Source organism: Kitasatospora sp. GAS1066B, assembly GCF_041262605.1.
Classification (GTDB): domain Bacteria; phylum Actinomycetota; class Actinomycetes; order Streptomycetales; family Streptomycetaceae; genus Kitasatospora.
Genome location: NZ_JBGCCO010000007.1, coordinates 223,516 through 279,804 on the forward strand (window position 1 = coordinate 223,516; position 56,289 = coordinate 279,804).

The following is a 56,289-nucleotide window of genomic DNA, read 5'->3' on the forward strand; positions in this document are numbered from 1 at the left end:
CGTTCGGCCAGGCGCCCGACGCACCGGGCACACCCGGCGCGGGCGGCTGGTCGGCGCACCAGACGCTGGACCGGCTGCGCCCGCAGATCCTGCTGGCCCGGGTGCTCGCCGCGCTGCGCGAGGGCCGGGGCGGGGCCCGGCCGAGCGAGCTCACCGAGCGGATCGAGCCGGACGAGATCCGCCGCCGGATCGAGGCCTTCCGCACCCTGGTCGCCACCGAGGCCCGCCGGCGCAGCGCCGAACTGCGCGGCACCGACGAGATCGCCCGCCGGGCGGTGGCGCCCAGCGTCGAGCAGATCGACTTCCTGTTCGCGGGTCGCGAGCAACTGGCCGAGCTGCGCCGGGCCGTGCGACCGCTCTCGCGCAAGCTGGCCACCCGCCTGGCGGCCCACCGGCGCCGCGCGGCCCGCGGGCGGATCGACGTGCGCCGCACGGTGCGGCGCTCCTTGGGCACCGGCGGGGTGCCGCTGCGACCCGCCTACCGGCGCCGCCGCCCGCAGCGGCCCGAACTGGTGCTGCTCTGCGACGTCTCCAGCTCGGTCGCCGGGTTCTCGGACTTCACCATGCTGCTGGTCCAGGCACTGCGCGAGGAGTTCAGCCGGGTACGGGTGTTCGCCTTCGTCAACCGGATCGACGAGGTGACCGAGCTGCTCGGGCCGGGCGGCGGCGACCCGGGCGAGCTGGCCCGGCGGATCCTGGCCGAGGCCACCGTGCTCGGCTACCACCCCTACAGCGACTACGGCTCGGCGCTCGGCGAGTTCCTGGAGCGCTACCGGGAGGCGGTCGGCCCGCGCAGCTCGGTGCTGATCCTGGGCGACGCGCGCAACAACAACCGCGACCCCAACCTGCCGGCCCTGCGCCAACTGGCCCGGCAGTCCCGCCGGGTGCACTGGCTCAACCCCGAGCCGCCCGCCTCCTGGTCCACCGGCGACTCGGCGGCCCTCGCCTACGCGGGCGTGGTCGCCATGCACCCCTGCCGAAACGCCCGCCAGCTGGGCGAGTTGATCACCCGTCTGCTGCCGCTGTGAGCGCCCACCGGGTCGCGAAGGCCCGGAAGCGCCGCCCCGCCGCCGAGGCCGGCCGGTCCGCGTGCCAGGTCAGGCCCAGGCCCCGGCAGGCCTCCTGCTCGGCGAGCGGGACCAGCCGGACGCCGCGGTGGCCCACCAGCCCGTCACCCGCCGGCAGCACCGCCAGGCCCAGCCCCGCGCCGACCATGCCGCGGATGGTGGCGACCTCCCCGGCTTCCAGCACCACCGAGGCGGTCACCCCGGCCCGGTGGAAGAGCTGACAGGTGATCTGCCGCAGGCCGAGCGCCTCGCGCATGATGATGAACCGCTCCCCCGCCAGCTCGGCCAGCCGCACCACCGACCGCTCCGCCAGCGGATGCCGGGCCGGGACCGCCAGCGCCAGCCGCTCCTCACGCAGCGGCAGCCACTGCCAGCCCGGCCCTTCGGGGCGCGGCCCGGTGACGGCCAGTTCGGCCGATCCGTCCTGGAGCAGATCCAGCACGCCCGCCGCGGACTCCTGGTGCAGGGCGAAGGCGGCGCCCGGCGAATCCCGCTGGTAGGCGCCGAGCAGTTCGGGCACCAGCCAGCCGCCGAGCGAGTGCGCGAAGGCCAGCCGCAGGGTCTGCTCAGCGGGGTCGAGCAGCGCGGCGATCCGGTCCTGCGCGGTGTCCAGCTCGGCCAGCGCCCGGCGTACGTGGCGCCGGTAGACCCGCCCGTAGTCGTTGAGCCGCAGCCGGTGCCGGTCGCGGTCGAACAGCGGGGTGCCGAGCCGCCGTTCCAGCCGGACGATGGCCCGCGAGAGGGTCGGCTGCGAGGTGCCGACCAGCGCGGCCGCGTCGGTGACGTGCTCGGTCTCGGCCACCGCGAGGAACCAGCGCAGCTCGTCGATGCTCACCCCGGCATTATGCACGCCACGCATGATCCGCGGCTCGGCACGGCATTTCCGGTACCCGCGCGGGGCGGGAAGACTGACGGCCACGGGCGCCCGACCTCACACACCGTCAAATCCGGAGGAACCTGATGTCCGACAGGACCACCCTGGCCGAGAACTTCCGCATCGGCCTGCGGAGCGCCGACTGGTCGCTGATCCGCTCGCTGCTCACCGAGGACTGCCACTGGACGCTGCCCGGCGACAACCGGATCTCCGGCCAGGTGCACGGGGCCGACGCGGTGATCGAGCGGCTGCGCCTGATCGCGGGCTACGGCGTCCACTTCGACTTCCAGCGCGTGCTGTTCAGCCGAGACAACCTGGCGCTCTCGCTGCACAACACCGCCGAGCGGGACGGCCGGGTGCTGGACGAGTACCTGGCCACCGTCTGCTTCCTCGACGGGAACCGGATCCGGGCGATCGAGACCTACCTGTCGGACGTCCCGGGGATGAACGCGTTCTTCGTCTGACACCCGGCGGTGCGGGGCGCCACCCGGCGCCCCGCACGGTCGGCTCAGAGCTGGCCGCCGCCGGTGGCGGGTTCCAGCTTCACCCACTTCGCCACGCTGGGCACGCCGGTCGCGTCGAGCAGGAAGAGCATGTAGTACCCGGGCGGCGCGGCCGCCGCCAGCAGCGGCGTCTGCAGCGTGAGCTGGTTGCCGCTGCGCCCGGTGATCTGCACCTCGATGTGCCGCTGGCTGGTGTCCACCGAGTGGGTGGAGGTGATCGGCGAGAGCAGGACGGCCCGGGTGACCCGGTCCGGGGTGGAGGTGGTCACCTTGAAGGAACTGTTGTACTGCAGCCCGCCGGTGGGCGCCGAGTCCAGTGCCGGGCGGCTGCCGGTCTGCAGGTACCAGGGCTCGTAGATCTCGAAGGTGCCCGGGTTGCCAGCCGCCGTGTCCGGGTTGTCGGCGATCTGCTGCAGCTCGTCGCCGGTGACGGCGACCCGCCCGTCGGGGAGGATCACCGCGTTGGAGTGGTAGCCGCGCGGCAGCCGCTGCACCGGGCCGAGCCGCCAGTTGCCCTGGGCGTCGCGGACCTCGGTCTGACGGTACTTCAGGTCGCCGTTGGGGTTGAGCGGGCCGTTGCCGTAGTCGCGGATGTCGTAGGCGCCGTTGACGGTGAAGAGCGTGCCGTCCGGCATGATCAGGGTGTCGTCCTGGGTGCGGCCGAACGCCCGCGGCTTCTCGGTGCTCCACTTGCCGCCGGAGAAGAGGTAGGTGTTCGGGTCGTCCCGGTTGCCGCCGAGCAGCAGCATCGAGTCGGGGCCCCGGAAGCCGCCGGGCAGGGCCACCGCGGAGCCGTAGTTGCGCTGCGCGGGGTCGGGGCGCGCCGGCAGGTCGGTGCGGGTCTCGGCCTTGGGGTCGAACTTCCACTGCTCCTTGGCGGTGCGCCCGAAGCCGTAGATCTTGCCGTCGTTCATCGAGAAGAGCTGCGGGTAGTCGGTGCTGAACGGCGCGTCGGCGCCGAACCGGTCCACGGCGGAGACCGGCACCTGGTTGGGACTCAACGGCACGGACACCGACTTGGCCGGGAAGCGCTCCACCACCGGAGTGGGCCAGCCCCAGCCGACCTCGCTCTGCCCGGACATGATCAGCTGTCGGCCGTCCTCGCCGGTCACCACGCTCGGGTACCAACGGCCCACCGACATGTCGGGGTTGCGGGTCCACTGCTCCTTCCAGGGATCGAAGACCAGCGAGAGCTTGGCCCCGGTGCCGAAGGTGCCGCCGAAGTTGCCGCCGAAGACACCGAGCATCCCGTTGGGCAGGAAGGAGTGCCCGGCGCAGAAGAACGGCGCGGGGCGGGTGGCGCCGGAACCGTCGTCCAGCGTGACCGACGGCGGCGGGACGGACTTGAAGGCGCTCGCCCCGGTCCCGGCGCTCGGATCCCAGAGGTAGGCGCGGCCGCGGTTGTCCGCGCCGATGGTCATGGTCGGCGCGGGCTCGGTGGTCGGGTCGGTGGTGATCGGCTCGAACGAGAAGATCAGCACCTTGCCGGTCGGCAGCATGGCGATGTGGTCGCCGTAGTCCAGCGAGGGGAAGTAGTCGGTGAACTTGCCGAACACCTTCGGGTCGAACGCGCCGTTGAGCGTCTGCTGGGTGTCGCGCAGCAGGTTGTAGCGGGCGGTGCGGACCGACTGCGGGTAGGGCGCGTTGGCCCGTCTGCCGTTCTGCGCGGCCCGGTACTCCAGCCGGACCCAGGCACGGTACTGCGCCTCGTCAGGCCCGAGCGCGGCCAGTTCGTCCGGCCGGACCTCGGCCTTGACCTGCTCGGCGGTGAACGTGCCCTGGGCCGGTACGGCGGGATCGGCCAGTGGGGCGGCGAGCACGGTGGTGGTGGCCAGCGCGGAGACGACCGCGCAGGCCGAGAGCACGGCCGCCGCCCGGGCCAACCGGGGCGAGGTGGATCGGGACATGGGACTCCCAAGAGCTAGTGACGGAGTGTTACGAAGCGCATGGATGACGGCCTGTCATCCTGGCACTGTTCGCGTACGCATCGTAACCTTATGATCACGCTCAGCGACAGCAGCAGAGCGGCCCCGCCGACCTGGAGACCGCATGACGACCGACGTCCAGCCCACTCCCCAGCAGCCGACCGCCCGTCAGCCCACCGACCTGTTCCTGCGCGAGAGCGAGGAGATCCAGGGCGACATCCTGGCCGGGTTCAAGAAGGACCAGATGGTCCTGCTCTTCCTACGCTTCGAGGACGGCACGCAGGCCCGCACCTGGCTGCGCCGCCTGACCCCGCGGATCGCCACCACCCGCCAGGTGGCGGCCTTCAACAAGGCCTACAGCGAAGCCCGCAAGCAGTCCGGCGGCGATCCGCAGGGCCTCAAGGCCACCTGGCTGAACGTCAGTTTCAGCTACCAGGGCCTGGCCGCGCTGACCGGCAAGGACCCCTACCCCGATCAGCCCGCGAACACCACGCTCGGCGCGTTCAAGCAAGGCCCGGCCGTCCGCCACGAGTTGCTCGGCGACATCGGCGACAGCAACCCCGACAAGTGGTACTTCGGCAACCACACGGAACGGCAGGCCGTCCACGCGGTGCTCACCATCGCCTCCGACTCGGTGGCGGAACTGGCCAGCGCCGTGGCCGAACAGCGCGAGAGCGCCTCGGAGTTCCGGATCACCGTGCTCTTCCAGCAGGACTGCGCGACGCTCAAGGGCAGCCGCCGGGGCAAGGAGCACTTCGGGTTCAAGGACGGCGTCAGCGAGCCGGGGGTGCACGGATTCGACGAGGAGGACCCGAAGCGGGCCGGCTGGGTCAAGGACCACCCGGGCACCCGGCTGATCAAGTTCGGCGAGTTCATCGCCGGTTACCCGGACCAGCAGGTGACCCGCGCCGGCTTCACGCCGCCCGGCCCGATCGTGCTGCCCGCCTGGGCGACCAACGGCTCGTTCCAGGTGGTGCGCCGGCTCGGCCAGGACGTGCCGGGCTGGTGGGCCCAGGTGGGTGCCCAGCTCCAGGTCCTGAAGAAGGCCAAGGCGGTGGACGAGAACACCACGGTGGAGTGGCTGGCCTCGCGGATGGTGGGCCGCTGGCGCTCCGGCACCCCCGTCGCCAAGTGCCCCGAGGCCGACCGGCCGTTCAACACGGTGGCCGCCAACGACAACGACATCAGCTTCCGCGACGACCCCGACGGCACGCTCACCCCGCTCTTCTCGCACCTGCGCAAGACCAATCCGCGCGACGGCCTGCGCGAGAGCCGCACCGCCGAGCCGTTCGACGAGGATCCGATCATGGACCGGCGCCGGATCATCCGGCGCGGCAGCCCGTACGGCCACCCCTTCGATCCCACTGTCGAGGGACCCGGCGGTGCCGACGAGAAGCGCGGCCTGCTCTTCGTCAGCTACCAGGTGGACCTGATCTCGCAGTTCGAGTTCATCCAGCAGTCCTGGATCGACGCCCCCGACTTCCCGCCCAACCGGGGTGACGCGAACGGGAACGGCAGGACGGGTCCGGACGGCATGGTCGGCCTCGACGGCACCCTGACCTGGGAGCGCGCCGACGGCAAGGAGCCCGTGCCGCTGGGTTTCCACCGCTTCGTGCAGACCGAGGGCTCGGTGTACGCCTTCGTGCCCTCGCTCTCCACCCTCAGGTCGCTCAGCGAGGGCAAGCTGCCGGACACGGAGCGGGTGGAGCCCGGCCGGCCGGTCGACACCTTCCTGCCGATCCCCGACCTGCAGCGCCGCAACGGCAAGAGCCTGTACTACGCGTTCCGCACCCTCGGGGCCGCCCAGCAGTACCGGATCATCTCGATCGCCGACGGCAGCCGGCACGCCGACGCCCTGGAGAAGCCCGACCAGCCGCTCTCCGCCTGGAAGTCGCTGAACGGGGTGACCAACATCGACCTCTTCCTGCCCTATCCGGACATGCAGCGCAAGGACGGCAAGAGCTGGTTCTGGGTCTTCCACTCGGTCAACGGGCAGCAGCAGTACCGGGTGGTCTCGCTCGCCGAGGGCAACCAGGCCGACGTCATGGAGCGCGGCGACGGCCCGCTCACCCGCTGGCAGTCGCTGAACGGGGTGGCCAAGCTCGACTTCGTGATCCCGGTCCCGGACCGCAACCCCCTGAACGGCCAGAGCTGGTACTGGGTCTTCCACACGCTGAACGGCGAGCAGTTCTTCCGGGTCATCACGATCGACCACAGCACCCGGCACACCGACGTGCTGCAGCGCGAGGACCGCCGGATCTCGCAGTGGCAGGAGGCCTTCAAGAACATCGACCGGGTCACCACCGTCCTGCCGGTGCCCGACGAGCAGCAGCCGACCGGCCTGAGCAGCTACTGGGTCTTCCACCACGACCAGTTCCGGACGATCAGCATCATGGGCGACGACCGCCACGAGGACCGGGTCGTCGTCGAGGACCAGCCGGTGACGAACTGGAAGTCGCTCACCCAGTCACGCTGACCGCCTCTCTCCCGGACACCACCAGCCGGTCGACCAGCGCCTGGTCGGCCGGCTGGCCGCGGTGGACCCGAGGCCCGCCGTCGAACGCGTTTTCGCCGAGCACCACCATCGCGAACATCTCCCCTATCGAATATGTCTGCCAGCGATGTAATCTGAAGCCGATAGATCCGGTCAGCGACAGAACGGTCCACCCATGCCCGTACGCGAGCGCCCGGCCCCGCCGCACCCGGCACCCGGCCTGCGGCTGCGCACGCTGCTCACCACCGAGCGGGCCCGCCCCGACGCCGTCCGGGAGCACCGCTGGGCGTGGCGGCTCGCCGTCGGAACGGTCTGCTTCGGCGCGTTCATGGGCCAGCTGGACGCCAGCATCGTCACGCTCACCTACCAGCCGCTGCGCACCGAGTTCCACAGCACGCCGGCCGGGGTCGAGTGGGTGTCGCTCAGCTACCTGCTGACCCTGGTGGCCTTCCTGGTCCCGGTCGGCCGGATATCCGACGTGCGCGGCCGCAAGCTCATGTACCTGTACGGCTTCGCGGTCTTCACCGCCGCCTCCGCCGCCTGCGGACTGGCCCCCGGGCTGGCCGCACTGGTCGCCTTCCGGGTGGTCCAGGCGGTCGGCGCGGCCATGATGCAGGCCAACAGCGTGGCGCTGGTCACCACCAGCGCCCCACCGGGCCGGATGCGCTCCGCGCTCGGGATCCAGGCGGCCGGGCAGGCGATCGGGCTCGCGCTCGGGCCGACCGTGGGCGGTGCGCTGGTGAGCACCCTGGGGTGGCGCTGGGTCTTCGGGGTCAACGTCCCGATCGGCATCATCGCCCTGGTGGCGGGCCACTACCTGCTGCCGCGCACCCGGCAGTGCGCCACCGGCTCGCGGATCGACGGGCCCGGCGTGCTGCTGCTCGGCGGCTCGACCACCGCCGCGCTGCTCGCGCTCTCGGTCGCCTCCGGGCTCGGCCCGCCGGCCTGGACCGCGCTGCTGCCGGCCGCCGTGGCCGTCGCCGCCGGCTGGGCCTTCCTGCGGCGCCAGCGCCGGTGCGCCAATCCGCTGGTCGACCTCGCGCTGCTGCGCACCGGCCGGCTCGGGCCGGGCCTGCTGGCCGGCCTCTGCGGCTACCTGGTGCTGTTCGGCCCGCTGGTGCTGGTCCCGGTGGAGCTGGCCCGGCGCGGTGGCGGCGCGCTGACCACCGGCCTGGTGCTCACCGCCCTGCCGCTCGGCTTCGCGCTCGCGGCCACCACCGCCGACCGGCTGCTGCCCGGTGCCTGGAGCGACCAGCTGCGCAGCCGGGTGGGCGCGGCCGGCTGCGTGGTCGCGCTGACCCTGCTGACGGTGCTGCCGCCGACCGCCGCCCTGCTACCGCTGTCGCTGGCACTGCTGGGCCTGGCGCTCGGGGTCTTCGTCCCGGCCAACAACACCCTGGTGATGCGGGCGATCCCGACCACCTCGGCGGGCACCGGCGGTGGCATGGTCAACATGACCCGGGGCCTGGGCACCGCGATCGGGGTCGCCGCCGTCACGCTGGCCCTGCACCTGGGCGGCGGCGGCACCGGGGCCCGACTCGCCGCGCTCACCCTGCTGGCCTTCGCGGTCCTCGCCCTCGCCACCACGCTGCCCCGCCGCAGCCGTGCGGCCCAGGTCTGAGGGACCTGGGCCGCACGGGCCGATCGTGCCGATCGTCGGGTCAGGCCCGCCCCGCCGCCTTCTGGGTGCGCCGGGCCAGCGAGTCGATGACCACGGCGGCGAGCAGCACCAGACCGGTGATCATGAACTGGATCGCGTTGCTCAGCCCCTGGATGTTCATGCCCGACTGGATCGAGCCGATCACCAGCGCGCCGAGCAGCGCCGACCAGGTCTTGCCGCGCCCGCCGAAGAGGCTGGTGCCGCCGATGACCGCGGCCGCGATCGCGTTCATCAGCAGGTTGCCGCCACCGGAGGTCTGGCTCGCGGACTGGATCTGCGCGGCCAGGAAGAGGCCGCCGACCGCCGCCATGGTGGAGCAGATCATGAAGACGGTGATCCGGATCCTGGGCACGTTGATACCGGCCCGCCGGGCCCCCTCGATGTTGCCGCCGAGCGCGAAGACCTGGCGCCCGTAGGTGGTCCGGCGCAGCACGAAGTCCAGCACCACGATGAAGATCAGGAAGATCAGCAGCGCCAGCGGCAGGCCCTTGTACTGGTTGAGGGTGTAGGCGGCGAGGTAGGCGACCACCGCGAGGGCGACGGTGCGCAGTGCGATCTCGGCGACCGGCCGGGACGGGATGCCGGCCGACCGGCGCCGGGTGGCGTCCAGCAGCGAGGCGCCCAGGAAGAGCAGCACGCCCGCGGTGGCCGCCCCGTAGGCGGCGGCCTGCTGGCTGTAGATCGTGCTGTAGAGCCGGGAGACGATGTCCGTGCCGCTGAGGTTCACCGTCCCGCTGGTGCCCAGGATCTGCAGCATCAGACCGTTCCAGCCCAGGTTTCCGGCCAGCGTGACGACGAAGGCGGGCACCCCGACCCGGGCGAAGAAGGTGCCCTGGATGAAGCCGACAGCCGCCCCGCTGACCAGCGCGCACAGCAGCGCGACCCACTGGTTGACACCGTGGGTGACCTCCAGCACCGCGTAGATCGCGGCGCAGAGCCCGCTGACCGAGCCGATCGACAGGTCGATCTCGCCGAGCAGCAGCACGAAGACCACGCCGATCGCGATCATCCCGGTGCCGACGATCTGCTGCGAGAGGTTGGAGAGGTTCTGCGCGGACAGGAAGGTGCTGTTCAGGCTGCCGAACACGGCCCAGATCACTACCAGCGCCAGGACCACCGGCAGCGAGCCCAGCTCACCGCTGCTCAGCCGGCGGCGGAACTCGCCGAGGTAGCCCTTCACGCCCTCCTGGCGGACGATCAGCCGCGGGTCCACCGCCGGGGTGGCCTCGGAGGCCACCGGGACGGGCGCATTGACGCCGCCGGTCGGGAAGGACTCCTCCGGCAGCTTGCGCCGCCCCTCCTCGTGCCGTCCCTCGGTGAACCGCCCCTCGTCACCCGGGGTGTTGGGATCGTCGGTCACTGGTCGCCCTCCGTACCACGGGCCTGACGGCGGGTCACGGCATTGTCCGTGGCGCCGGTGATGGCTGAGATGATCTCTTCCTGGGAGGTCCCGCGCCGGTCGAAGATCCCGTTGTTGCGGCCCAGCCGGAGCACCGCGATCCGGTCCGCCACGGCCATCACGTCGGCCATGTTGTGGCTGATCAGGATCACCCCGAGGCCCTGCCCGCTGAGTCGCTCGACCAGGTCCAGCACCTGCGCGGTCTGCTCGACGCCGAGCGCGGCGGTCGGCTCGTCGAGGATGACCACCTTCGGCGAGCCGATCAGCGAGCGGGCGATCGCCACCACCTGGCGCTGACCGCCGGAGAGCGAGGCGATCGGGATCCGCACGCTGGGGATCCGGATCGACAGGGTGTCCAGCAGGGTCCGGGAGCGCTGCTCCATCGCGACCTCGTCCAGCACGCCGAAGCGCCTGATCTCGCGGCCCAGGAAGAGGTTGGCGACCACGTCCAGGTTGTCGCAGAGCGCGAGGTCCTGGTAGACGGTGGCGATGCCCAGCTGCTGGGCGTCCTGCGGCCGGTGGATCGTCACCGGCCGCCCCTCCCACTCGATCACGCCCTCGTCCGGCTGGTTGACCCCGGCGACCGCCTTGACCAGGGTCGACTTGCCGGCGCCGTTGTCGCCCACCAGGGCGAGCACCTCACCGGCCCGCACCTCGAGCTCGATGTGGGTCAGTGCCTGCACCGCTCCGAACCGCTTGGAGACCCCGCGCAGGGCCAGCACCGGTTGACCGGCCATGGGACCCGCTCCCTTCTGATAGCCCGGCAGAGTGCGCTCGCCTGGGAGCGGTCAGCTGAGGCCGGCCGCCGTGCAGTCGGCGGCGTACTGCGGCGTGCAGATCTGCGGGACGGTGTACAGGCCGTCGGCCACCACGGTGGTCTTGATGTTGTCCTTGTTCAGCACGACCGGGGTGATCAGGTCGGACTTCACGCTGGTGCCGCTGCCGCTGGTCGCGGTGGTCGGGGCCACCGAGCTGGACAGCGCCTTGCCCTGGGCGAGGTCGACCGCCATGGTGCCGGCGGTGTCGGCCTCCGGCTTGTAGGGCTTGTAGATCGACATCGTCTGGGTACCCGCCAGGATCCGCTGCACCGCGTCCAGCTGGGCGTCCTGGCCGGTCAGCGGCACGCTCAGGTTGGCGGCCTGCAGCGCGGTGGCGATGCCGGCGGCCATGCCGTCGTTGGCCGAGTAGACGCCGACCACGTTCTGCCCGCCCAGCGCGGTGATCGCGGCGGCGGCCTCCTGGTTGGCGTTGTTCGGGTCCCAGTTCGGGGTGTCGTACTCCTTGCCGATCTTCAGCTTGCCGTCGATCACGCTGTGCGCCCCGGCCTTGAACTCGCCGGCGTTCGGGTCGGTGGGCGAGCCGTTGATCATGACGATCTGGCCGCTGTTCGCCTTGCTGCCCACCGCCGTGACCAGGGCCTGGCCCTGGAGCTGGCCGACCTTGTTGTTGTCGAAGGAGACGTAGGCGTCCACCGGCCCCTGGGCCAGCCGGTCGTAGGCGACCACCTTCACGCCCGCGCTGTGCGCCTTCTGGACCGAGGACTGGATCGCCTTGGCGTCCACCGCGTCCAGGATCAGCACCTGGTCACCCTTGGTGAGAGCGGTGTCCACCTGGGTCTGCTGGGTGGTGGCGTCCTGGTTGGCGTTGTAGTAGTCGATGGTCGCGTTCGGGTCCAGCGCCATGATCTGGGCCTCGATCAGCGGCTTGTCGAACTGCTCGTACCGGGTGGTCTTGGTCTCCGGCAGCAGCAGGCCGATCTTGATGGCGGACGTCGAGCTGCTGGCACCCGCGCTGCTGCCGGAGCTCTTGGCGCTGCTGCAGGCACTCGCCCCGACGGCGAGGCCGAGGATGGTGGTGGCGATGGCCGCCCGGCGCAGAACGATTCTCATGAGGATGCCTCCAGTGGTCCGGTCACCCCCGGCTTCGAGTCTGTGAAGCCGGAGATGGCCACCACCAGCCGGACTGCGCCGAACGGGAGGCAGTGTCACTCTCTTGATGGTGCGTCAGGGCCAGGGGGCCTACTGGGCGAGCGCGGTGGCCGCCTTGGCCCAGTTGGCGTGCAGCTCGTCCAGGTAGGAGCGGGCGGCCGGGCCGGGCGAGGTGCCGCGGGCGATGGCGAGCATGTTGCCGGCTCCGGCGTTGTAGCCGAGGGCCAGCAGCTCGTCCTTGTCGAGGGCGGCGGCCGGGTGCGCGGGCAGCTGGGCGGCCAGGTCGTGCAGGAACCAGGCGGCCGCCTCGATCGCCAGGTCAGGGTCGTCGGGCAGTTCCTCCCAGCGGCGCCCGGCGAAGTCACGGCCGACCTTGGTGTCGTCGAAGGCGGCCTTGTGCATGTTGGCGATGCCGAACGCCGCGTCCGGTTTGAGCTGCTGCCAGGCCCGCTCGACGGCCGGGTCGTGCGGCTTGTAGGACTCGTTGTAGAGGATCGCCATCAGCAGCTGGGGGTCGATCCCGGCCTGGCCGGCCCGGCTGCGGACCTGGGCGGCGAAGCGGGCAGGAGCGTAGGCGTCGGCGGACGGGGACGCTGCGGGCGACCCGCCGGGGCTCGCGGCGCCGGGCGGCGCGGTGGTGGCGGCGCTCGGGTGGGCCGCCCCGGCGGTGCCCTGGCCGCCGCCGTGCACGCCGTGCACCACGATCCCGAAGGCCAGCACCGCGACCACGCCGACCACCGCACGCCCGTACCTGCGCAACGCCCCCACCCGACCTTCCGTCTCGACCCGCCACCGCCATCCTGCCCGATCGGGTCGGCGCGGCTCAGCCCAGGTCCCGCAGGTTCGGCAGCCGGTCGCGCCACAGCTGACGTGTGCTCAGGTCCGGCGGCTCCGAAGGACTTTACTGAAGCTTTATCAGCAGCCCTGGGATTAAAACCGTGTGACATGTGCAATGGTACAGCGTCCGCCGACCGGACCGGTGGGGGCCGCCGCCTTCACCGCACACCGAGAAGGGAATTCTTGTGACCGCACTCCCCACGGGCGCGCCACGCGGGCGGAGGCTCTTCGGCTCCGCGCTGCTCGCCCTCGGGCTGGCCCTCACCGGAGCTCTGGGAACCGCCGCCACCGCAGCACAGGCCGACAGCACCCAGCAGGCCGCCGACCCGCATCCGGCCTCGGCAGGCTGGGTGCAGACCCATGGCAGTTGGGTGCAGATCCAGCCGGGCCACCCGCACGCCGCCGCCAGCGCGCCCACCGGCGCCGCCACCGGCCCCAGCACCGGCGACCCGCGCCCGAACGCCGACCCGGCGCCCGGCCACACCATCGTCCCGGTCAACAACGGCCAGCCGAACCTGGCCTACCGCGGCGGCCAGGACTCGGTGGGCGTGACCTCGGGGCCGCCCAAGGTCTACGTGATCTACTGGGGATCCCAGTGGGGCACGGCCGGCACGGACGCCAGCGGCGACACCACGCTCTCCAACGACCCGGACAGCGCCGCACCGTACCAGCAGGACTTCTTCAAGGGCCTGGGCAGCAACGGCGACGCGTGGAGCGGGGTGCTGACCCAGTACTGCGAGAACGTGGCGAGCGGCAGCGGCAGTTGCCCGGCGAACGCCTCGCACGTCGGCTATCCGCAGGCCGGCGGCACGCTCGCGGGCGTCTGGGTGGACAACTCCGCCGCCGCGCCCGACCGGGCCACCGAGCCGCAGATCGCCGCCGAGGCGGCCGCGGCGGCCAAGCACTTCGGCAACACCAGCGAGGCACAGAACCGCAACGTGCAGTACGTGGTGACCACCGCCAAGGGCTCGGACCCGGACAGCTGGCACGAGCTGAACAGCTGGTGCGCCTGGCACACCTTCGAGCGCTCCTCGTACGGCACGCTGGCCTACACGCTGATGCCGTACCTGACCGACTACAAGTACTGCGGCACCAACTGGATCAACCCCGGACCGCGCGGGCGGCTGGACGGCTGGTCGATCCTCGGCGGCCACGAGTACGCCGAGACCCTCACCGACCAGAACGCGATGGGCGGTTGGATCGACCCGGCAGGGCAGGAGAACGGCGACAAGTGCGCCTGGATCACCGAAGGCACCCCCGGCGGGCTGTTCAACCTGCAGCTGTCCACCGGCGCCTTCGCCGTGCAGACCACCTGGTCCAACGACCAGCACACCTGCTCGGGCTCGCACCCGGTGGAGGCGAATCAGCCACTGGTGGTGAGCACCATGTGCGACCGCACCGCGCCACCGGGCAAGCAGGTGGAGCTGCCGGTGATCGCCGCCGACACCGCGTCGGGCAAGCTGCGCTACCGCGCCGACGGCCTGCCGCACGGTCTGCGCATCGACCCGCGCACCGGTGTGATCCGCGGCCGCACCGACGACCGCGGCTACCACGACGTGACGGTGACGGTCCGGGACGACGCGGGCAACCAGGCGAGCACCCGCTTCTGGTACGGCTTCTTCACCACCGGTGAGTACGGCTGCCTGGGCATCGAGCAGATCGTCGACCCCGGCTTCGAGGTGCCCACCGATGTCAAGGGCAACTACCCCGGCTGGTGGACCCAGTCCGCGCCCGGCATCATCACCCAGTCCACCGCCCACCAGCCGCGCTCGGGCCAGGGCTACGCCTGGCTCGGCCACAGTGCCGCCACCGACGACTCGCTCTCCCAGGGCGTGGAGACCACCCCGGGCTACACCCGGGCGAGCCTCTCGTTCTGGCTGCACGTGGACTCGACGAACACCTCGGCGCAGGCTCAGGACACGCTGAGCCTGGAGCTGGACGACCAGTACTCGGGCAAGCAGATCGCGGTGCTGAAGAACTGGTCGAACCTGGACGCGACCAACGGCTACGTGCCGGTCTCGATCGACCTGACGCCGTACGTGGCTTCGGAGTTCGGTTCGACGGTGATCGTGAAGTTCACCTCGCACGTGACCGGGAGCGCGCAGACCGCGTTCCTGATCGACGACACCTCGTTCCACCTGAGCTGATCCGGCCCGCCCGGCTCCGGGCCCCCGTGCGACGGCGAATCCACGGGGGCCCTGTGGCGCGGTTGAGCGGCCGCCGGCCGGGTAGGCGGGGGGCGAGGTGAGGATCATGAGCATCCCGTTCCCTGCCGATCCGGACGCCGCTCCCCCGCATTCGCCGATCCCGCCGGAGCCGCTGCCGCCCGTGCCGGGGCCGCCCGCGCCCAGGCCCCCGGTGCCGGGTCCCGACCCCACCGGGCCCGCCCCGGGCGAGCCGGAGCCCGACGAGCCGTCGGAGCCGACCCGACGCCGCCGCTGAGTCCGTTCGGTCCCGCGCGCCGTGGCCACCCGGAGCGGGTCCGCACCTACCGTGGTGCCGGGGCCGCCGCTCCGGTGCGCCCCGGTGTGACTCGGACTGATCTGGAGGAACCATGAGCAACACCCCGCTCACCGAGCTGACCGGCGAGTACGTCCTGGACCCCGCCCACACCAGGATCGGCTTCTCGGCCCGGCACGCGATGGTCACCAAGGTTCGCGGCTTCTTCAAGGAGTTCGAGGGCCGGGCACACCTCGACGGATCCGATCCCACCAAGTCGAGCGTGACCGTGACCATCAAGACCGCCAGCATCGACACCGGCAACGAGCAGCGCGACGGTCACCTGCGCACCAACGACTTCCTGGACGCGCCGAAGTTCCCCGACATCCTCTTCAGCTCGACCGGCATCGAGGCGCTGGGCGGCGACCGCTACCGGCTCAACGGCAACCTCACGGTCAAGGACGTGACCCGCCCGATCGGCCTGGAGGTCGAGTTCGACGGCAGCGCCCGGGACCCGTACGGCAACCTTCGGGTGGGCTTCGAGGGCTCCACCACGATCAGCCGCAAGGACTACGGCATCACCTGGAACGCCTCGCTGGAGGGCGGCGGCGTGCTGGTCGGCGACAAGGTGACGCTGGAGTTCGACGTCTCGGCGATCCGCCAGGACTGAGGCGATCAGCGGGGCCGAGCCACCGGGACCGAGGAGCGCACCCGAACGGCCCGGGCCTCATGAGCGCCGGTTACCATCTCCCGGTGTCCCATACCCAGCGCGCTCGGCGCGCCCTGCAGGCCTTGCCCGCGCCGGTCCGCTGGCTCGCGGCGCCGCTGGTACTGCTCGCCTGCACCGGCGCGGTGCTGATGACCGACGGCACGTACCAGCCGCCGGTCACCGCGCCCAAGCCCGCGGCCGCGGTCTCCGGCTTCTGTGCCGCGTTGATCAAGGCACTGCCGCCGACCCTGCTCGGCCACCCGCGGGCCGACCCGGCCGGCTCGCCGTACGTCGCCGTCTGGCAGACCTCACCCCGCACCGTGCTGCGCTGCGGGGTGGCCCGGCCCACCTCGCTGAACAGCGTGGCGAACCAGATGTCGACCGGACCGAACGTCGACAACCTGCAGTGGTACCTGGAGCAGGACGGCCACGGCGGCTACCGCTTCACCACCACGCTGCGCGCCGCCTACATCGAGGTGGCCGCGCCGGCCCGGGCCACCGTCAACCCGACCGACGCGCTCGCCGTGGTCTCGCCGACCGTGCTGGCCACGGTTCCCGACCTGAGCGGGCAGTTCACCCCGGATCAGGACACCGAGCAGGGCTCGCAGTAGTCCTGACGGAGCGTCAGGGCGGGCGTCGGCGTCACCCGGAGTCGCGCACCACCAGCTCGGTGCCAAGCACCAGTTGGTGCCTGGGGCCGCCCGGTTCGGCGATCTCGTCCAGCAGCAGGCGGACCATGGTGCGGCCCAACTCCGCCGTCGGCTGGCGCACGCTGGTGAGCGGCGGATCGGTGTGCCGGGCCACGATCGAGTCGTCGAAGCCGACCAGCGCGACGTCCTCGGGCACCCGGCGGCCGGCCGCGCGCAGCACCTGCAGCGCGCCGGCGGCCAGCACGTCGGAGGCACAGAAGACCGCGTCCAGGTCGGGGACGCGGTCCAGCAGTTCGCGCATCGCCGCCCGGCCGCCCTGCTCGGTGAAGTCGGCCAGGCCCACCAGGTCGTCCGACCCCGCCCGCCCTGCCTCGGCCAGCGCGGCGCGGTAGCCGGCCAGCCGGGCCTCGGCGACCTCCATGTCCAGCGGCCCGGTGATGGTGGCGATCCGCTCCCGCCCGCCCGCCAGCAGGTGGCGTACGGCGGCCCGGGCGCCGCCCAGGTTGTCGGCGGCGACGTAGCTGAGCGGCTCGTGGTCGGCGCGCCGCCCGGCCAGCACCACGGGGATCCGCAGCTCCTCCAGGGTGCCGGGCAGCGGGTCGTCGCGGTGCACGGCGACCAGCAGCACACCGTCCACCCGTTGGGCCCGCAGGTACGCCGAGAGCCGGTCGCGCTCGCGCTGGTCGCGGACCAGGACGAGCAGCAACTGCAGCTCCGAGTCGGCCAGTTCCGCGCAGACACCGCTGATGATGTCGGCGAAGTACGGCTCGGAGAAGAGCCGGGTCTCGGTCTCGGGCACCACCAGGGCGATCGCGTCGGCACGCGAGGTGACCAGGGTGCGGGCGGCCCGGTTGGGCACGTAGCCGAGTTCGGCCACCGCCTGCTCCACGACGGCCCTGGTCCGGTCGCTGACCCGGGGCGAGCCGTTGACCACCCGGGACACGGTGCCCCGGCCGACACCGGCCAGCACGGCCACCTCCTCCAGGGTGGGGCGGTGCGCGCCGGGGCGGCGTTGTGCGGTGGAGCTCATCGATCACCTCGGGCGACGGTCACGGGGCGGAACCGGGCCATTGTGGCAGGCCGTCCTGATCGCCGACCGGGCGCCACCGCCCTTGGGAGCGGTTCCACTTGACCGCCGCCGCGGGCCGTCACGGCCGTGCGGTGTCCGGCAGTTCGGCCAGCGCCTCGGTGAGCCACTGGATCCAGAAGGTCTCCAGCCCGATGCCCGCCCGCAGCACCAGGTGCTGCAGCCGGTTCTGCTCGCCCGCCGGCTCGGCCGGGAAGTCCTTCTGCTCGATCGCCAGATAGTCCGTCAGCTGCCGCTCGTGCAGGGCGAGATGACGCTCCAGCTCGGCCCGCAAGCCAGGCGCGCCGACCACGGCGGCCGCCCGCAACCGCAGCAGCAGCGGCTCGCGGACGGCCTTCGGGTCCTGACTCTCGGCCACCCAGTCGACCAGCGCCGCCCGGCCGGCCGCCAGCACCTCGTACTCCTTGCGCCGGCCCCGGCTGGGCGGCTGCGGAATCGCCCGGATCAGCCCGGCCTGCTCCAACTTGCCCAGCTCACGGTAGATCTGCTGGTGCGTGGCGGACCAGAAGAAGCCGATCGACTTGTCGAAGCGGCGCGTCAACTCCAGCCCGGAGGAAGGCTTCTCCAGCAGGGCGGTGAGGATGGCGTGCGGCAGCGACATGGCGGGACCGGTCTCCTGGGTGCGCGACGGTACTGCTGGGCATCCTAGGACCTGTCCGGCAGACCCTAGGGCCTGTACGGCGGATCTTTCCGGGCCCGCGACGCCGGGCATCCCGGCTGGACGCACGCCCGACTCGCCCAAGTACGTCCAGTACGAGGACGACTCGGGCGCACGCCCAGCCGGGCGCCCAACGCCGCGGGCTCATCCGAAAAGATCCGCCGTACAGGCCCTAGGGCGCCGGTCCCGCCCGTTGCGGGTGATCAGAGCGCGGCCGCCAGGCGGGTGCCCTGGTCGATGGCGCGCTTGGCGTCCAGCTCGGCCGCCACGTCCGCGCCGCCGATCAGGTGCGGCTCGATGCCCCGCTCGCGCAGGCCCTCGACCAGGTCACGGCGCGGCTCCTGGCCCGCGCAGAGCACCACCGTGTCCACCGGGAGCAGCTGCGGCTCGCCGTCCACCGTCAGGTGCAGGCCGGCGTCGTCGATCCGCTGGTAGTCCACGCCGGCGACCATGGCCACACCACGGTGCTTCAGCTCGGTGCGGTGGATCCAGCCGGTGGTCTTGCCCAGCCCAGCACCGACCTTGCTGGTCTTGCGCTGCAGCAGGTGCACCGCACGCTTGGTCTCGGGGCGCTCCGGCTTGCGCAGGCCACCGGCGCCGGCGTGCTCGGTGTCCACACCCCACTGCGCGAAGAAGGCGGCCGGGTCCTGGCTGGCCGAGGTGCCCGGGTCGGTGAGGTACTCGGCGACATCGAAGCCGATCCCGCCGGCGCCGACGATCGCCACCCGCTCGCCCACCGGCGCCTGGTCACGCAGCACGTCCAGGTAGTCGAGCACGCTCGGGTGGTCGCTGCCCTCGATCTCGGGCGTGCGCGGGGTGACGCCGGTGGCCAGCACCACCTCGTCGAAGCCCTCCGCGGCCAGGCTCTCGGCAGTGACCAAGGTGCCCAGCCGCAGCTCGACCTGACGCTCCGTCAGCTGGTGGCGGTAGTACCGCAGGGTCTCGTTGAACTCCTCCTTGCCCGGGATCCGGCGGGCGATGTTCAGCTGCCCGCCGACCTCCTCGGCCGCGTCGAAGAGCGTGACGGCGTGGCCGCGCTCGGCCGCGGTGACCGCGAAGGCGAGCCCGGCGGGGCCGGCGCCGACCACGCCCAGGCGCTTGCGCAGCCGGGTCGGGGCCAGCACCAGCTCGGTCTCGTGGCAAGCCCGCGGGTTCACCAGGCAGGAGGTGATCTTCATGCTGAAGGTGTGGTCGAGGCAGGCCTGGTTGCAGCCGATGCAGGTGTTGACGGCCTCGGGGGTGCCGGCCGCCGCCTTGGCGACGAAGTCGGGGTCGGCGAGCAGCGGGCGGGCCATCGAGATCAGGTCCGCGTAGCCGTCGGCGAGCAACTCCTCGGCCAGCTCCGGGGTGTTGATCCGGTTGGTGGTGACCAGCGGGATCGAGACCGAGCCCATCACCTTCTTGGTGAACCGGGCGAAGGCACCGCGCGGCACCGAGGTGGCGATGGTGGGGATGCGCGCCTCGTGCCAGCCGATGCCGGTGTTGATGATGGTGGCGCCGGCCGCCTCGACGGCCTGGGCCAGCTCGATCACCTCGGCCAGGGTGGAGCCGCCGGGGATCAGGTCGAGCATCGAGAGGCGGTAGATCAGGATGAACTCCGCGCCGACCCGCTCGCGCACCCGGCGGACGATCTCCACCGGGAACCGCATCCGGTTCCGGTAGTCGCCACCCCAGGCGTCGTCACGCTGGTTGGTGGGCGCGGCGATGAACTCGTTGATCAGGTAGCCCTCGGAGCCCATGATCTCGACGCCGTCGTAGCCGGCCCGCTGGGCGAGTTCGGCGGCGCGGGCGAAGTCCTCGATGGTCTGCTCGATCTGCTCCTCGGTGAGGGCGTGCGGCACGAACGGGCTGATCGGCGCCTGGATCGCGCTCGGGGCCACCAGGTCCTCGTGGTAGGCGTAGCGGCCGAAGTGCAGGATCTGCATGGCGATCTTGCCACCGGCGGCGTGCACGGCCTCGGTGATGACGCGGTGCTCGGCCGCCTCCTCGGGGGTGGTGAGCTTGGCGCCGCCGCTCCAGGGCCGCCCGGCCTCGTTCGGCGCGATGCCGCCGGTGACGATCAGGCCGACCCCGCCACGGGCCCGGGTGGCGTAGAACTCGGCCATCCGCTCGAAGCCGTTCGGCGCCTCCTCCAGGCCCACGTGCATCGAGCCCATCAGCACCCGGTTGGGCAGCGTGGTGAAGCCCAGGTCGAGCGGGCGCAGCAGGTGGGGGTAGGCGGTCATCCGGGACTCTCCTCGCGCGAGTGTTGTTACTCAACGGTAGGGGTGAGGACCGGCTCTATGCAACTAGTTTCAAAACATCATCCGAGGGCCGCTCAGCCACGGGTCTCGTCGTACCGCTGCTGCGCCTCCAGCACCTGGGGCATCCGCTCCTCGACCAGCGCGATCAGCACCTGCAGCTGCTCGGCGACCTCGCGCCCGGTCGCGGTGAGGCAGTAGTCGACCCGCGGCGGATTGGTCAGCTGGGCCTTGCGGTGCACCAACCCGTCGCGCTCCAGCGCCTGGAGGGTCTGGGACAGCATCTTCTCGCTCACCCCGTCGACCCGGCGGCGCAGCTCGTTGAAGCGGATCGTGCCGTCCAGCAGCGCCGCGAGGGTCAGGCTGCCCCAGGCGTGGGTGATGTCCTTCAGCACGTGCCGCGACGGGCAGGCGCGCCCGAACACGCTGTAGGGCAGGTCGTCCGCGTGGTGCCCACCCGGGCTCCCGGCAGCGCTTTCGGTCGTCATAGCGGCAGTGTACGCGAGTACAGCGCTGCGGACTGGGTTGCGCTTTCCAAATGACAGTGCTTACCTTTCACCAGCACTTACCGAATCGCACCGCAACCACTCGGGAGCACCACTGTGACCAGCCCCGTCATCTCCATCGCCGTCCACTCCGGTTTCGGCCACACCGCCGTCATCGCCGAGGCCGTCCGGACCGGCGCGCTGGAGTCCGGCGCCACCGTCCACCTGATCAAGGTCGACGAGATCACCGAAGCCCAGTGGGAGCTGCTGGACGCCTCGGACGCGATCGTCTTCGGCTCGCCCACCTACCTGGGCAGTGCCTCCGCCGCCTTCCACACCTTCGCCGAGGCCAGCACCAAGCGCTGGTTCGCCTCCGCGTGGCAGGACAAGCTGGCGGCCGGCTTCACCAACTCCGGCTCCAAGAGCGGCGACAAGCTCGCCACCCTGCAGTACCTGAGCATCTTCGCGGCCCAGCACGGCATGACCTGGATCAACCTGGGCCTGATGCCGGGCTGGAACGTCAGCACCGGTTCGGAGAACGACCTCAACCGCCTCGGCTTCTTCCTCGGGGCCGGTGCCCAGTCCAACAACGACCAGGGCGTCGAGGGCGTGCACAAGTCGGACATCGCCACCGCCGAGCACCTGGGTCGCCGGGTGGCCGAGCAGACCAAGGTCGTCCTGGCGGGCCGGGCGGCGCTGGCGGGCTGACGCCGGCGGGGCCCGGGCGGTCGTGCCCGGGCCCTGAACGTCAGGGGATCCGCCACTCCTGGGAGGCGTCGCCCGGGGTGCAGGCGTTCAGCGTGAGCTGGTGGCCGGCGCCGTTGTCGGTCAGGCAGTTCTGCCCCAGGTAGTCCTTGATGTTGACACCGGTCGGCGCGCCGACGATCGTCCAGTCCGCCATCCCGCCGCCGGACTGGGCGATGAGTTGAGCGCTGGTTCCGGGGTAGTACGCCACGCCCAGAATGCTGTCGTTCATGTTGCAGGCGTGGAAGACGGACCAGGTCTGGTCGGCACTGCGCACCCAGCCGTACTGGGTGCTCCCGCCCATGACCACCGTGCCGGTGCCCGAGGGGTTGCCGTCGGCGAGGCCGACCTTGAGACCGTCGCCGACGTTGACGATGGCGCTCGACGCGCCGCAGCCGGCGGGCGGGGCAGAGCTGGGCGGGACGGAGCTGGGCGGCGGGTTGGGGGCGGGCTGGGTGGGCGGCGGGGGCTGCGTCGAACCGCCGTTCGTGGAGCCGGAGTTGCCGCCACCCGGGGCCGAGCCTGAGCCGCTGGTCGAGCCACCGTTGGAGCCGGCGCCCGAGCCGCTGCCACCGGAGTTGCCGCCGCCACTGCGGGGCGTACCGCCGCCGCCCGGCGGGGGTGGCACCGCCGCTCCCGGAGAGCCGGCAGGTGAACCGGCGGGCGGGGCCGACGAGTTGCCGGAGGACGCCGAAGCGGACGCACTCAGCGACGCGGAGCCCGAGGGCGCCGCACCTGACGCCGAGGCGGCGGGTGCCCCCGGCCCCACGGCGGCGGCCGGTGAGCCGGCAGCGGCCGCGGCGGGCGGGCGCGAGGGCGCGGTGGCCGCGTTGGAGCTGAACGGGGTCTGGTCGATCAGCAGGGCCGAACCGACGACCACGGTGACGCCGCACGGGATCAGCACGGGCAGCACGAAGCGACGCCGGATCCACGGCTGCCGCGACGACACGACAGGCTGCGTCTCCTTCTCGGCGGCCGCCGGCTCCACCGCGGCCGGGGCAACCGCCGCCACCGCAGCCGGGGCAACCGCGACCGGGGCGACCGCCGCCGCGGGCCGGGCGGCGACCAGCGGTGTCGTCCGGGAGGCGATCGCCTCCGCGACCGGCGCCCCCTGCGCCGCGCCCCGCACCACCGCCGCCATCTCCGCGGCGTTGGCGAACCGCTCCCCGGGCAGCTTGGCGAGCGCGGTGGCCACCAGGTCGCGCACCGGCCGACCGAAGCTGTCGGGCAGCGCGGGCGCGGGCTCCCGGACGTGCTTGAGCACGATCTCCAGCGCCGTCTCCCCGGTGAACGGCGGCTTCCCGATGAGCATCTCGTAGCAGAGCACGCCGATCGAGTAGAGGTCGGAGGCCGGGTTGGACGCGGCCCCCTCGGCGCGCTCGGGGGCGACGTAGAGCGCGGTGCCGAGGATCGCGTCGGAGGAGGTGATCTTCGTCCCGGCGACGGCGCTGGCGATGCCGAAGTCGGTCACCGCGACCCGGCCGTCCTCCCGCAGCATCAGGTTGGACGGCTTGATGTCGCGGTGCACGATGCCCCGTTGATGGGCGGCGTGCAGCGCGTCGAGCGCCTGGGCGACGATGCCCAGCGCCCGGTCGACCGGCAGCGGGCCGCTCTCCTCGAGGACGACGTCCAGCGGTCGGCCGGTGATCAGCTCCATGACGATGTACGCGACCCGGTCCTGCGCGTCCTCGCCGCTCTCGCCGTAGTCGTGCACCTCGACGATGCCCGGGTGGTTGATCGAGGCCAGCAGCCTGGCCTCACGCCTGAACCGCTCCATGAACGTCGCATCGTCCAGCAACGCGGGCAGCAGGATCTTCACCGCGACCTGACGACCGAGCACCCCGTCCTCGCCCCGCCAGACCTCCCCCATCGCCCCGCCGCCGAGCCGCTCGGTGAGCGTGTAACGCCCACCGAGCTCGGTCCCCCGACCCCACATGCCCAGTTCCCCAGTCCTGATCGCTATGACGGTTCGTCAGCCGACAGCGACAGTGTGCCAGAGCCTTCGCAATGGTCCAAGATGGACGGTCGTACCGCCGGGTAGCTCAGAACACCACCAGGGAGCGACCGCCCTGACCTGCCCGCATCCGCTCGAACGCGGCGGGGATCTCGTCCAGCGTGATCCGGTCGGTGATCAGCGCCTCCAGGTCGAGCCGCCCGGCGCGCACGTGTTCGGCGAGCAGCGGGACGTCCCTCGCCGGGTCGCTGTTGCCGTACACGCAGGCGCTCAGCGTCCGGGCGAAGTGGAACAGCTCCAGGGAGGAGAAGGAGACCAGGTCGTCCTTGCCGCCGATGCCGACCACCGTGGTCCGCCCGCCGCGCCGGGTGGTGGACCAGGCGGCCCGGATGGTGCTGCCCCGGCCGACGCATTCGAAGGCCTGGTCCGCACCATGACCATCCGTCAACTTCCGTACGGTGCGCGAGAGCTGATCGTCCGCCAGGAGGAACTCGGTGGCGCCGTGGCGCCGGGCCAGCTCCTCCTTCTGCGGGCTGACGTCCACCGCGATGATCGGTCCCGCGCCGGCGATCCGGGCCGCCTGCAGCACCGCCAGGCCCACCCCGCCCAGCCCGATGACCACCACCGACTCGCCGGCCCGGACCCGGGCCGCGTTGTGCACCGCCCCGTAGCCGGTGAGCACGGCGCAGCCGAGCAGCGCGGCCGAGGTGAGCGGCACGCCGTCCGGCAGCGGCAGCAGGGCGCGCTCGTTGACCAGCGTCTCCTCGGCGAAGGCCGCGACGCCGAGCCCGGGGTAGACGCCGGTGCCGTCCGCGAGCGCCGCGTAGGTCTCGCCGTAGGCCGCGCCCGCGCGCTCGCACAGCCACGGCTCGCCGAGCCCGCAGAGGTGGCAGGCGCCGCAGGCGGGAGCCCAGTTGAGCACCACCGGGTCGCCGACCCGGACGGTGCTGACACCCTCGCCGACGGCGGCCACCGTGCCCGCGCCCTCGTGGCCGAGGATCACGGGGGTGGGGGCCCGCAGCACGCCGGTGGCGAGCGACAGGTCGGAGTGGCAGACGCCGGCGGCCGCCAGCTTGACCCGGACCTGGCCGGGCCCGGGCTCGGGCAACTCGATCTCGGTCAGCTCCAGCGGAGCGTCGACGGCGGTGAGCAGGGCGGCGCGAACCATGGCCTTCCTTTCAGTAGTCAAAGCAGCCTCTCGGTAGTCGGCGGGGTCTCAGAGCTGCAGCGACTTGGTCTGCAGGAACTCCTCCAGCCCGTGCCGGCCCAACTCGCGCCCGACTCCGGAGGACTTGTAGCCGCCGAACGGCGCCAGCGGGTTGAACTGCCCGCCGTTGATGTGCACCTGGCCGGCGTCCATCCGGCGGGCGAAGGCGACCGCGCTCTCCTGGTCCCCCGCCCAGACGCCGCCCGCCAGGCCGTACTCGGTCCCGTTGGCGATCTCCAGGGCGTGCTCCTCGTCCCGGTAGGCGAGGATCGACAGCACCGGGCCGAAGATCTCCTCCTGCGCGACCGTCATGTCGGGCGTGACGTCGGCGAGCACGGTGGGCTGGACGTAGTAGCCGGTGGGCAGTTCGGCCGGCGCCTCGGCGCCGCCGACCACCAGCCGGGCGCCCTGCGCCAGTCCGCTCTCGATGTAACCGCGCACCCGCTCGCGCTGCTTGGCGCTGACCACCGGGCCCATCCGGGTCTGCGGCGCGGACGGGTCGCCGGGCGCGTACTTGGCGGCGGCCTTCGCGGCCAGCGCGACGGCCTCCTCGTACTGGTCCTGGTGGACCAGCAGCCTGGTCCAGGCGGTGCAGGTCTGGCCGGAGTTGGCGAAGACGTTGGCGGCGTTCACGTTGACCGCCTTGGCCAGATCGGCGCCCGGCAGCACCACGTTGGCGGACTTGCCGCCCAGCTCCAGGGCCACCTTCTTGACGCCGCGCCCGGCCACCTCGCCGATCGCCCGGCCCACGGCCGTGGAACCGGTGAACGAGACCAGGTCCACCTCGGGGTGCGCGACCAGGGCCGCGCCGACCACCGTGCCCAGGCCGGTGACCAGGTTGAAGACTCCGGCCGGGAAGCCGGCCGCGGCCACGATCTCGGCGAACAGCCGGGCCACCAGCGGGGTGTCCTCGGCGGGCTTGAGCACCACGGTGCAGCCGGCGGCGAGCGCCGGGACCACCTTGGCGACGATCTGGTGCAGCGGGTAGTTCCACGGGGTGATGGCGGCGACCACGCCGGCCGGCTCGGCGAAGACGGTGGAGTTGCCCACCTGCTCCTGGAACTCGTAGCCGGCCAGCAGCTCCAGGTAGGAGGAGGCGACCGCGAGCGGCAATCCGGCCTGCACCGCGGCGGCGAAGCCGATCGGGCTGCCCTGCTCGGCGCTGACCGTCTCGGCGATCTCCTGCTGGCGGGCGGCCAGGCCGTCGCGCAGCCGGGTGAGCGGGGCCAGCCGCTCCTCGCGGGTGGTGGCTCCCCAGGCACGGGCGGCGGAGCGAGCGGCGGCCACGGCGGCCTCGACGTCGGCGGGGGTGCCGGCCGGGACCGTGGCGATGACCTGCTCGGTGGCGGGGTTGACCACCGCCAGCGGCTCGCCGCCGAGGCTCGGCCGCCATCCGCCATCGATGTACTGGTCCGCATGCTGCTGCACGGGTGGTCCTCTCCTCGTGGCCGGGCCGTTTAACTACCGTTGCTAGTTAACGCCGTGTGCCCTGCACCCCGCAAGCATGCCGCAGCGCCGCGCGGCACCCGGGGGCGGGTGCGGCGCGGCGCTGCGGGCGTCCTTACTACTGGGGAGTCACATACGCGCCCGAGATGCCGCCGTCCACCAGGAAGGTGTTCGCGGTCATGAACGAGGAGTCGTCGCTGGCCAGGAAGGCCACGGCGGCGGCGATCTCGCTCGGCTCGGCGAACCGGCCCAGCGGGATGTGCACCAGGCGGCGGGCCGCGCGCTCGGGGTCCTTGGCGAACAGCTCCTGGAGCAGCGGGGTGTTCACCGGCCCCGGGCAGAGCGCGTTCACCCGGATCCCCTCGCGGGCGAACTGCACGCCCAGCTCGCGCGACATCGCCAGCACACCGCCCTTGGAGGCGCTGTAGGAGATCTGCGAGGTGGCCGCGCCCATCACCGCGACGAACGAGGCGGTGTTGATGATCGAGCCCTTGCCCGCGCGCTGCATGTGCGGGATCGCGTACTTGCAGCAGAGGTAGACGCTGGTCAGGTTGACCTCCTGGACCTTCCTCCAGGCTTCCAGGCCGGTGGTCAGGATCGAGTCGTCCTCGGGCGGCGAGATGCCGGCGTTGTTGAAGGCGATGTCCACGCTGCCGTACTCGGCCACGGCCGCCTCGTACATCGCCTTGACCTGCGCCTCCTTGGTCACATCGGCTTTCACGAAGAGGCCGTCGACCTCATCGGCGGCGGCCTTGCCGCTCAGCTCGTCCAGGTCGACGCAGACGACCTTGGCTCCCTCGCTCGCCAGGCGGCGGGCGCTGGCCAGGCCGATTCCGCTGCCGGCACCGGTGATCACGGCCACTCGGCCGTCGAGACGGTTGGTCATCTGAGTCACTCCTCCGTGGAGATGAAGACGTTCTTGGTTTCGGTGAAGGCCTCGAGGGCGTCGGGGCCCAACTCGCGGCCGAGGCCCGACTGCTTGTAGCCGCCGAACGGGGTGGTGTAGCGCACCGAGGAGTGCGAGTTGACCGAGAGGTTGCCGGCCTCCACGCCCCGGGCCACCCGCAGCGCGCGGCCCAGGTCCCGGGTCCAGATCGAGCCGGCCAGGCCGTACTCGCTCGCGTTGGCGATCCGCAGCGCGTCGGCCTCGTCGGTGAACGGGACGACGGCGACCACCGGGCCGAAGACCTCCTCGGTGAAGACCCGCGACCTCTGGTCGACCGGGGCCAGCACGGTCGGCGGGAACCAGAAGCCCTTGCCGTCCGGAACCTTGCCCTGAAGGCGAATTGACACCTCATCAGTCAGATAGGAGGTCACCCGGGCGTGCTGCGCCGCCGAGATCAGCGGTCCCATCTCGGTGCTCTCCTCGCGCGGGTCGCCGACCTTGACCCCGAGCACCGCCGGCTCCAGCAGCGCGAGGAACTCGTCCAACACGCTCTGCTGGACCAGGATCCTGGAGCGCGCGCAACAATCCTGGCCCGCATTGTCGAAGACGGCGTACGGCGCGGTGGCGGCAGCCTTGGCCAGGTCCGCGTCGGCGAAGACGATGTTGGCGCTCTTGCCTCCGAGTTCCAGGGTGACCGGCTTGACCTGCTCGGCGCAGCCGGCCGCGATCTCCTTGCCGACCCGGGTGGAGCCGGTGAAGACCACCTTGCGCACGTCGGGATGGGTGACGAAGCGGCGGCCGACCACCGGGCCGTGGCCCGGCAGCACCTGCAGCACGCCTTCGGGAAGTCCCGCGGCGAGTGCGAGATCTGCCAGCCGCAGCGCGGTGAGCGGGGTCAGCTCGGCGGGCTTGAGCACCACCGTGTTGCCGGCCGCCAGCGCCGGGGCCAGGCCCCAGGCGGCGATCGGCAGCGGGAAGTTCCACGGCACGATGATGCCGACCACGCCGAGCGGTTCCTGGAAGGTGACGTCGATCCCGCCGGCCACCGGGATCTGCCGGCCGAACAACCGCTCGGGCGCGGCGGCGTAGTACTCGATCACGTCGCGCGCGTTGCCGGCCTCCCACCGGGCGTTGCCGATGGTGTGGCCGGCGTTGGCCACCTCCAACTGGGCCAGGTGCTCGCGGTCGGCGTCCACGGCAGCCGCGAAGGCGCGCAGCAGCCGGGCCCGGTCGGCCGGGCTGACCCGGCGCCAGCTCTCGAACGCGGCCTTGGCCCGGGCGATCGCGGCGTCGGTGGCGGCCAGGTCGGCCATGGCGACGGTCTCGATCACCTCCTCGGTGGCCGGGTTGACCACCTCGAAGAGGTCGGCGAGTTGGGTCACGAGGTCTTCTCCTCAACGGCGTTGACGAAGGATCTGAACAGCCTTGGGTCGCCCGGGTCGGCCTCCGGGTGCCACTGGACGCCCAGCGCGAAGCGGGCGCCGGGCAGTTCGAGGGCCTCCACGGTGCCGTCCGGGCTCCAGGCCACGGGGCGCAGTCCGGTGCCGATCCGGTCCACCGCCTGGTGGTGGTAACAGAGCACCCCGGCCTGCTCGCCGAGGATGCCGGCCAGCCGGCTGGCCGGCTCGACCCGCACGAGGCTGCGGTTGAAGGTGGCCGGGGCCAACTGGTGGCTCTGCTCGCCGATCCGGTCCGGCAGGTGCTGGACCAGGTCGCCGCCGAGCGCCACGTTGAGCACCTGCATCCCCCGGCAGACGCCGAGCAGCGGCAGGTCGGCGTCCAGGGCCGCCCGCACCAGCGCGAACTCCCAGTCGTCGCGCGGCCGGTGCGGTGCACCCGTGCGCCCGTGCGGCTCGGCGCCGTAGCGGGCCGGGTCGACATCGGGCCCGCCCGCCACCACCAGCCCGTCCAGCCGGGCCAGTAGCGCGGCCGGTGCGCCGTGGACGGGCTGCGGCGGCAGCAGCACCGGCACGGCGCCCGCCGCGGTCACCGCGTCCACGTACAACTGCGGTATCAGTGCAGCCGGTTGGTCCCAGACGCCCCAGGCGGCCCGCTCCAGGTAGCTGGTGATCCCCACCAGCGGCCGCCCGGTCACAGGCGCTCGAACCCGCGGCGGCGCTCCCAGTCGGTCACCGCGGCCTCGAAGGCGGTCAGTTCGACCCGGCCGGCGTGGGTGTAGTGGCGCACCACGTCCTTGCCGAAGGCGAGCGCCGCCGCCTCGCTGGTCTCGAAGGCGGTGACCGCGTCGCGCAGCGTAGCCGGCACCCGGGGCGCGTTCGAGGCGTACGCGTTGCCGGTGAACTCCGGCTCCAGCTCGAGCTGTTGCTCCACACCGTGCAGCCCGGCCGCGATCAGCGCGGCGACCGCGAGGTAGGGGTTGACGTCGCCGCCGGGGACCCGGTTCTCGAAGCGCAGCGAGGGGCCGTGGCCCACCACCCGCAGCGCGCAGGTGCGGTTGTCGCGGCCCCAGGCGATCGCGGTGGGCGCGAAGCTGCCGGGGACGTAGCGCTTGTAGGAGTTGACGGTCGGGGCCAGCAGCAGCGCGAAGTCGGCCAGGCAGGCGAGTTGGCCGGCCAGGAAGTGCTCCATCACCTTGGAGAAGCCGTGCGGCCCCTCCCCCACCATGACCGGTGCACCCTCCGCGTCGCGCAGGCTCAGGTGGATGTGGCAGGAGTTGCCCTCGCGCTCGTTGTACTTGGCCATGAAGGTCAGGCTGACGCCCTCCTGCGCGGCGATCTCCTTGGACCCGGTCTTGTAGACCACGTGGTCGTCGCAGGTCTTCAGCGCGGTGCCGTACTTGAAGGCGATCTCGTGCTGGCCCAGGTTGCACTCGCCCTTGGCCGACTCCACCGTGAGGCCGGCGCCGGTCATCTCCCGGCGCAGCCGGCGCAGCAGCGGCTCGATCCGCGCGGTGCCCAGGATCGAGTAGTCCACGTTGTACTGGTTGACCGGGGTGAGCTGCCGGTAGTCCTTGTCCCAGGCCTGCTCGTAGCTGTCCCGGAACACGATGAACTCCAACTCGGTGCCCACGTAGGCCTGCCAGCCGTACGCGGCGAGCCGGTCCAGCTGCCGCTGCAGGATCTGCCGGGGCGAGACGGTCACCGGGGTGCCGTCGTGCCGGGCCAGGTCGCACTGCACCATCGCGGTGCCCGGGTGCCAGGGGACCAGGCGCAGCGTGTCCAGATCGGGCACCATGGCCAGGTCGCCGTAACCGCTCTCCCAGGAGGAGACCTCGTAGCCGTCGACGGTGTTCATCTCGATGTCCACGGCCAGCAGGTAGCCGCAGCCCTCGGCGGCCTGCCCCAGCACATCGTCGAGGAAGTACCCGGCGTCCAGCCGCTTGCCCTGCAGCCGACCCTGCATGTCGGTGATGGCCAGCACGACGGTGTCGATGCTGCCGTCGGCGACGCGGGCCCTGAGCTGATCGAGCGTCAGCCGTGCGCTGCTCATCCGTTCTCCTCCGCGGGAGTTGAGTCGGTCGTGGCGTAGGGGGTCGATTCCTGCAGGTCGTGGATCCGCGGGCCGGTGAACCAGCGCCGCGCCGAAGCGAACCACCAGACGGCCGAGAAGCCGAGCACCACCGCGATCGCCACGCTGGTGTAGTTGAAGTTCTTGGCCGTGATCGGGCTGAGCGTGGGGAGCATGAAGAGCACGGTGATCAGCGCGGTCCAGCCGACCGCGACGATGCCGATCGGGCGGCTCCAGCGGCCCAGGTGCCAGGGGCCGCGTTGGAACCCCTCGCCCTGACGCAGTCTCAGGTAGACCGGGATCACGTAGGCCAGGTAGAGGCCGATCACCGAGACCGAGGTGACGGCGGCGAAGGCGGTGGTGTTCCACAGCGCGGGCAGGCCGAGCAGGAAGGCACCGGCGGTGGCCAGCCAGATCGCGTTGTTCGGGGTCTGGGTGCGCTCGGCGATCCGGTGCCAGATCTTCGAGCCGGGCAGCGCACCGTCCCGCGAGAAGGCGTAGATCATCCGGGAGTTGGCGGTGACCGAGGCCATTCCGCAGAAGAACTGCGCGCCGATCACGATGATCAGCAGGAACTCGGCGCCGTTGCGGCCGATCGCGTCCAGGAAGATCTGGGCGGGCGGCTCGCCGGTGCCGCTGTTCACCTCGCCGTTGTAGTCCTGGATCGCGAAGGTCAGGCCGATCAGCAGGATCCAGCCGGCCACCAGCGAGACCAGGATCGAGTTGACGATGCCGCGCGGCCCGGAGCGGGCGGCGTCCCTGGTCTCCTCCGTCATGTGCGCGGAGGCGTCGTAGCCGGTCAGCGTGTACTGGGCGAGCAGCAGGCCGAGCATGGCCACGTAGAAGGAGCTGTGGAAGCCGGTCTGGTTGACGAAGTGTCCGAAGACGAAGGAGACCGAGGTGTGGTGCTGCGGCAGGATCGCCAGCATCCCGACGATGATCACCACGCCCAGCAGGTGCCACCAGACGCTGACCGTGTTGAAGATCGCGACCAGCTGGACGCCGAAGCTGTTCAACAGCCCGTGCAGCACCAGGATCACCGCGAATATCTCGATCGTGTGGGGCGCGGTGGCACTGAAGCCGAACCGCAGATCGAGCAGCGCGTTGGTGAAGGTGGCCGCGCCGTAGTCGACGCTCGCGGTGACCGCGACCTGGCCCATGAAGTTGCACCAACCGGTGAACCAGCTGGCCGCCGGCGCGTTGCCCCGGGCCAGCTTGGCCGCCCAGTAGTAGAGCCCGCCGGCGGTCGGGTAGGCGGAGCAGATCTCGGCCATCGCCAGGCCCACGCACAGGGTCATCGCGCCGACCAGCGGCCAGCCCCAGGTGATCAGCGCCGGGCCGCCGGTGACCATGCCGAAGCCGTAGAGGGTCAGGCAGCCGGAGAGGATCGAGACGATGGAGAAGGAGACGGCGAAGTTGGAGAAGCCGGAGAGCGAGCGGGCCAGCTCCTGGGTGTAGCCCAGCTCGCGAAGTCGCTGCTCGTCGGCGGAGACATCGTTGGAAACATCGGGGGAAACCGCGTGCAACGCAGGTGGGGGAACCTGGTCGACAGGTGACTGCTCGGAGGACATGCGCACCCCTTGGGGGTTCGGTGGGGGATCCGAAACATGCGCCCACAACACTGTGGCCGTCAATGGCCCGGAACTAGACCATTGGCGTACCGCGCATGCTTCCGTCTCGGCCCACATCACGTCAAGAGGGGCATGCAGGTAGCTCGTACCTCGTACCTCGGTACGATTTCGGGGTGACACTTGCGGGCGCGGGCGATCCGGGCGAGCCGGGCATGGACTGGCAGGGCGGCGCGATCTTCCGCCCCGTCCGGACCGGCAACGCCTTCGAGGAGACCGTCGAGCGGATCCTGGAGGCGGTGAAGCTCGGCGTCTTCGGCTACGGCGACCGCCTGCCGGCCGAGCGCGAGCTGGCCGCCCGGCTCGGCATCAGCCGCGAGACGCTGCGCGAGGCGATCCGCTCGCTGCAGGAGGCGGGCTGCGTGGAGTCCCGGCGCGGGCGCTACGGCGGCACCTTCGTCACCTACCGGCTGCCGGCCCCCGATCTGGGCGAACTGCGGCGCGCGGTCCAGCACATGGGCAGCGAGCTGGAGGACGCGTTGACCTTCCGGATGGTGCTGGAGACCGGCGCGGCCGAGCAGGCCGCCCGGCGCGATCTGACCGAGGACCAGCGCGCCTACCTGGAGCGGCGGCTGGCCGAGTTGGAGGCGGCCGACGCCGAGGAGTACCGGCAGCTGGACTCCCGCTTCCACCTGGCGATCGCCGAACTGGCCGGCTCTCCGTCGCTGGCCACCGGCGTGGCCGAGAGCCGGATGCGGCTCAACGACCTGCTGAACGCGATACCCGTGCTGGACCGCAACATCGAGCACGCCTCGGACCAGCACCGGGCGATGGTGCGGGCGATCCTGGCCGGCGACGTCGCGGGCGCCCGGCGCTCGACCGAGGAGCACCTGGCGGCGACCGCGGCGCTGCTGCGCGGGTTCCTGGGCTGACCGGACCCCGACCTACCGCGCCGGGGCGGTGGTGGTCGTGTCGTTCGACGTGCCGTGGTCGGTGCTCGCCCAGTCGCTGGACACGTGGCCCGCCAGCCCGAGCACCAGGAACGCCACCACGAACCCCTTGCCGCCACCGCTCAGCACCAGCGGCCGGGTGGCCGACACGGGCAGGGCACCGGCGCCCGGCGCGGGGCGCTCCTCGCCGAACAACCCCTTGGGGTAGGCGGAGGTCAGCATCAGCACGTACGCGTCGAACCGCATCCGGTACCGCACGAAGGCCGCCGTCGCCTCGAAGACCGGGCGCGGCAGCCGACCCGTGACCAGCACCCAGAGCCAGAAGAAGAAGCAGAGCACCAGCCAGCCGGTGCCGAGCAGGCTGTTGATCACCGCCGCCGGGATCATCAGGATGAGCCGGAAGAAGACCGCCGCCCGGTTCAGTCGACCGGGCCGCAGCTCCACCTGAACCGGGAAGTCGGGCGGCTGGCGCAGCCTGAAGGGCGGATAGCGGTCGATCAGCAGGGTCGCGCTGGCCGTCACCCGGGTGTCGTAGCCCACGTAGTCGATCAGGAAGCGGGCGATCGACTCGGGCAGGTGCGCGGTGAAGAGGGCGGCGAACCAGCCGATCACCGCGGCGAAGAAGGCGACCACCGAGAGCACCCAGAGCACGATCGCCTGCGGCACCAGCAGGAGCCACCGGAAGAGGACGGTCAGCCGACGCTGCGGCCCCGGCTCGGGGAGGTCCAGGATCGGCAGGAACTCCGGCGGCCCGGCCGTCACCGGCGCGCTCCACCCGCCCTGGCCCGGCGTCTGCGCCATGGCGCACTCCTTCTGGTCGCTGGTACCCGACTTCTCCTCACGACGCTCGCAGCAGCCGCGCCCCGCGGCATCTCCACAGGGCCGGACGAGGGCGCCGCGCCGGACCGGCGGCGTCAGGCGGGCAGCTGACCGCCCGTCAGCTCTCCAGTGACTCCCTGATCCGCCGCGAGGGACTGAAGGAGTAGAGGTCGAGAATCTCGGGCGGGTCGACCAGGCCGGGCCCGCCCGCCGCCACCCAGGCGGTGATGTCGCGGGCCGCGTCCTCGTCGTTGACGAAGCCCAGCCAGACCGGGCGCCCACCGGCCCGGCGACCCTGCGGTGAGGGCTGTATGACGATCACGTTCGCGCGGTCGCAGGCATCCAGGCAGCCGACCGGTCGCACCTCGGCGACCCCGGCCAGGCTGGCGCGCAGGCCGGTGAACTGGGCGGCGTGGTCGATCCCGGGCACCTTCGGCGTGCCGCAGCAGCAGCCCCGGCAGACGCTCACCAGGCAGCGCGCCGCGCCCCTGCTTCCCGCACCGGCGCCCGCTGCCGTCCGGTCCCCGCTGGCCTTGGTGCCCTTGGTGCCCCGGTCACCACGATCAACACGCCGCTTGCTCACGTCGGCACCGTCTCCCCACTCGCCACGCCCAGGATTACATGAACAGATGTTCATGTACCCATCAGTATGATGGACGCCATGGGTCATGGAGCCGTCACCCCCGCCGAGAGCACCATCCCGCGCGCCCGCCTGGACGCGGCCAACGCCGCCAAGGTCGCGGCCACCCTCCAGGCACTGGCCACCCCGTCCCGGCTGCTGATCCTCGCCCGGCTGCGCGAAGGCTCCTGCGCGGCCACCGAACTCGCCAACGAGGTGGGGCTGGAGCAGTCGGCCTGCTCGCACCAGCTACGCCTGCTGCGCAACCTCGGCCTGGTGGTCGGGCGGCGCCACGGCCGCTCGATCGTCTACGCGCTCCACGACGACCACGTCGCCGCGCTGCTCGACCAGGCCGTCTACCACGTAGAGCACCTACGCCTGGGCCTCACCGACGCCACGGCCCAGGCCGACGCGGACGGCCAGCTCGACGCGGACGTCCGGATCGACGCGGAGGCCGAGCTCAGCGCCGCTCCGCACGAGTGACCCGCGGTCAACGGCGGCGCCAGCGCCCCTTGCGCACCCGGCTCCAGAACCAGCCGGCCGGCGGCCGGTCGGACCGCCACGGCTGCGGCTCCGGTGGCTCCCGCTGCCACCGCGCGGCCAGCATCCGCGCCCGGCCGGAGGGCTCGACCACCGGCGCCGAGCGCACGAACGCCTCGTCCAGCCGCACCGCGTCCCAGTCGTCCGTCGCCCCCGACTCGCTCCCGGGTCCGTCGGCCGGCTCGGACGGTATGTCCGCGCTGCTCATCGACCCACCACCCGTCCTGCTCGACACTCCCGCCTCATCGGGCGGCCCGTTCTGGTCAACGTGCGACCGTCCACGGCAGTGCCCGCGGCGGGGCAGGGCATGGCGCGGTCCGTGCCACCTTCAACACGGCCCCCGCGACTCGCGGCGATGGCCCGCGACCGACCGTAGCCCGGCGCGCGGGCCTACACCACCTGCCGAGTCCCCGTGGCGTCCGAGCGCCGCACCGCGTCGAGCAGGCGGTGCAAGCGCAGGCCCGCCGCGAAGTCCGGCACCGTGCGCTCGCCGCTGCGCAGGTCGGCGGCGAACTGGGCGTACTGCTGGGCGACATGGTGGCCCTGGTCGCCCACCGATGCCGGATCCACCGTGAAGTACTTCGCCGGGATCGGCAGTTCGGCCAACGAGCCACCCACGCCGCGAGCCCCGAGCAGGCGCAGCTCGCCGACCTGGATGCCCATCGGGGCACCCGGCCCGGCGGAGACCAGCGCGAGGTCGCCCTTGCTGCCGGAGATCTCCAGTCGCGTCCGCGGCTCGACGCCCTTCCCATCGTGGATGTGCGCGGAGAGCACCGCGCCGCCGGCCAGCGTCGCGTTCAGCAGCAGCTGGTCGGGGCTGTTGACCTCGACCGGCTCTCCGGTCTCGGCGATCCGGTAGGAGCCGCGCCGCACGGCGAGCGTCGCGGAGAGCCGCTCGATGCCGCCGAGCAGGTGCTGGACCGCGTCCAGCGTGTGGCCGCCCGCCACCTCGAGCGTCCCAGCGCCGTTCGCCCGGTCCAGGGTGTAGGCCATCCACGCGGGCATCGTCTCGCCGGCCCCCTTGGCGCGCGCCTCGTAGAGGGTGGCCGAGCCGATCTCACCGAGGTAGCCGTCGGCGATCAGCTCCCGCGCGTAGCCGAGCGCGGGCGCGTAGCGGGCCTGCAGGCCGACCGCGTGGTGGACACCTGCGACGGCGGCCGCGGCGGTGAGGCGTTCGGCCTGCGCCGTGGTGCGGGTCAGCGGCCACTCGCAGAGAACGTGCTTGCCGGCCGCCAGGGCCGCCTCCACCAGCTCCAGGTGCGCGGGCACCTTGACGGTGACGACCACCAGGTCGACCTCGGGGTGCTCGGCGAGCTCGCGCGGATCGGCGAAGGCGTGCGGGACGCCGAAGTGGTCCGCGGCCACGCGGGCGCTCTCGATCCGGCTGGTGCCCACCGCGGTGATCTCGTAGTCGGGCAGCGCACGCAGCGCGGGGATGTGCGCGCGCATCGCCCAACCCTGTCGCGGGTTCACGCCGATGATGCCGACCCGGATCTTCTGTCGCGCCGTCATGTGCAGACTCCTCCCGTAAAACGGACAAGACTTGTCCGCTTCAGTTGCCTGGCTGGACTCTAGCCAACCGGACAGGGTTGGTCCAGTTATTGCTAGGATCGGGCCATGAGCAGCCCGACCCACGCCGTCGACCGCCTGACCGCCGACCCGACGGGCCGTCAACCCCGGGCCGACGCACGGCGCAACGTGGAGCGACTGGTGGCGGCCGCCCGGACGGCCATCGCCGAACTCGGCGTGACGGCCTCCGCCCATGAGATCGCCGCCCGAGCCGGTGTCGGGGTCGGCACCTTCTACCGGCGGATCCCGTCGCGCGAGGCGTTGCTACTGGCCGTGCTCGAGGAGGTGCTGGGCGAGATCATCGCCCTCGCCGACCGCGCCCTCGCCGAGCCCGACCCCTGGCAGGGGCTGTGCGACTTCGCGGCCGGCTACGTGGGGCTGCGGACCGAGAGCTGCGGCATCTGCGAAGCGCTCGGCGGCGTCTTCGGCGAGGCCTTGGACGACACGCTGGCCGTCCTGCGCGAGCGGTTCCGCTTCCTGGTGGAACGCGCCCAGTCGGCCGGCGTGCTGCGCACCGACCTCACCTGGCAGGACGTCGCGTTCCTGCTCGCCTCGATCACCGCCGCCGACCACACCCTGGGCCTGCGGGCAACCGACGACCAGCGCCACCGCACCCTGCGGGTCCTGCTCGACGGGCTGCGCAGCACCGCGCCCGCCGCATCCATCGCGGCCCCGGACTGCGTGCCGAACTGATCCACCGTCAGAGTCCGCCGTCCAGCCGGTGCGACGGGGCTGGGCAGCCGATATGGCGTTGCCCTCGATCGACCACCGCTGCGAGGATCGGCCGATGGAACAGACCACCGGACAGCCCGGGCCGACCGGCCGTGACGTCGACCTCGCCGTGGCGGAGTCGGTCCGCGCGCTCGCACCGCGGGTGGACGCGGACTGGCAGGTGCCGGCCGGCACGCTGGAGTGGAGTTGCGCGACGACCGCGGCGCACATCTCGCATGATCTGGTGGCGTATGCCGGGCAGTTGACGGCCCGGCCGGCCGACTCCTATCTGCCGTTCGACCTGCGGGTGCACCCCGGGACGGCGCCCGGTGAGCTGCTGGCGGTGCTGCGCGCCTGCGGTGGGATGCTGAGCAGCGCGCTGGACGCCGCGGACCCGGCGGATCGGGCGTGGCACTGGGGGCCGACCGACCCGACCGGCTTCGCCGCGATGGGCGTGGCCGAGATCCTGCTGCACACCCATGACATCGCCCAGGGTCTGCGGATCGACTGGCGGCCGCCGGCGGACCTGTGCGCCAAGGTGCTCACCCGGCTCTTCCCCGCCGCGCCGCCCGGGGACCCGGCCGAGGTGCTGCTCTGGTCCACCGGGCGCGGCCGGCTCGGTGACCGGGAGCCGCTCACCAGCTGGGTCTGGAAGGCGGCGGCAAGGTAGCCGCCGGCGTCAGCGGGCGACCCCGTCGAGCACCGCGCGCAGCCGGGCCAGCCGTTCTCGCCAGCGGGACTCCTCGCCCGAATCCCCCCAGAGCTCGGCGAGTTCGCTCCCCGGCCCGGTCACCCGGTCCAGCGCCTGGAGCGCGAGCCCGTCGAACTCCGGCCCGAGCACCTGGATCGGGGCCCTCGGCGCATAGGCCGGATCGATCGGCTCGCCGCCACGGCGCTGAGCGGCGACCAGGGCCGCGGCGGCCACCGCCTCCTCGGCCTCGTCGCTCTCCAGGTAGCGGTCGGCGGCGATCGCCAGCTCCAGCACCGCCCGCAGCAGGCCGGGCCGCTCGGCGAGCGCGGCCGCGTCGAGCCGACCGGAGAAGTCCGCGGCGGTGTCGTTGTCGAAGGGGCCGATGTCCCAGGTGCCTATGGCTGCGCTCCTAACCGAGCGATTGTTCGAATGGCTGCCACCAGCGTGGCACCTACCACTGACAATCGATCGCGGAGCACGCCGACCGGATACCGGTCACCGCGGCCCAGGAGCGTCTCGCCCGATCCGCCCCGGAGTCACCTCACCCGGCCCGGCGCGTCGGCCGGCGGCTTGGCGAGGACCGTGAACCGGATCCCCGCCGCGCGCACCCGCTCGATCAGCGCCTCCCCCATGGCGGCGGCCGGCGTCACCTGCCCCGCCGTCGCCGGCAGGTCGTCGAAGGCGAGGCTGAGCGCGGACTCGGCCAGCATCTTCGCCGTCTCGGTGTAGCCGGGATCACCACCGCTGACCTCGGTCCAGATCCGCGCCCCGGCGCTCTCGGCGACGAACCTGACGGTGAACCAGGACTTCGCCCGCTCCGCCGCGCTCGGGCCCTCGCCCGGCTTGCGCAGCGCGGACAGCCACCGGCGCAGCGCCGGCAGTTGGGCCGCCGCCACCAGCAGCGCGATGCCCACGCTGCCGCCGAGCGCGACCGGCAGGCGCTTGACGGCGGCGTAGTGGCCGTAGCGGAAGTCGGGCCCGTAGACGGGCAGCGCGGCGGCCGAGCGGCCCACCACCTGCGCGTCGATGGTGGGCAGCGGCCAGGCCCAGGCCCGTGCGTCGTCGGACCAGCGCGGCCGGTCCGGCGAGGTGCGGATCCGCCGCCCCGCCGGGCGCTCCTCCACGGCCCGCCGCTCGCGGGCGGCCTGGGCGGTGGCGCGCGGGCGGGAGAACGCGGTCAGCGCCGAGGCGAAGGTACCGCCCGAGAAGGTGCCGCCGGCCCGCACGAAGCCGCGTACCGCGACCGGCGCGTCCTTGGTGCCGGCCGGCAGCCGGCCCAGGGTGAAGAGCACGCCGAGGTCGTGCGGAATCGAGTCGAAGCCGCAGGAATGCACCAACCGGGCACCGCTGGCCTTGGCCTGCTCGTGGTAGCGGACGTACATCCGGTCCACGAACTCGGGCTCGCCGGTCAGGTCGACGTAGTCGGTGCCGGCCTCGGCGCAGGCGGCCACCAGCGGCTCGCCGTAGCGCAGGTAGGGGCCGACGGTGGAGATCACCACCCGGGCCGCACCGGCCACCTCGCGCAGCGCCGTCCGGTCGGCGGCATCGGCGACCAGCAGCGGCAGGTCGGCGAGTTCGGGGCGACCGGCGGCCAGCGAGCGCCGCACCTCGGTCAGCCTGTCGAGGCTGCGGCCGGCCAGCGCCCAGCGGCAGCCTTCGGGCACGACGCGCGCGAGGTACTCGGCGGTCAGCCGCCCGGTGAAACCGGTGGCGCCGAAGAGGACCAGGTCGTAGGGGCGCCCGGTGTCGGCGGCAGTGCCGGTGCCCGGGGCGGGCGAGTCGCTGTCCATGCTGATCCCTACTGGCCGGTAGACGGGGCGCCCACGCTAGGGACCGGATCGGCGGGGTGTCAACGACACGGACCGACACCGATCGTCCCCATCACTCCGCATTGCGCGCATTCCCTCCCAGGAAGGCCGCATACCGGCCCGCCCCGGTCAACTGTTCGCCAAATCTGCCAACTGTCGCTTCTCATAGCCTTGCTGACGGTCAACCGATTTGCTTTGATGAGCATCGGTCAAACGGCCTTCCGGAAGCAGCCTCCCGACACCCCCCAAGCGTCGGCCTTCGGTACACCGGACCCGCCCGGACCACCGCTCGTGCGCGGCCGCCCGCCACTGCGACGCGACGCGCACCGGTGCACGCCCAGCACCTGCACCGGTCCCTCCCGACCCGACGATCTCGGCCGGCCGACGACCGGATGTGCTGCCCCTTTTGTCCCCCACCGCACCAAAAGGAGCCAGGGATGCGCGACTCGCGCGAACACCGTACCCCCACCACCAGCCGGTCCCGGCGACTGCGGCACCTCGCCGCGGTTTCCGCGCTCGCCATCGGCGGCCTGGTCGGCAGCGCTACCAGCAGCAGCGCCGCACCCGCCGTGGCCGACCCGAGCGTGCACCTGGTGCGCACCCACGGCCAGGTGATGAGCGTTCAGACGCACGGGCGACACGGCGTGGTCCCGATGCGTGGCGCCGGCGCCAAGGCCACCCGGGCGGCGCACCCCGCGCCCGCCGCCAGCAACCTCATCTACAACGGCGGTCCGGTCCAGCACCAGGTGACCGTCTACCTGGTGTTCTGGGGTAACCAGTGGGACAGTGACGGCAACGGCGTCCAGCAGTACGAGACCAATCTGTTCAGCGGCCTGGGCACCTCGCAGGACACCTGGTCCACCGTCACCTCCCAGTACACCGACAACAGCGGTGCCGGCCCGTCCTTCAACGGCGCCGTCCTCGGTGGCACCTGGGTCGACGACTCGGGCGCCGCGCCGGCCGCGGCCCAGCAGGCCGACATCGCCGCCGAGGCCAATGTCGGCGCCCAGCACTTCGGTGCCTCCGGCCCCGACGTGCAGATCGTGGTGATGAGCCCGAGCGGCACCTCACCCGACGGCTTCCCCAACTCCGGCTTCTGCGCCTGGCACGACTACAACGGCAGCGTCTCCTACACCAACATGCCGTACGTGCTCGACGCGGGCTCGGGCTGCGGCGCCAGCTCGGTCTCCAGCCAGCTCGACGGGTTCAGCATCGTCGAGGGCCACGAGTACGCCGAGTCGATGACCGACCCGCAGCCCTCCAGCGGCTGGGTCGCCTCGGACGGTGAGGAGAACGGCGACCTGTGCGCCTGGCAGAACCTCGCTGCGGTCTCGCTGCCGACCGGCTCGTTCGCCATGCAGCCGACCTGGAGCAACGCGGCCGGCGGCTGCGCGATCTCCGGCTGACGTTTCCACCTGACCCCGAGTCAGTTCGCTGACCAGTCACGGGAGGGGCCCGCTACCGGCCCCTCCCGTGACTGGCACGCGCCGACTACGGTCGCTGCCCCGTACGGGTCCAGGCCAGCAACTGGTCCACCGTCCAGGTGGTGATCACCCGCTCCGGCGGCACCCCGGCCGCGGCGGCGCGGGCGCACCCGTACTCCTGCCAGGTGAGTTGGCCGGGTGCGTGGGCGTCCGTGTCCAACGCGAAGAGGCAGCCCGCCTGTTCGGCCTGCCGCAGCAGGCGGCCGGGCGGATCCAGGCGCTCGGGGCGGCAGTTGATCTCCACCGCGGTCCGGTGCTCGACGCAGGCCGCGAACACCCGCGCCGCGTCGAACTCGGACTCGGGGCGCTGCTTTCCGCCGACCAGCCGACCGGTGCAGTGGCCCAGCACATCGACCAGCGGATTGGCGACGGCCGCCAGCAGGCGCTGGGTCATCGGGCCCGCCGCCATCCGCAGCTTGGAGTGGACGGAGGCGACCACCACGTCCAGCTCGGCCAGCAGCCCGTCCTCCTGGTCGAGCGAACCGTCGTCCAGGATGTCGCACTCGATCCCGGTCAGCAGCCGGAACGGCGCCAGCCGCCGGTTCAACTCGGCCACCACGTCCAGCTGTTCGCGCAACCGTTCGGCGCTCAGGCCGCGCGCCACGGTCAGCCGCGGCGAGTGGTCGGTGAGCACCGCCCAGTCGTGGCCGAGGTCGCGGGCGGTGCGGGCCATCAGCTCGATCGGGCTGCCGCCGTCCGACCAGTCGGAGTGCAGGTGGCAGTCCCCGCGCAGGGCGGTGCGCAGCGCGGCGCCCGGCCCGTCCAGCTCGGCCAGCGGGGTGCGGGCGCGCTGTTCGAGCTCGGCGAGGTAGTCGGGCGTGCGGCCGGCCCGGACCTCGGCGACCACGGCCGCGGTGACCGGGCCGAGACCGGGAAGCGCGGCCAGTCCTGCCGTGGTGCGCGGCAACTCGCCATGGTGTGCGCGCAGCGTCGCGGCCGCCTTGCGGAAGGCCTGGACCCGGTACGGGGAGGCCTGCTCGCGCTCCAGCAGGAAGGCGATCCGCTCCAGCGCCGCGATCGGGTCCATCAGCAACGTCGGGTCCGTCGGGTCCGTCGGGTCCGTCACCCGCCCATCATCGACCGGCCCCACCCGCGCGCCGCCCGCGACTCGCCGAGCCCGGACTGCCACCATCTCAGGCATGCCCGACCCCACCGCCACCGTCACCGAGGTGGCCGGCCGCCGCCTGCGACTTACCCACCTGGACCGGGTGCTCTACCCCCGCACCGGCTTCGCCAAGGCCGCGCTGCTGCGGTACTACACGCTCGTCGCGCCGGCGATACTGCCGCACCTGGCCGGGCGGCCCGCCAGCTTCCTGCGGCTGCCCGAAGGGGTCGAGGGCCAGCGGTTCTGGGCCAAGCGAGTGCCACCGGGCGCGCCCGGCTGGGTGACCACGCTCGATGTGACGCACCGTCAGGAGACCATGCGGCAGACCGTGGTGGACGATCTGCCGACGCTGCTCTGGGCCGCGAACCTGGGGTGTCTGGAGTTCCACGTCCCGCAGTGGCGCGGGGACCCCGCGACGCATGACCGGCTGATCATCGATCTGGACCCCGGGGACGGCGCCGGGGTGGTCGAGTGCTGCGTCGTGGCCCTGGCCGCGCGCGAACTGCTGACGGCCGACGGTCTGCGCTGCTGGCCCAAGACCACCGGCAGCAAAGGACTGCATCTGACCGTGCCGCTGCTCGACACGCCGGCCGAACGGGTGTCGGCGTACGCCCGCGAGCTGGCCCGGCGGCTGCGCCAGGCCCTGCCGGACCTGGTGGTGGACCAGATGGCCAAGCAGTTGCGGCCCGGGCGGGTCTTCGTGGACTGGTCACAGAACAACAGCGCGAAGACCACGGTGGCGGCGTACTCGCTGCGGGCCCGTCCGGAGCCGACCGTCTCGACCCCGCTGGAGTGGCCCGAGGTGGCGGGCTGCCGCCGGGCCGAGCAGCTGGTCTTCACCGCCGACGCGGTCGCCGAGCGGGTACGGGCCGCCGGCGACCTGCACGCGGGGGTGACCGATCCGGCGCAGGCGGTCGCGCTGCCGGGGTGAGGGGCGCTCGGGGGACGCGGCAGCGGCGGCCGATCAGGAGACCGCGCGCAGCCGGTGCTTCTTGGCCGGCTCGGCCTGCGGGCCCTGCAGCGCCGCGAGCAGCTGGTCGCGCGTCATCGACGAGCGCCCCGTGACGCCCTGCTCGGTGGCCAGCCGGTACAGCTCGGCCTTGCTCAGCTCGGCCAGGTCGGCGGGCTCGGCGGGCTGCTCGGCCTGCGGTCGCTCCACCGATTTCGCCGACGATTTCGCCGACGGCTTCGCTGTGGGTTTCGCTGTGGGTTTCGCTGACGGTTTGGCTGCGGGTTTCGCCGCCCGCGCCTGGTCCGCCGAGCCGTCGCCGCCGGCCTGCTGCAGGCTGCGTTCCAGCACCGCCATCAGGTCCACCACGTTCGTCGTCTCCGGTGCGGGCGCGGCACTGACCACCTCCTCGCCGGCCAGCTTCGCCTCGACCAGCTCGCGCACCTGCTCGGTGTAGGTGTCGCGGTACTCCTCCGGCTTCCACTGCGCGCTGAGCATCTCGATCAGCTGGCGGGCCGCCGCCAGCTCCTTCTCCGACGGCTCGGCGGGCGCCTGCGGCAGGTTGTCGATCTCCCGGTGCGGGTCGCGCACCTCCTCGGCGTAGTGCATGGTCTGCAGCACCAGCACCTCGCCCTCCACCCGCACGGCCGCCAGGTACTGCTTGCCGCGCATCACGAAGGTGGCCAGCCCCGCCCGGTTGGTGTCCGCGAGCGCCCGGTGCAGCAGCCCGTAGACCTTGCCGTACTCCTTGCCGCGCGGGCCCAGGTAGTAGGTCTTGTCGAAGTAGATCGGGTCGACCTCGGCCAGGTCCACGAAGCCGCTGATCTCGATCGACTTGGACCGGCCGGGCGAGATCTGCTCCAGCTCGACCGGGTCCAGCACCACGTACTCGCCCTCGGCCAGCTCGAAGCCCTTGACCACGTCGCGGTACTCGACCTCCTCGCCGGTACGCTCGTTGACCCGCTGGTTGCGCACCCGGTCGGAGGTGCCGCGCTGGAGCTGCCGGAAGTGCACGGAGTGGTCCTCGGTGGCCGAGTACAGGCCCACCGGTACAGCGACCAGTCCGAAGCTCAGCGTGCCTGTCCAGATGGGTCTGGCCATCGCCACCACCTCCTCGCCGAGTTTTCAAGTATTTCACCCGCCGGTACGGGGTGCCGCGCGGCGACGTGCCGGCCATGGGTGTGCTGAGCCGGTGATCGGGCATCGTACGATCGCCGGGCCGGAGCAGACGGCTGGGACGGAGGGGACGGGCGTGACCGAGGCACCGCCGGACGCCACGAGCGACCGCGTCTTCACCACCGTTCCCGGGACGAAGCGATGACGCCCCGCACGGTGTACGACGACCAGGGTCGGCCGGTGCGCCTCGGGTCGTCGGTGCGGCGGGTCGTCTCGCTGGTTCCCTCGCTCACCGAGGCGGTCGCGGTGAGCTCCCCGGGACTGCTGGTCGGCGCGACCGACTGGTGCAGCCACCCGGCCGGGCTGGCCGTGACCCGGATCGGGGGCACCAAGAACCCGGATCTCGACGCGATCCGCGCGCTCGCCCCCGATCTGGTGATCGCCAACGAGGAGGAGAATCGGCTGCCCGATCTGGACGCCCTGCGCGCGGCGGGGATCGCGGTGTACGTGACCGAGATCCGCACGCTCGACGCCGCGTTCAGCTCGCTCGACCGCCTGCTGACCGAGGCCTGCGGACTGACCGCGCCTGACTGGCTGGCCGAGGCGCGGGCCGCCTGGCAGCAGCTGCCGGCCCCGACTCGGTTGCGCAGCGCGGTGGTTCCGATCTGGCGGCGGCCGTGGATGGTGCTCGGCCGGGACACCTTCGCCGGCGACCTGCTGCGCCGGCTGGGCATCCGCCAGCTCCACGCCGACCACGCCGACCGGTACCCGGCCATCGCGCTACCCGAACTGCTGTCCAGCGGAGCCGAGTTGGTGGTACTGCCGGACGAGCCGTACCGATTCGGGGCGACGGACGGCCCGGAGGCGTTCCCCGGCATTCCGGCGGCGCTGCTGAGTGGTCGTCACCTCACCTGGTACGGGCCGTCCTTGGCCGAGGCACCAGTGCTGCTCGCCGACCAGCTGCGCGCCGCCCGGCTGCACACGCCTTAGCCCTCCAGGCGGCGCAGCCGTTCCGCGTCGCAGGTGCGCGGGCAGGTCAGGCAGGCCTCGTCCGGACGCAGCGCGTAGTAGAGGCAGCAGCCGAGCCGGGTCCGGGTCAGGTGCTCGCGTCCGGTAGCGCCCACCAGACGGCGGAAGTGTGCGCCGCCCGGCAGCGGCGCGGTGCCGCCCGGCAGCAGTCGTTCGGCCCGCGCCACCGCGTCCTGCTCACGGCCGAGCATCCGGCCCAGGTACCAGAGGCCGGAGACCAGATCGTCCGTCACCATCCCCCACAGCGCGTGCGAGCCTCGCCTGGCGACCGGCTGGAAGGCCGCCAGCACGGGCGCCGCATGCGCGGCGACGACGGCCCGCAGTCCGGCGGGTGACGCGTCCTCGTGCTCGCCGCCGGGGCGGAACGCCAGCTCGCCGGTCCGCGCGTCGAGCCACACCCGGTCCGGCAGCAGCTCCGGCACCACCCCGGTCAGATACCAGGGCCCGCCGACGAGCAGGCAGGCCGACCAGAGGTAGTGGTGCAGCAGCCGCGCCGCCGCCACGTGGGGCGGCATCCGGCGGCCGTGCTCGGCGTGGATCCGCCGGACCTCTCCCTCGATCAGTTCGGGCATCCGGCCGGCGAAGTCCGTTGCCGCGATCCACTGCTGACGGTCGATCAACTCACCGTCCGCCAGCAGCCGGACGCGCAGCGCGGGGCAGTGCTCGCCCAGTCGGCGATAGGTGTCCGGCAGCGGTGGCGCCTCGGGCATCGCGGCAACTCCCCGTCAGATTCAGTACCTCGTGAGTAAGGTAAGGCTCACCTTATACGGCTCGCTGTATGCAAGCGGACCATTCTTCGCGAAACCGGCATCCGCGACTTGACGAACTTAGGTTTGCCTAACCTAATATCGATCTCGTGCTGAGAATCGATCCGGCGGCCTCAACCGCCCCGGCGCAGCGTCCCCTGGCGGCCCGGCAGACCTTGCTGCTCTGCCTGGGCCTCTGCGTCCTGCTGCTCTGCCTGACGCTGAGCCTCGCCCTGGGCTCCCGCTCCGTCCCGCTGTCGACCGTCTTCGACGCGCTGTCCGGCGCCGGCCGGCACGCCGACCCGGACGTCCAGGTGGTGACGGGCCTTCGGGTGCCGCGCACCGTGCTCGGGCTGGTGGTCGGTGCGGCACTCGGCGCGGCCGGGGCGATCGCCCAGGGCGCCACCCGCAACCCGCTGGCCTCCCCGACCACCCTGGGAGTCAACGCCGGCGCGAGCTTCGCCGTGGTCACCGCGATCTACGTGCTGAGGCTGACCCGGCCCGTCGAGTACGTCTGGTTCGCGGTGGCCGGGGCGGCGCTGGCGGCCTGCGCCGCGCACGCGATGGCCCGGCGGAGCGGCGATCTCGACCCGACCAGGCTGGCGCTGGGCGGCACGGTGCTGGCCACCGTGCTCACCTCCTGGACCTCCGCGTTGATGCTCGCCAGCCGCCGCACGCTGGACGAGGCGCGGTTCTGGCTGGTCGGCTCGCTGGACGGGCGGGGGCTCGAAGTCCTCACCCCGGTCCTGCCGTTGCTGCTACTCGGCCTGGTCCTGGCGATCGCCGTCACACCCGCGCTCAACGCGCTGGCGCTCGGCGACGAAGCCGCGCAGGCGCTGGGCGTGCCGGTGGCGCGGATCCGGGCGACCGCCGGGCTGGCCGTGGTGCTGCTGGCCGCCGGTGCGGTGGCGGTGGCCGGGCCGATCGCCTTCGTCGGCCTGGCCGCGCCGCACCTGTGCCGGCAACTGCTCGGCAACGACCACCGGGTGCTGCTGCCCGGCTGCCTGATCGGCGGCCCGATCCTGCTGCTGGCCGCCGACGTGCTGGGCCGGCTGGTGATCCGGCCCGCCGAGCTGGAGGTCGGCATCGTCACCGCGTTCCTCGGCGCGCCACTGCTCGCCGTGCTCGCCCGGAGGACCACCCGATGAACGTCTCACCCGCCAGGCTCGCCCGACGGCGCCACACCCTGCTGCTCTGCCTGCTCGCGCTCGCCGCCCTGCTCGTGCTCACCGCTGTCGCTCTGAGCACGGGTGAGGTGTCGATCCCGCCGCTCACCGCGCTGCGCGCGCTGATCGGGCTCGGCGACGGGGGCGACGTGCTGGTGGTCCAGCAGTTCCGCGCACCTCGGGTGCTCGCCGCGCTGGTGGCCGGCGCCGGTCTCGCCGTCTCGGGCGCGCTGTTGCAGCGGCTGTTCCGCAACCCGCTGGCCTCGCCCGACGTGGTCGGGGTGACCGGCGGCGCGTCCTTCGGCGCGGTGCTGCTGCTCTCCCTCGGCGCCTCCCAACTGCTGGTGCCGCTGGCCGCGTTGGGCGGCGGACTGGTCTCGGCCGGACTGCTCGGGGCGTTCGCCTGGCGCTCCCGGGCAGCGGTCGGACGGCTGGTGCTCGTCGGGCTAGCCGTGCAGGCCGGGCTGGCGGCGGCGGTGAACCTGATGATCGTCCGCTTCCCGGCCGAACTCGCCGCCACCGCGCTGCAGTGGACCACCGGCTCGCTCTACGGGCGAACCTGGACCGAGGTCTGGGTCGGCGGCGGCGCGATCGCCGGCGCGCTGACCGCCGTCCTGCTGGCGGACCGCCGGGTGGCGGTGCTGGACCTGGGCGACGACTCGGCGGGCGGGCTCGGCCTGCGCCCCGACCGGGACCGGCTGCGCCTGCTGCTGCTCGCCATCACGCTGGCCTCGCTGGCGGCCGCGCTGACCGGGCCGGTCGGGTTCGTGGCGCTGGCCGTGCCGCACCTGGTGCGGTTCCTGGCCGGGCCGCCCACCCCCGCGACGCTGGCGCTCTGCGCGCTGCTCGGCGCCGTCCTGCTACTGGCCGCCGACCTGACCGTGCTGCACCTACTGCCCGTGCCGGGCCTGCCGGTCGGCGTGATGACCGCGACCCTCGGCGCCCCCTGGCTAATGGTTCTGATGATCCGTCAGGACCGCGTGATGAACCGGAGCACCCGATGAACCTGCTCGCCCCGAAGGCGACGGAACACGCCAACCAGCTGGCCGCACACGGCCTGCGGCTGCGCTACGGCGACCGGCTGATCGTCGACGGCCTGGACCTGGCGCTGCCCGGCGGCGCGGTGACCGCGGTGGTCGGCCCGAACGCCTGCGGCAAGTCCACCCTGCTGCGCGGCCTGGCCCGGCTGCTCGACCCGGCGGCCGGCACCGTCACCCTGGACGGCGCCGACCTGAACCGGATGCCCGCCCGGGCACTGGCCAGGCGGCTCGGCCTGCTGCCGCAGCAGCCGGTCACCCCGGAGGCGATCACCGTCGAGGCGCTGGTCCGGCTCGGCCGCTATCCGCACCAGCGGCTGCTCAGCCCCTGGTCGGCCGCCGACCAGGCCGCGGTGGAGGCGGCGCTGGACCGCACCGGCACCGCCGAGCTGCGCGACCAGCCGGTCGACCAGCTCTCCGGCGGGCAGCGCCAACGCGCCTGGATCGCCCTCACCCTGGCGCAGGACACCGAGCTGCTGCTGCTCGACGAGCCGACCACCTTCCTGGACCTGCGCCACCAGCTCGACGTGCTCGACCTGGTCGCCCGGCTGCACCGCGAACTCGGCCGCACCGTGGTCATGGTGCTGCACGACCTGGGCCAGGCCGCCCGCTACGCCGACCATCTGGTGGTGCTGCACGCGGGCCGGCTGGCGGCCGCGGGCCCACCGGCCGAGGTGCTGGACGCGGCTCTGGTCGAGCGGGTCTTCGAAGTGCCCTGCCGGGTGATCACCGACCCCGAGACCGGGACGCCGCTGGTCATCCCGCGTGCCCGGGTCCACTCCTGATTGATCGTCATACTCCCTCCTGAGAAAGAAGTTCTGCTCATGCGAACCCGCCACCGCCTCCCCGTCGCCGTCCTCGCCGTCGCACTCGGCACCACCCTGCTGGCCGGCTGCGGCGGCAGCGCGACCGCCGACGGTGACAAGTCGGCCGCCGCACCCGCCGCGAGCGGCGCCGGCGACGCGAGCGCGAGCTTCCCGATCACCGTCAAGCACGCGATGGGCAGCACCGAGATCAAGAGCGCGCCCAAGCGCGTGGTGGTGCTGGACAGCGGGGAGTTGGACGACGTCACGCTGCTCGGCATCACCCCCGTGGGCGCGGTCTCCCCGCACCTGAAGACCGAGGGCGGGTTCCCGACCTACCTCAAGGGCGAGATCCAGGGTGCCAAGGACGTCGGCCCGATGGCCGAGCCCAACCTGGAGTTGATCGCCTCGCTCAAGCCGGACCTGATCCTCTCCTCCAAGGTCCGCCACGAGAAGATCTACGACAAGCTCAGCGCGATCGCCCCCACCGTCTTCGCCGAGACCACCGGCGTGACCTGGAAGGAGAACATCGCGCTCTACGCCAAGGCGCTCGGCAAGGAGGCCCAGGCGCAGCAGGCGCTGGCCGACTACCAGGCGCGGGCGGCGAAGTTGGGCGCCGAGATCAAGGAGACGAACGGCGGCACCATGCCGACGGCCTCGGTGGTCCGCTTCATCGCCGGCCCGACCCGGCTCTACCAGAAGGCCTCGTTCAGCGGCACGGTGCTGAAGGACGTCGGCCTGAACCGCCCCGCCTCGCAGGACGTCGACGCCTCGATGATGGATGTCAGCCCCGAGCAGCTCGACAAGGCCGACGCCGACCTGGTCTTCGTGACCACCGCCGACGACCCGAACAAGACCCAGCAGAGCCAGGTGCAGTCCACCCCGCTCTGGCAGAACCTCAAGGCGGTGAAGGCGAACAAGGTCTTCACCGTGCCGGACGAGACCTGGATGTCGGGCATCGGGGTGCAGGCGGCCGATCAGATGCTGAACGACATCGCCAAGGCCACCGGGGTCACGCCGGTCAAGTAGGGCCTGGGCCCGCTCATCGGACCGGTACACCCCATCACCACGAAACAGAGGCTTCCGTCTTGCGGCTCTACCTGCTCGCCCACAACCCCACCGACTCGGTCACCCAGGGCTTCCTGCCGGCCGCCGCCCGGCTCGGCCTGCCCGTCACCGTGCTGACCGACCAGGCCGAGGCCCACCAGCGGGCCTACCGGCACCGCACCGACCTGCCGGCGGATCTTCTGGTGCTGGCCTGCGAGGTGGCCGACTTCCGCGAGGTCATCGGCCTGATCTCCGGACGGCAGCCGCCCGTCGCCGTGTTCAGCAACAGCGACCACCTGCAGACCCAGGCCGCCCTCGCCGCCGCCTACTTCGGTCTGCCGGCCAAGGACTGGCGGGCCACCCTGCGTGCCAAGAACAAGGCCGAGCTGCGCCGCCACCTGGCCGGCGCCGGCCTCGACCTGGTCCACGGCGTCGAGTTGACGCCGGGTCAGCAGCCGGCGGACCTGGAGCTGCCGCCCTTCCCCTGCGTGCTCAAGCCGCGCGAGGGCGTGGCCAGCGAGGACGTGGTGCTGGTCGCCGACGCCGCCGAACTCGCCGCCCGCTGCGGGGAGATCCGGCGCCGTCGGCCCGACGCCACCCTGCTGGTCGAGGAGTTCCTGACCGGCGAGCTGCACACCCTGGAGACCCTGGGTGACGGGCGGCGGCGCGCGGTGCTCGGCGGGTTCCGGACCCGGCTCTCCCCGCCGCCGCACTTCATCGAGGAGGTGCTGGAGTTCGTCCCCGCCCACCCGCGCCCGGTGCTGGACCAGGTCCTCGCGCAACTCGACGCGCTGGGGGTGGGCCTGGGCGCCTGCCACACCGAGTTCGTGGTCCAGCCGGACGGCCGGGCCCGGATCATCGAGGTCAACTACCGGGCGATCGGCGACCAGTGCGACCTGATGCTCGCCCAGATCCTGCGGATCCCGTACTTCGAACACGTACTGCGGGCCCACCTCGGCGAACCGCTGCCCGCCGACCTCGGCGCCCGCGCGGACCTGCGGGCGCGCAACGAGGCGGTCTGCGCCGACCGGGCCGGGACCCTGACCGCCGCGCCGGGGCCGTACGACGCCGAGGCGGACGGCGTCCGGCTCAGCTACCGCCCGCTGCGCGCCGTCGGCGAGCGGCACGAGCACTACCGGACCAACCGCGACTACCTGGGGGTGGTCTGGGCGATCGGCCCCGACCAGCGGGCCGTGGACCGGGCGGTCGCCGGCTTCATCGCCGCCAACCGCTGGGAGGTCACCGCGTGAGCGCCGCCGATCAGCTGACCTTGCGGGTGCTCAGCGCGCTGCTGCGCGAGGACGTGCTCGGGCTGCGGACCCGGTCTCGGTGCGAACGGCGCCCGGACGGCGACTGGTTGGTCCGCGACCGGCTCGCGCTGCCGGTCCGGCCGGACGGCTTCCAGTGCGAACTCGCCGCGCGCGAACCCCTGCTGGAGGTGGACGGGCGGCCTGCCGGCGACCTCGCCGCGATCCTCGCCGTGCTGCGCGAGCACGCCGCGGCGGCGGACCGCGACGGTTTCACGGCCTTCGCCGAGGAGTGCCGCCAGACCCTGGCCACCATGCGCCTGCACGAGGCCGAGCAGCCGAGCGTGCTGGCCGCGCTGGCCCAGGCCTTCGGCGCTGACCCCGCCGGCTGGACCGGCCCGCGGGCGAGCCTGGCCTTCGACACCCTGGCGGCCTACCTGGACCACCCGGTCTACCCGACCGCGCGCGGCCGGGCCGGCCTCGAACCGGCGGACCTGCACCGGTACGCACCCGAGTGCCACCCGGCCTTCCTGCTGCGCTGGTTGATCGTGCCCGCCGACGCGCTGACCGTCCGCGGTGAGGCCCCGCTGCCCGCCTGGTGGCCGACGCCGGCCGCGCTCGGCCATCCGGAGTTGACGACCGGTCACCTCACGCTGCCCGTCCACCCGCTCTCCGTCGGCGAGCCACTCGCCGGCGCGCTGCGCGCCACCGGCCTGACGGACCGCGCGGTGCTCGCCGCGCGCCCGTACCTGGAGGTGGTCCCGACCCTCTCGATGCGCACCGTCGCGGTCGCGGCGGACCCGTGCCGGCACCTCAAACTTCCGCTCGCCACCGCGACCCTGGGCCTGCGCAACCGGCGCACGATCAAGCCGGGCACCCTGGTGGACGGCGCGGCCGGGCAGCGGCTGCTCGCCGAAGTCCGCGCCCAGGAAGCCCGGTTCGCCGGCACCGTGCTGCTCGCCGACGAGCGGTGCTACGCACACGCCGGGCACGAGTTGCTCGCCGTGCTGCTCCGGCGACTTCCCGACGCCCTGGCCGGCCCGGGGACGGTCACCGTACCGCTGGCCGCGCTGCCGGCCACCGCGCCGGACGGGCGCCTGGTGCTGGACGCGGTGGCGGAGCGCTTCTACGGCGGCGACCCGTTCGCCCTGTACGACGCCCTGCTCACCCTGCTGCTCGACTGGCAGGTCACACTGTTCGGCCACGGCGTCGCCCTGGAGTCGCACCAGCAGAACCTCTCGCTGGTGTTCGACCGCACCACCGGAGCGACCCGCCTGCGGCTGCTCCTCAAGGACAACGACGGCCCCCGGATCAACCGCTCCCGCGCCGAACCGACGATCAGTCAGACAACCCTGGACGCCTTCGACGACCCCCGGGTGTCAACCCCCGACGACCGCGCGCTCACCGACCTGTTCAGCACCATCACCGGCCACCTCTGCACCGCCTCACTGGCGTTCGCGCTGGCCGAGCACGGCCGGGCGCCGCTCGCCGACACCCTGGGGCTGCTGCGCAAGCGGCTCACCGAGGCGCTGGACCGACTCGGTGCACCGGGCGACCCGCTGCGGGCGGCGCTGCTGGACGCCGACCGGCTGCCCGTCAAGGCGATGGTCAGCGCCGGCACCCTGCTCAGCAAGGAGCGCTCGGGCGCGGCGGACGTCAACAAGCACTACACCACCGGGCCGAACTACCTGGCGGGCGCGTGAAGACCGCGTCGGCTCCGCCCACCCGGCGCCCGGAGGCGGCCGGCGGCCTGGCCCGGCGCCAGGTGCACGCGGTGGCCGGGTGCTACTTCGTGGCCTCCTTCGCCGCCCTCGGCCTGCCGCCGTACCTGACCTCGATCCTGCCGGGCCTGGGCGATCCCCACGGTCACTGGGCCGGCCTGCTCTACATCGTGCCGACCGTGTTCAGTGCGCTGGGCGCCCCGCTCTGGGGGCGTCTGGCCGACCAGTTCGGCCGCAAGCGCCTGCTGCTGCGGGCCCAACTGGGGCTCAGCGTCTCGTTCCTGCTGGCCGGACTGGCCGACAGCCTGCCCGCCTTCACGCTCGCCCTGGTGCTACAGGGCTTCCTCGGCGGCACCTTCGCCGCCACCAACGGCTACCTCGCCGCCGCCCTGGAGGGGCCCGGGCTGTCCCGAGCCCTGACTCTGATGCAAGGCAGCGCGCGGGCGGCGCTGGTGGCCGCGCCGATCCTGGTGGGAGCGCTCTCGCCGTGGCTCTCCCCGCACCGGCAGTACCTGGTGATGGCGCTGCTGCCACTGGCGGCGGCCGCGCTGCTGGCCCGGCTGCCCGAGCCCACCCGGGCGGCCGAGCCCGAGCCCCGGTCCTCGGCCGCACCGGCCAGGCCGAGCCCGGGGCCGGACCGCGGCCTGCGGGCGCTCTACGCCTACGAGTTCGCGTTCGTCTTCGCCACCATCGTCTCCTTCCCCTATCTGATCGCACTGGTCGACCAGCGGATACCGGGGATCGACGCGACCGTGGCCGGCCTGCTGTTCGCCCTGCCGCACCTGTGCTACCTGCTGCTCGCCTCCCGGGTGCACACCGCCTTCCTGCACCGGCCCAGGACCGGCCTCGCGCTCGGTTTCGCGCTGGTCGCGGCGGGTCTGGCCGGACACGGTCCCGCGCACTCGCTGCCGGCCTTCGCGCTGGCCCGGGTGGTGCTCGGCGGCGGGCTCACCCTCGGCCTGGTCTGCCTGTCGGTGCTGGCCGCCGACGCCGCCCGGGGCCGGGCGCCCGGCCGGATGTTCGGTATCCTGGAGCTGGTCTCCAAGGGTGGTGCGGTGGCCGCGGGCGTGGTCGCCATGCTGGTCAACTCGGCCTTCGGCGTGGGCTCGCCGGTGCTGGTCGGCACCGCCGCCGCGCTCGTCGCCGCCGCTTTCCCCCTCCTCCACCACTCAGTTCGGAGCCGCTGATGTCCGTCACCCTCTCCCCTGCCCGCACCGCGCTCCCCAGCGCCGACCACGTGGTGGCGCACACCCTGGTCAACTGCCTGCTGCGCGAGGTCTCCGGCCCCGAGCGCCAGACCGCGGTCACCGAGGGGCGACTGCTCTTGCGGCTGCCCCGGTGCGGTGCGCTGCTGCGGGTCGCGCTGCGCCGCACCTCGCTGCTCGGGGCGCACCGCTTCACCGGGCCCGTGCAGCGCAAGGAAGCTGACGGCTGGTCAGCACTGGACTGGCGGGAACTGGCCGAGCTGGTGCAAGCCGAACTGACGCTCCGCACCGGGGTGCGCAACGACGAGTTCCTCGCCCAACTCGCCTCCAGCCACCAGGGTGTGGCGGCTGCCCTGAGCGACCGCCCGGCGCCGGGCGGCGACCGGTACCTGGAGTCCGAGCAGGCGCTGCTCTTCGGCCACCGCTTCCACCCCGCGCCGAAGTCCCGCTCGGCCCGCGGCGCCGACCGCGCGACCTGGGCGGCCTACGCGCCCGAGGCCCGCGCGAGCTTCCCGCTGCGCTACCTCGCCGTCCGGGATCACCTGCTCGCCGAGCAGAGCGTCGATCCGGCCGCGACCGCGCTGCTCGACGGCCTCCTCGACCAGCGCCACGACGGGCGGCAGGACGCACAACCCAGCGCGCGGCACCGTGTGGTCCCGGCCGGCTACCGGCTGCTGCCCGCGCACCCCTGGCAGTACCAGTTGCTGAGCGGACACCCGCTGCTGCGGGCCGCGCTGGCCAGCGGCGACGTGCTCGATCTCGGCGTCGGCGGGCCCGAGTTCGCCGCCACCGCCTCGGTCCGCACGCTGCACGGCGCCGGCGCCTTCCTCAAGTTCAGCCTGAACGTGCGGATCACCAACTGCCTGCGCAAGAACGCCGCCTATGAGCTGACCGGCGCGGTCGAGCTGACCCGGCTGCTCGACGGCACGTTCGACGACCTCGCCGAACGCTTCCCGGACGCCGCGATGCTGCGCGAACCGGCCTTCCGCACCCTCGCACTGCCCGGTCCCGACGGCACCCCCGACACCGAACTCTTCGAAGGCTTCGGCCTGATCGTCCGCGAGGACCTCGCCACCCGGCTGCACCCGGGCCTGACGCCGCTGCTGGCGGGTGCCGTGGCCGACGAGTACCCGACCAGCTCGGCCCAACTCGGCCTGCTGCTCGGCGGGACGGAGCCGGATGCGGCGGAGCTGCTGGACTGGTGGACCCGCTATCTGCGGCTGCTGCTGCCGCCGGTGCTGGCCGCCTACTTCGACCACGGTGTCGTCCTGGAACCGCACCTGCAGAACGTGCTGATCGCGGTGGACGAGGCGGGCTACCCGGCCCAGGTGCTCTTCCGCGACCTGGAGGGCACCAAGCTGCTGCCCGAGCGCAACGCCGCCCTGCTGGCCGAGCTGCCGCCGCAGGTCGCCGGCCCGATGAGCTACGACGAGCAGCGCGGCTGGGACCGGGTGGTGTACTGCCTGCTGGTCAACCACGTCGCGGAGCTGCTGGCGGTGATCGCCGACCAGGATCCCTCGCTGGAACCGAGGTTGTGGGACCGGGTGCGCGGCGTGCTGACGGAGTACGCCGAGCGGCACGGCTGTCCGCCCCGGCTGCGGGCGCTGCTGGCCGGGGTGCCGCTGCCGGCCAAGGCGAACCTGCTGACCCGCTGGGAGCGCAAGGCGGACCGCGAGGCCGGGTACGTCCGGCTGCCCTC

Annotated in this window: 52 protein-coding genes (2 of these 52 cut by a window edge); 24 read left to right on the forward strand and 28 right to left on the reverse strand. The window is 72.6% G+C overall.

Annotation, left to right across the window (positions count from 1 at the left end; genetic code table 11):
- A protein-coding gene (locus tag ABH937_RS10370; protein ID WP_280693226.1) for a VWA domain-containing protein crosses the window boundary here: on the forward strand, positions 1–1,028 show its 3' portion. The gene continues 361 nt to the left of window position 1, outside the view; 1,028 of the gene's 1,389 nt are visible here — the last part of the coding sequence; its start codon lies beyond the left edge, outside the window; it ends in the stop codon at positions 1,026–1,028.
- Here ABH937_RS10370 and ABH937_RS10375 read toward each other — a convergent pair.
- The gene (locus ABH937_RS10375) at positions 1,006–1,902 is read right to left on the reverse strand and encodes a LysR family transcriptional regulator (RefSeq protein ID WP_280693225.1); all 897 of its coding nucleotides are present in this window, start codon (positions 1,900–1,902) and stop codon (positions 1,006–1,008) included. The genes ABH937_RS10370 and ABH937_RS10375 overlap by 23 nt on opposite strands.
- A gap of 125 nt (positions 1,903–2,027) precedes the next feature.
- Between ABH937_RS10375 and ABH937_RS10380 the strand changes: the two genes are divergently transcribed.
- The gene (locus ABH937_RS10380; RefSeq protein WP_280693224.1) at positions 2,028–2,405 is read left to right on the forward strand and encodes a nuclear transport factor 2 family protein; all 378 of its coding nucleotides are present in this window, start codon (positions 2,028–2,030) and stop codon (positions 2,403–2,405) included.
- A gap of 44 nt (positions 2,406–2,449) precedes the next feature.
- Here ABH937_RS10380 and ABH937_RS10385 read toward each other — a convergent pair whose 3' ends face one another.
- Entirely contained in the window at positions 2,450–4,351 is a 1,902-nt protein-coding gene (locus ABH937_RS10385) for a galactose oxidase early set domain-containing protein (RefSeq protein ID WP_280693223.1), read from the reverse strand.
- 142 nt (positions 4,352–4,493) lie between these two features.
- Here ABH937_RS10385 and ABH937_RS10390 point away from each other — a divergent pair, with 142 nt between their 5' ends.
- A complete protein-coding gene (locus ABH937_RS10390) occupies positions 4,494–6,845 on the forward strand; it encodes a Dyp-type peroxidase (RefSeq protein WP_280693222.1) in 2,352 nt (783 codons plus the stop codon).
- Here ABH937_RS10390 and ABH937_RS10395 read toward each other — a convergent pair.
- A complete protein-coding gene (locus tag ABH937_RS10395; RefSeq protein WP_280693221.1) occupies positions 6,829–6,963 on the reverse strand; it encodes a hypothetical protein in 135 nt (44 codons plus the stop codon). The genes ABH937_RS10390 and ABH937_RS10395 overlap by 17 nt on opposite strands.
- Positions 6,964–7,038: 75 nt before the next feature.
- Here ABH937_RS10395 and ABH937_RS10400 point away from each other — a divergent pair, with 75 nt between their 5' ends.
- Positions 7,039–8,484 (forward strand): MFS transporter, encoded by a 1,446-nt coding sequence (locus tag ABH937_RS10400; protein WP_280693220.1) that lies wholly within the window; start codon positions 7,039–7,041, stop codon positions 8,482–8,484.
- A 40-nt stretch (positions 8,485–8,524) separates the two neighbouring features.
- Here ABH937_RS10400 and ABH937_RS10405 read toward each other — a convergent pair whose 3' ends face one another.
- The 4 genes from ABH937_RS10405 to ABH937_RS10420 all read right to left on the reverse strand — a co-directional run bounded on the left by ABH937_RS10405 (position 8,525) and on the right by ABH937_RS10420 (position 12,609).
- Positions 8,525–9,808, reverse strand: a complete 1,284-nt coding sequence (locus ABH937_RS10405; protein WP_370146661.1) for a sugar ABC transporter permease — start codon at positions 9,806–9,808, stop codon at positions 8,525–8,527.
- Between the two features lie 71 nt (positions 9,809–9,879).
- Complete coding sequence (locus tag ABH937_RS10410) at positions 9,880–10,659, reverse strand: ATP-binding cassette domain-containing protein (protein ID WP_280693219.1); 780 nt, start codon at positions 10,657–10,659, stop codon at positions 9,880–9,882.
- A 51-nt stretch (positions 10,660–10,710) separates the two neighbouring features.
- Positions 10,711–11,811 carry a sugar ABC transporter substrate-binding protein gene (locus ABH937_RS10415; RefSeq protein ID WP_280693218.1) on the reverse strand — a complete coding sequence of 367 codons (1,101 nt, stop codon included), beginning with the start codon at positions 11,809–11,811 and terminating at the stop codon, positions 10,711–10,713.
- 129 nt (positions 11,812–11,940) lie between these two features.
- Positions 11,941–12,609, reverse strand: a complete 669-nt coding sequence (locus tag ABH937_RS10420) for a transglycosylase SLT domain-containing protein (RefSeq protein WP_280693217.1) — start codon at positions 12,607–12,609, stop codon at positions 11,941–11,943.
- Positions 12,610–12,872: 263 nt separating this feature from the next.
- Here ABH937_RS10420 and ABH937_RS10425 point away from each other — a divergent pair, with 263 nt between their 5' ends.
- The 4 genes from ABH937_RS10425 to ABH937_RS10440 all read left to right on the forward strand — a co-directional run bounded on the left by ABH937_RS10425 (position 12,873) and on the right by ABH937_RS10440 (position 16,446).
- Entirely contained in the window at positions 12,873–14,834 is a 1,962-nt protein-coding gene (locus ABH937_RS10425; protein WP_280693216.1) for a putative Ig domain-containing protein, read from the forward strand.
- A 106-nt stretch (positions 14,835–14,940) separates the two neighbouring features.
- On the forward strand, positions 14,941–15,129 hold the full coding sequence (locus ABH937_RS10430) for a hypothetical protein (RefSeq protein ID WP_280693215.1): 189 nt from the start codon (positions 14,941–14,943) through the stop codon (positions 15,127–15,129).
- A 112-nt stretch (positions 15,130–15,241) separates the two neighbouring features.
- On the forward strand, positions 15,242–15,796 hold the full coding sequence (locus tag ABH937_RS10435) for a YceI family protein (RefSeq protein ID WP_280693214.1): 555 nt from the start codon (positions 15,242–15,244) through the stop codon (positions 15,794–15,796).
- A gap of 83 nt (positions 15,797–15,879) precedes the next feature.
- A complete protein-coding gene (locus ABH937_RS10440) occupies positions 15,880–16,446 on the forward strand; it encodes a DUF3515 family protein (RefSeq protein WP_280693213.1) in 567 nt (188 codons plus the stop codon).
- A gap of 31 nt (positions 16,447–16,477) precedes the next feature.
- On the opposite strand, the gene ABH937_RS10445 is transcribed toward ABH937_RS10440, so the two are convergent.
- The 4 genes from ABH937_RS10445 to ABH937_RS10460 all read right to left on the reverse strand — a co-directional run bounded on the left by ABH937_RS10445 (position 16,478) and on the right by ABH937_RS10460 (position 20,958).
- Entirely contained in the window at positions 16,478–17,515 is a 1,038-nt protein-coding gene (locus tag ABH937_RS10445) for a LacI family DNA-binding transcriptional regulator (RefSeq protein WP_280693212.1), read from the reverse strand.
- A gap of 118 nt (positions 17,516–17,633) precedes the next feature.
- A complete protein-coding gene (locus ABH937_RS10450) occupies positions 17,634–18,173 on the reverse strand; it encodes a PadR family transcriptional regulator (protein ID WP_280693211.1) in 540 nt (179 codons plus the stop codon).
- Between the two features lie 260 nt (positions 18,174–18,433).
- On the reverse strand, positions 18,434–20,455 hold the full coding sequence (locus ABH937_RS10455; RefSeq protein ID WP_280693210.1) for an NADPH-dependent 2,4-dienoyl-CoA reductase: 2,022 nt from the start codon (positions 20,453–20,455) through the stop codon (positions 18,434–18,436).
- 92 nt (positions 20,456–20,547) lie between these two features.
- Positions 20,548–20,958, reverse strand: coding sequence for a helix-turn-helix domain-containing protein (locus tag ABH937_RS10460; RefSeq protein WP_280693209.1), 411 nt, complete (start codon positions 20,956–20,958; stop codon positions 20,548–20,550).
- 114 nt (positions 20,959–21,072) lie between these two features.
- On the opposite strand from ABH937_RS10460, the gene ABH937_RS10465 reads away from it, so the two are divergent.
- Complete coding sequence (locus tag ABH937_RS10465; protein ID WP_280693208.1) at positions 21,073–21,663, forward strand: flavodoxin family protein; 591 nt, start codon at positions 21,073–21,075, stop codon at positions 21,661–21,663.
- A 40-nt stretch (positions 21,664–21,703) separates the two neighbouring features.
- Here the strand turns inward: ABH937_RS10465 and ABH937_RS10470 are convergent, their stop codons facing one another.
- The 8 genes from ABH937_RS10470 to ABH937_RS10505 form a co-directional block, all read right to left on the reverse strand.
- Positions 21,704–23,635, reverse strand: coding sequence for a serine/threonine-protein kinase (locus ABH937_RS10470; protein ID WP_370217994.1), 1,932 nt, complete (start codon positions 23,633–23,635; stop codon positions 21,704–21,706).
- Positions 23,636–23,741: 106 nt separating this feature from the next.
- A complete protein-coding gene (locus tag ABH937_RS10475; protein WP_280693206.1) occupies positions 23,742–24,821 on the reverse strand; it encodes a Zn-dependent alcohol dehydrogenase in 1,080 nt (359 codons plus the stop codon).
- Between the two features lie 48 nt (positions 24,822–24,869).
- Positions 24,870–26,288, reverse strand: coding sequence for an aldehyde dehydrogenase family protein (locus ABH937_RS10480; RefSeq protein WP_280693205.1), 1,419 nt, complete (start codon positions 26,286–26,288; stop codon positions 24,870–24,872).
- Positions 26,289–26,424: 136 nt separating this feature from the next.
- Entirely contained in the window at positions 26,425–27,192 is a 768-nt protein-coding gene (locus ABH937_RS10485; RefSeq protein WP_280693204.1) for a 3-oxoacyl-ACP reductase, read from the reverse strand.
- 5 nt (positions 27,193–27,197) lie between these two features.
- On the reverse strand, positions 27,198–28,574 hold the full coding sequence (locus ABH937_RS10490; RefSeq protein WP_370217995.1) for an aldehyde dehydrogenase: 1,377 nt from the start codon (positions 28,572–28,574) through the stop codon (positions 27,198–27,200).
- Positions 28,571–29,287: a gamma-glutamyl-gamma-aminobutyrate hydrolase family protein gene (locus ABH937_RS10495; protein WP_280693202.1), complete on the reverse strand. Its 717-nt coding sequence runs from the start codon at positions 29,285–29,287 to the stop codon at positions 28,571–28,573. The genes ABH937_RS10490 and ABH937_RS10495 overlap by 4 nt, the downstream gene beginning before the upstream one ends.
- Positions 29,284–30,642, reverse strand: a complete 1,359-nt coding sequence (locus tag ABH937_RS10500; protein WP_370217996.1) for a glutamine synthetase family protein — start codon at positions 30,640–30,642, stop codon at positions 29,284–29,286. The genes ABH937_RS10495 and ABH937_RS10500 overlap by 4 nt, the downstream gene beginning before the upstream one ends.
- Positions 30,639–32,231: an amino acid permease gene (locus ABH937_RS10505; RefSeq protein ID WP_280693200.1), complete on the reverse strand. Its 1,593-nt coding sequence runs from the start codon at positions 32,229–32,231 to the stop codon at positions 30,639–30,641. The genes ABH937_RS10500 and ABH937_RS10505 overlap by 4 nt, the downstream gene beginning before the upstream one ends.
- A gap of 173 nt (positions 32,232–32,404) precedes the next feature.
- Between ABH937_RS10505 and ABH937_RS10510 the strand changes: the two genes are divergently transcribed.
- Positions 32,405–33,160: a FadR/GntR family transcriptional regulator gene (locus ABH937_RS10510; protein ID WP_280693199.1), complete on the forward strand. Its 756-nt coding sequence runs from the start codon at positions 32,405–32,407 to the stop codon at positions 33,158–33,160.
- A gap of 12 nt (positions 33,161–33,172) precedes the next feature.
- Here ABH937_RS10510 and ABH937_RS10515 read toward each other — a convergent pair whose 3' ends face one another.
- On the reverse strand, positions 33,173–33,979 hold the full coding sequence (locus tag ABH937_RS10515) for a DUF4389 domain-containing protein (RefSeq protein ID WP_370217997.1): 807 nt from the start codon (positions 33,977–33,979) through the stop codon (positions 33,173–33,175).
- Positions 33,980–34,115: 136 nt separating this feature from the next.
- Entirely contained in the window at positions 34,116–34,469 is a 354-nt protein-coding gene (locus ABH937_RS10520; protein ID WP_280693249.1) for a (2Fe-2S) ferredoxin domain-containing protein, read from the reverse strand.
- A 189-nt stretch (positions 34,470–34,658) separates the two neighbouring features.
- Between ABH937_RS10520 and ABH937_RS10525 the strand changes: the two genes are divergently transcribed.
- Positions 34,659–35,099, forward strand: a complete 441-nt coding sequence (locus ABH937_RS10525) for a metalloregulator ArsR/SmtB family transcription factor (protein WP_280693197.1) — start codon at positions 34,659–34,661, stop codon at positions 35,097–35,099.
- A 7-nt stretch (positions 35,100–35,106) separates the two neighbouring features.
- On the opposite strand, the gene ABH937_RS10530 is transcribed toward ABH937_RS10525, so the two are convergent.
- Together ABH937_RS10530 and ABH937_RS10535 are read right to left on the reverse strand one after the other, a co-directional pair.
- Positions 35,107–35,364 (reverse strand): hypothetical protein, encoded by a 258-nt coding sequence (locus tag ABH937_RS10530; protein WP_280693196.1) that lies wholly within the window; start codon positions 35,362–35,364, stop codon positions 35,107–35,109.
- Between the two features lie 182 nt (positions 35,365–35,546).
- Complete coding sequence (locus ABH937_RS10535) at positions 35,547–36,668, reverse strand: Gfo/Idh/MocA family oxidoreductase (protein ID WP_280693195.1); 1,122 nt, start codon at positions 36,666–36,668, stop codon at positions 35,547–35,549.
- A 105-nt stretch (positions 36,669–36,773) separates the two neighbouring features.
- Here ABH937_RS10535 and ABH937_RS10540 point away from each other — a divergent pair, with 105 nt between their 5' ends.
- Together ABH937_RS10540 and ABH937_RS10545 are read left to right on the forward strand one after the other, a co-directional pair.
- A complete protein-coding gene (locus tag ABH937_RS10540; protein WP_280693194.1) occupies positions 36,774–37,418 on the forward strand; it encodes a TetR/AcrR family transcriptional regulator in 645 nt (214 codons plus the stop codon).
- 94 nt (positions 37,419–37,512) lie between these two features.
- Entirely contained in the window at positions 37,513–38,106 is a 594-nt protein-coding gene (locus tag ABH937_RS10545; RefSeq protein WP_370217998.1) for a maleylpyruvate isomerase N-terminal domain-containing protein, read from the forward strand.
- A gap of 9 nt (positions 38,107–38,115) precedes the next feature.
- On the opposite strand, the gene ABH937_RS10550 is transcribed toward ABH937_RS10545, so the two are convergent.
- Both ABH937_RS10550 and ABH937_RS10555 read right to left on the reverse strand, forming a co-directional pair.
- Positions 38,116–38,592: a DUF4259 domain-containing protein gene (locus tag ABH937_RS10550; RefSeq protein WP_370218019.1), complete on the reverse strand. Its 477-nt coding sequence runs from the start codon at positions 38,590–38,592 to the stop codon at positions 38,116–38,118.
- Between the two features lie 71 nt (positions 38,593–38,663).
- Complete coding sequence (locus ABH937_RS10555; RefSeq protein ID WP_370218000.1) at positions 38,664–39,917, reverse strand: trans-acting enoyl reductase family protein; 1,254 nt, start codon at positions 39,915–39,917, stop codon at positions 38,664–38,666.
- 455 nt (positions 39,918–40,372) lie between these two features.
- Between ABH937_RS10555 and ABH937_RS10560 the strand changes: the two genes are divergently transcribed.
- Positions 40,373–41,341, forward strand: a complete 969-nt coding sequence (locus tag ABH937_RS10560) for a hypothetical protein (protein WP_280693190.1) — start codon at positions 40,373–40,375, stop codon at positions 41,339–41,341.
- Between the two features lie 85 nt (positions 41,342–41,426).
- On the opposite strand, the gene ABH937_RS10565 is transcribed toward ABH937_RS10560, so the two are convergent.
- Positions 41,427–42,446, reverse strand: coding sequence for a PHP domain-containing protein (locus ABH937_RS10565; protein WP_370218020.1), 1,020 nt, complete (start codon positions 42,444–42,446; stop codon positions 41,427–41,429).
- Between the two features lie 112 nt (positions 42,447–42,558).
- Here ABH937_RS10565 and ligD point away from each other — a divergent pair, with 112 nt between their 5' ends.
- Positions 42,559–43,455: a non-homologous end-joining DNA ligase gene (ligD, locus tag ABH937_RS10570; RefSeq protein WP_370218001.1), complete on the forward strand. Its 897-nt coding sequence runs from the start codon at positions 42,559–42,561 to the stop codon at positions 43,453–43,455.
- Between the two features lie 33 nt (positions 43,456–43,488).
- Here the strand turns inward: ligD and ABH937_RS10575 are convergent, their stop codons facing one another.
- The gene (locus tag ABH937_RS10575; RefSeq protein ID WP_370218002.1) at positions 43,489–44,574 is read right to left on the reverse strand and encodes a Ku protein; all 1,086 of its coding nucleotides are present in this window, start codon (positions 44,572–44,574) and stop codon (positions 43,489–43,491) included.
- 216 nt (positions 44,575–44,790) lie between these two features.
- On the opposite strand from ABH937_RS10575, the gene ABH937_RS10580 reads away from it, so the two are divergent.
- Positions 44,791–45,579 (forward strand): helical backbone metal receptor, encoded by a 789-nt coding sequence (locus tag ABH937_RS10580; RefSeq protein ID WP_370218004.1) that lies wholly within the window; start codon positions 44,791–44,793, stop codon positions 45,577–45,579.
- Here ABH937_RS10580 and ABH937_RS10585 read toward each other — a convergent pair.
- Positions 45,576–46,328: a (2Fe-2S)-binding protein gene (locus ABH937_RS10585; RefSeq protein ID WP_370218005.1), complete on the reverse strand. Its 753-nt coding sequence runs from the start codon at positions 46,326–46,328 to the stop codon at positions 45,576–45,578. The two genes, ABH937_RS10580 and ABH937_RS10585, sit on opposite strands and share 4 nt — an antisense overlap.
- A 194-nt stretch (positions 46,329–46,522) precedes the next feature.
- On the opposite strand from ABH937_RS10585, the gene ABH937_RS10590 reads away from it, so the two are divergent.
- The 8 genes in view from ABH937_RS10590 to ABH937_RS10625 are tightly spaced (at most 59 nt apart) and all read left to right on the forward strand, a layout consistent with a single transcriptional unit that may run on beyond the window.
- The gene (locus ABH937_RS10590) at positions 46,523–47,512 is read left to right on the forward strand and encodes a FecCD family ABC transporter permease (RefSeq protein ID WP_370218021.1); all 990 of its coding nucleotides are present in this window, start codon (positions 46,523–46,525) and stop codon (positions 47,510–47,512) included.
- Positions 47,509–48,534, forward strand: a complete 1,026-nt coding sequence (locus tag ABH937_RS10595; RefSeq protein ID WP_370218006.1) for a FecCD family ABC transporter permease — start codon at positions 47,509–47,511, stop codon at positions 48,532–48,534. Before ABH937_RS10590 ends, ABH937_RS10595 begins: the two co-directional genes overlap by 4 nt.
- Complete coding sequence (locus ABH937_RS10600; RefSeq protein WP_370218007.1) at positions 48,531–49,352, forward strand: ABC transporter ATP-binding protein; 822 nt, start codon at positions 48,531–48,533, stop codon at positions 49,350–49,352. Before ABH937_RS10595 ends, ABH937_RS10600 begins: the two co-directional genes overlap by 4 nt.
- A 39-nt stretch (positions 49,353–49,391) precedes the next feature.
- Positions 49,392–50,399 (forward strand): ABC transporter substrate-binding protein, encoded by a 1,008-nt coding sequence (locus ABH937_RS10605; RefSeq protein ID WP_370218008.1) that lies wholly within the window; start codon positions 49,392–49,394, stop codon positions 50,397–50,399.
- A 59-nt stretch (positions 50,400–50,458) separates the two neighbouring features.
- Positions 50,459–51,667, forward strand: a complete 1,209-nt coding sequence (locus ABH937_RS10610) for an acetyl-CoA carboxylase biotin carboxylase subunit family protein (RefSeq protein WP_370218009.1) — start codon at positions 50,459–50,461, stop codon at positions 51,665–51,667.
- Complete coding sequence (locus ABH937_RS10615; RefSeq protein ID WP_370218010.1) at positions 51,664–53,367, forward strand: IucA/IucC family protein; 1,704 nt, start codon at positions 51,664–51,666, stop codon at positions 53,365–53,367. The genes ABH937_RS10610 and ABH937_RS10615 overlap by 4 nt, the downstream gene beginning before the upstream one ends.
- Entirely contained in the window at positions 53,364–54,572 is a 1,209-nt protein-coding gene (locus ABH937_RS10620) for an MFS transporter (RefSeq protein ID WP_370218011.1), read from the forward strand. The genes ABH937_RS10615 and ABH937_RS10620 overlap by 4 nt, the downstream gene beginning before the upstream one ends.
- Positions 54,572–56,289 carry the 5' portion of an IucA/IucC family siderophore biosynthesis protein gene (locus ABH937_RS10625; RefSeq protein WP_370218012.1) on the forward strand. The gene runs 70 nt beyond the window's last position, so the window shows 1,718 of its 1,788 coding nt (coding positions 1–1,718); its start codon is at positions 54,572–54,574; the stop codon falls past the right edge of the window. Before ABH937_RS10620 ends, ABH937_RS10625 begins: the two co-directional genes overlap by 1 nt.

Bases quoted from the DNA above. Each gene is read 5' to 3' on its own strand.
- ABH937_RS10380 (WP_280693224.1), top strand. From the start codon at position 2,028: ATGTCCGACAGGACCACCCTGGCCGAGAACTTCCGCATCGGCCTGCGG.
- ABH937_RS10385 (WP_280693223.1), bottom strand. From the start codon at position 4,351: ATGTCCCGATCCACCTCGCCCCGGTTGGCCCGGGCGGCGGCCGTGCTC.
- ABH937_RS10390 (WP_280693222.1), top strand. From the start codon at position 4,494: ATGACGACCGACGTCCAGCCCACTCCCCAGCAGCCGACCGCCCGTCAG.
- ABH937_RS10395 (WP_280693221.1), bottom strand. From the start codon at position 6,963: ATGTTCGCGATGGTGGTGCTCGGCGAAAACGCGTTCGACGGCGGGCCT.
- ABH937_RS10400 (WP_280693220.1), top strand. From the start codon at position 7,039: ATGCCCGTACGCGAGCGCCCGGCCCCGCCGCACCCGGCACCCGGCCTG.
- ABH937_RS10410 (WP_280693219.1), bottom strand. From the start codon at position 10,659: ATGGCCGGTCAACCGGTGCTGGCCCTGCGCGGGGTCTCCAAGCGGTTC.
- ABH937_RS10415 (WP_280693218.1), bottom strand. From the start codon at position 11,811: ATGAGAATCGTTCTGCGCCGGGCGGCCATCGCCACCACCATCCTCGGC.
- ABH937_RS10430 (WP_280693215.1), top strand. From the start codon at position 14,941: ATGAGCATCCCGTTCCCTGCCGATCCGGACGCCGCTCCCCCGCATTCG.
- ABH937_RS10435 (WP_280693214.1), top strand. From the start codon at position 15,242: ATGAGCAACACCCCGCTCACCGAGCTGACCGGCGAGTACGTCCTGGAC.
- ABH937_RS10445 (WP_280693212.1), bottom strand. From the start codon at position 17,515: ATGAGCTCCACCGCACAACGCCGCCCCGGCGCGCACCGCCCCACCCTG.
- ABH937_RS10450 (WP_280693211.1), bottom strand. From the start codon at position 18,173: ATGTCGCTGCCGCACGCCATCCTCACCGCCCTGCTGGAGAAGCCTTCC.
- ABH937_RS10455 (WP_280693210.1), bottom strand. From the start codon at position 20,455: ATGACCGCCTACCCCCACCTGCTGCGCCCGCTCGACCTGGGCTTCACC.
- ABH937_RS10460 (WP_280693209.1), bottom strand. From the start codon at position 20,958: ATGACGACCGAAAGCGCTGCCGGGAGCCCGGGTGGGCACCACGCGGAC.
- ABH937_RS10470 (WP_370217994.1), bottom strand. From the start codon at position 23,635: ATGTGGGGTCGGGGGACCGAGCTCGGTGGGCGTTACACGCTCACCGAG.
- ABH937_RS10475 (WP_280693206.1), bottom strand. From the start codon at position 24,821: ATGGTTCGCGCCGCCCTGCTCACCGCCGTCGACGCTCCGCTGGAGCTG.
- ABH937_RS10485 (WP_280693204.1), bottom strand. From the start codon at position 27,192: ATGACCAACCGTCTCGACGGCCGAGTGGCCGTGATCACCGGTGCCGGC.
- ABH937_RS10500 (WP_370217996.1), bottom strand. From the start codon at position 30,642: ATGAGCAGCGCACGGCTGACGCTCGATCAGCTCAGGGCCCGCGTCGCC.
- ABH937_RS10505 (WP_280693200.1), bottom strand. From the start codon at position 32,231: ATGTCCTCCGAGCAGTCACCTGTCGACCAGGTTCCCCCACCTGCGTTG.
- ABH937_RS10515 (WP_370217997.1), bottom strand. From the start codon at position 33,979: ATGGCGCAGACGCCGGGCCAGGGCGGGTGGAGCGCGCCGGTGACGGCC.
- ABH937_RS10525 (WP_280693197.1), top strand. From the start codon at position 34,659: ATGGGTCATGGAGCCGTCACCCCCGCCGAGAGCACCATCCCGCGCGCC.
- ABH937_RS10530 (WP_280693196.1), bottom strand. From the start codon at position 35,364: ATGAGCAGCGCGGACATACCGTCCGAGCCGGCCGACGGACCCGGGAGC.
- ABH937_RS10535 (WP_280693195.1), bottom strand. From the start codon at position 36,668: ATGACGGCGCGACAGAAGATCCGGGTCGGCATCATCGGCGTGAACCCG.
- ABH937_RS10540 (WP_280693194.1), top strand. From the start codon at position 36,774: ATGAGCAGCCCGACCCACGCCGTCGACCGCCTGACCGCCGACCCGACG.
- ABH937_RS10545 (WP_370217998.1), top strand. From the start codon at position 37,513: ATGGAACAGACCACCGGACAGCCCGGGCCGACCGGCCGTGACGTCGAC.
- ABH937_RS10555 (WP_370218000.1), bottom strand. From the start codon at position 39,917: ATGGACAGCGACTCGCCCGCCCCGGGCACCGGCACTGCCGCCGACACC.
- ABH937_RS10560 (WP_280693190.1), top strand. From the start codon at position 40,373: ATGCGCGACTCGCGCGAACACCGTACCCCCACCACCAGCCGGTCCCGG.
- ABH937_RS10565 (WP_370218020.1), bottom strand. From the start codon at position 42,446: ATGGACCCGATCGCGGCGCTGGAGCGGATCGCCTTCCTGCTGGAGCGC.
- ligD (WP_370218001.1), top strand. From the start codon at position 42,559: ATGCCCGACCCCACCGCCACCGTCACCGAGGTGGCCGGCCGCCGCCTG.
- ABH937_RS10575 (WP_370218002.1), bottom strand. From the start codon at position 44,574: ATGGCCAGACCCATCTGGACAGGCACGCTGAGCTTCGGACTGGTCGCT.
- ABH937_RS10580 (WP_370218004.1), top strand. From the start codon at position 44,791: ATGACGCCCCGCACGGTGTACGACGACCAGGGTCGGCCGGTGCGCCTC.
- ABH937_RS10585 (WP_370218005.1), bottom strand. From the start codon at position 46,328: ATGCCCGAGGCGCCACCGCTGCCGGACACCTATCGCCGACTGGGCGAG.
- ABH937_RS10595 (WP_370218006.1), top strand. From the start codon at position 47,509: ATGAACGTCTCACCCGCCAGGCTCGCCCGACGGCGCCACACCCTGCTG.
- ABH937_RS10600 (WP_370218007.1), top strand. From the start codon at position 48,531: ATGAACCTGCTCGCCCCGAAGGCGACGGAACACGCCAACCAGCTGGCC.
- ABH937_RS10605 (WP_370218008.1), top strand. From the start codon at position 49,392: ATGCGAACCCGCCACCGCCTCCCCGTCGCCGTCCTCGCCGTCGCACTC.